Genomic DNA, 40,388 nt, shown 5'->3' with positions numbered 1-40,388 from the left:
GGAAACAATTCCTGATACGGAGTGGAAACTTATTCGGGAAGCCACCCAGCGTGGCCAGTTGACCGCAAACAGAAAGTTTATCAGAGAAATTTCTGTAAAAGTTGGTCGCCGTTTAGAGCTAAGAGGCCCTGGTCGGCCAAGAAAAGAAGAAAAATAAATCTGTCCCCATTTTCTCTCGAAACAGACAAGGTGCGGACTTAGGGCGGAGCGAGGCCGGTTGGTTTTAAGGCGACGATCAGGTTGGCGCTGAAGGAGTCGCTGGCCGAGCGGTTGAACATCAGGATCATGATCTGGTTGTCAGCCAGCAAGGGTGAGGATCAGTTGCTGTTCTGGGGTAAGGTTCATGGGAAGCAGGTGGGGCTGGCAACATCTACTTCATTTTTTTAAAACCGGGATTTCAGTGCCTGACACGAAGAACTCTGTCTTGCAGACCAGGCCGGTGGTTTTGCATACATGGTCTGCATAACCCGCTCCTGCCTCGGCAAAAATATTATAGGCCGCGGTGGCTCCGGCTTGTTCAAGTTCCAGAAGTTCATCCTCAAAGCGGGCCGTGGCGGAAACCGGTCCTTGAAAGCCCGCGGACTTGATTTCCTGCAGGGCCAAGAGGTTTGCCTGGTGTTTGGTCATGGTCAGCATGATGATTTTGATCTTTTGCAGGTCGATCTTGCGCCAGAAATCATAATCCGTCGCATCCCCCCAGATTACCCGACGCCCTTCGCTCTGATGCTTGGTTACCGTTTTTTTATTGTAATCTACGGCAAGCACTTTGTCAGCTTGGCGTTCCCTCGTGGTGTTATAGGCCATTGTTCCGAAGGGACCCATCCCGAAAATAAGAATATCGGCAGGGCCAAGATTTATTTCAAGGTCATCCTTATGGCGGGTTCTGGTTTCAAATCGGCGGAAAAAACCGGCAAACCGGTCATAGATGACCAGAGCCTTGCTGTTTAATGGCGCCGCTGCCAGGAAGGAAAAGGTCAGTGCCAAAGCGACAATGATAAGCCATTGAGGGTCGAGCCAGCCCTTTTTGGCGGCAATCGCCGCGACCAGCAGGCCGAATTCAGAGTAACTGGAGAGGGTGAGCGCGGCCAGTAAACTTGTTCGGGCCCGAAGGCGGAAGAGGGTCAGCACCAGGAAAAACAATATTGACTTGACGACAAGAGTAGCTAACAGGGCCAGGGCAATAAGTACATGCTCCATTTGGGGGATACCGGTTAGTCCTATCTGAAAAAAGAACCCGATCAGAAAAAGGTCCTTGAAGCCATAGAGGGAGTTGGACAATTCAGAGGACCGTGTATGGGAGCCCACCAGAATGCCAGCAATCAGAGCGCCAAGGTCGGGTTTGAGCCCCACCATGGAGAAGCTGGTGGCGCCAACCACCAGCGCAATAAAAAAACCGGACAGCGGCAGAAGCTCTCCATGACCAATATGATCAATGAGATAGAGTAAAAGAGGTCGGGCAGCAATGAGTACCAGGGGAAGAGCCAGTGCCCAGATGGCGGGGAACTCGCCCTTGGATATAGCGAGAAAGAAGACAGCCATCAGATCCTGCATAATGAGGATGCCGATGGAGGCCCGTCCATGCAGGGCATTCATCTGGCCTTTTTCTTCAAGGAATTTGACGGCAAAAACCGTGCTGGAAAAACTTAAAGCAAAACCGATCAATGTGGCTTGCGCTAAACTAAGACCGGTAAAATGATGCAAGCCAAAGGCTGAGCCGACCAGGACGAGCAGGGACAAAAAGGTGATGGTAAGCAGGGCATGGATGGTGGCTCCGCCCCAGACCTCGGGCTTTGTCATCCCTTTGAGGTCGAGTTTCAGGCCGATAGTGAACAAGAGAAGGAGAATTCCCAGGTCGGCAATCTTTTCCAGATCAAGCGAACCATCGGTTAAGCCAAGAAAGTTCATGAGAAAGCCGGAGAGGAGAAATCCGAGCATGGGCGGCAGATTGAACTGTTTGAAGGCAAAGCCGAAAAGAAAGGCGCTGGCAATCCAGGCGCTATTGACAAAAGTTGGGGTGTGCAGGAAATCCATCATCAAAGTATGACGTGTTTGGTGAGGTAAAATTCTAGATGAAAATTAAATTTCATGGCTACTCCTGGATGGTTTTTGATGCAATCAACCTGTGTAGGAGCAAAAAAATACACTTCCAAAAGCAAATTTACAACACCAAATGAGTTTTTCTTTTACGGTAATTGCGGAGGTGGCGGTGAAGCCTGGTTGTTTCTCCGGCCATGATTCCTCCTGATTCCTTTACCGGCCCACGCCGGCCGGCCGGATCTGTCGCGGAGGACAACACTGGAATTTTGGGTGGTGTTGATAATTTTTTGGGCGATAATATAGATGGTGCCATCATTTTCTTGAGCCTTGGAGCCGCGTACCGTGATCTTATCACCTATGCTGAGTGGAATGCCGTGTTCCTGCCAGTAGTGTTGAGGAGCAGACTAACTTTTATATGTATGGGGGTAACGGTGATTACATGTACCCGATTGCGGATGATACAGTTCTGAACGCTATTCCAGACCAGGCAGTGTACACCGTCAAGCTGTCCGCCGAAACGGCTGATGCAGTTTTGGTAGGGAATGCTCCGCTGCGTACTTTAGTCGAACAATCGCTAAGCGTCCCTATCTGAATACTGAACTTTCTGCCGCACTCTTCCCCACCGTAATCGTCCCGGCTTCGCATGATGTTTCCACCATGAATATTCCAGGGTTGCAGACCGTTAGTTGGACTAACCCAACAGGAGGGGTCACTATGAATGGGGTAATGATTGGCTGGTGGGACGGGAGCAATGATAATTATGTGGATTCAGAACATCTGCTGCCCTCAACGACTTCAGTACAATTGGACACCTCGAGTTTCAGCGTCCCTCAAGTTAATAACGGTAACGGTAGGATACAGATGTGGGGCTATGACAGCTACAGCACAGGAGAATAGACATAAATTGGAGGATGGAATAACTGTTGCCAGGGTGGTTACGATCAACTTGGTTGGAGGGCAGGTTGTTGAGCGTATCACTCAGCATCATACTTGAAAAATTGATCATGTGCGACAAATCCGGACAGTTTACTTGTTCCCTAGAAGGCTGTTTATTTTTATCGCTTTGATAAAATTCTATTGTACAATATTACGGTACAACAATCTTAAGAGGTGACACTATGCTTCAAACAACTTACTCTAATGCCCGAGCAAATTTTGCTGGTTTATGTGACGAGGTGACGGACAATCGTGAAATTGTTGTTATCCGTCGTCGTAAAGGTGGTAGCGTAGCTATGATTGCAGCTGATGAATTGGAAAGCCTGCTGGAAACAACTCATTTGCTCCGTTCTCCTGTCAACGCAGAAAGGTTACTTGCCGCTCTTGACCGCGCTCTTAAATGTGAGGGGGGACCTGCCACTATTTCGGAACTTCGCAAGGATATGGGTTTTGAAGAGTAAGAGCCGTGAGGCTATTTTTCAACCAGAATTCCGCGATGATTTACGTCATTGGGTTGAAACCGATCGTAAAGTTACACTTCGGGCTTTTAGTCTGATTGAAGCCATTATGCGAGACCCTTTTTCTGGCATCGGTAAGCCGGAACCTCTCAAATATCTCTCCCCTGGCACATGGTTCCGTCGATTGACTCAAGAACACCGTATAGTGTATCTTGTCCGCGATGATCGAATTGATTTCCTACAAGCCCGCTATCATTATTAACGACAAAAGTGATAAGCATTGAGGCGTGCCCCTATCAGCTAACAGATCATACAACCTTGGGTTTTCGGTTGTGGAACCTCAATTGGTTCGCAAACGATACCCCCTGTTTGCAAACCCTACGACATTGAATGTGGTGCTTGAGAAATCTGGAATTACTCTCTTTAGCCCAACGCTTGGCTCCGGTAGCTCAACCCGGTAGGTTGGGTTGAGGCACGAAACCCAACATTTTGGAATGACGAAATATATTGAATCACGCACCAATTACGGTCCGGGGGAATGATCTGGCAAGACTTTTCCGGACAAATAATTACGCAGCTTTTTGATGAGCCGCCTCATAGGCAGCTGGGCTCAAATAACCTATAGCTGAGTGACGCCTCTGGCGATTGTAAAAGACCTCAATGTATTCGAAAATACTGCTTTTCGCGTCGGCCCTGGTCTCATAGTGTTCGTGATGAGTCAATTCGGTTTTGAGGGTATGGAAAAAACTTTCCGATGGCGCATTATCCCAGCAGTTTCCTTTTCGACTCATGCTGCAGGCAAAGCCAGATTTCTGGATCGACCCTTGGTAGAGTTCTGATGCATACTGACTTCCACGATCACTATGCAGAAGCAATCCAGCTGCCGGTTTTCTTTTTGTCATTGCCATATGGAGTGCATCGTCTACCAACTGAGCATTGATGCGAGACGACATGCTCCATCCGACCACTGCCCTTGAGAAAAGATCTATCAAAACGGCTAAATATAACCAACCTTCACCAGTTTGGATGTAAGTGATATCTCCGGCATAAATTGTATCCGGGCAGGCAACTTGAAATTGGCGGTCCAGTACATTGGCGGCGACTGATACGTGGACGACTGACAATTTCTCCGCCTGCTGCCAGATCCTGCTTGATGCGCCGGGTGCCATATACTTTGCGGTTTATTTCGAAAACTGCTTTTATCTTTTGGCTAACTCGCTTATCGGCGACACGATGAGGACTTTCTGGCTGTTCCAGCCAATCATAATAGCCGCTACGAGGAACACCCAGAACTGAGCACATCAGGGTGACTCGAAATTCTTTGTTGTGCTGTTGAATGAAAGCGTACTTCACGACATGCTTCGCGCAAAGTACGCTGCGGCCTTTTTTAGGATATCTCGCTCCTCCTTCAAACGGCGAGTCTCAAGGCGGAGACGTTTCACTTCCTCATAGATATGCTCATCAGCCACCTTTTCACCCTTATTTTTAACAGGGCGGTGAATCTGGCCGATCCATGTATATAACGTATTCTTGTTAACCCCCAGTTCCTTTGCGGTCTGGGAAACTGGTTGAGCGCTCTCCACGGCAAGTTTAACAGCTGACGCTCGAAACTCAGCTGTATATTCGACAGGTTTCTTTCTCTCACTCATTTGGACACACCTCCTTAGATTGGGGCATCATTCATACCCGATGTTGTGTGTCCGGAAAAGTATAAATTCATCATGTCTCGTCGGCGATGGTCTGAAGGGCATCACGATCAAAATAATAGGGATCGGAGGAGAGGGAGGTGGTGGGGGGTCATGGTTTTTTAAGTATGAGGTGGAGGTTTCGTTAATGATCTGCCGAGGTAATTTTTGTCTGAAAACAAAAAAACGGCTATAGCCCAAAACGGTAAGGGTGAATCGGCGCAGAATATACCGTAGAAACGAAATTGATGCAAAAGGAGATCGTTTGATGATTATCTTTGTTAATATGAAGTATGGGTGATAAATTAACTCCTTTCCTAAGGGACACGGAAAATACCAATTTACCATAACGCATCCCGGCTTTGGGCCATCTTTGGTCGAGACTCAATCACAAAATCCTCGACGTAGCGCTGCTACGCCTGCGGTTTTGTTCAATCGGCGCGCCCAAATCTGTCCCAGATCCGGGCGCGATCCAGGTAAATTGGTATTTTCCGCGTCCCTAAGTAAGCGATCACAGGACACTCCACCTGTTTCGCAGTCTCGCTTGAGGAGTTCCCCTTTCACCACACAAATTCTGATTAAATCATGTCCCAGTCTCATATCCGCATCCGGGGCGCCCGGATGCACAACTTAAAAAATATCGATCTTGATCTCCCGCGCGATAAGTTCATTGTCTTTACCGGATTGAGCGGGTCCGGTAAATCGACTTTGGCCTTTGACACCCTCTATGCCGAGGGCCAGCGGCGGTATGTCGAATCGTTGTCCACCTACGCTCGGCAATTCTTGGGGCAGATGGATAAGCCCGAAGTGGATAGTCTTGAGGGACTCTCTCCCGCCGTCTCCATCGAGCAGCGGACTACCAACCGCAACCCCCGGTCAACGGTCGGCACCATTACCGAAATCTACGATTATCTGCGGCTGCTTTTCGCCAGGGTCGGTAGGCCCAGCTGTCCTCAATGCGGCAAGGCCATTCACGCCCAGAGTGTTGAGGCCATGGTTACCAGTCTGATCAATCGTCCGGAGGGCAGCAAGATCATCCTCCTCGCTCCTCTGGTGGAGGGCAAGAAGGGCAGTCATGCCTTGGTCTTCTCCCGGATGCGCAAGGAGGGTTTCATCCGGCTGCGGGTAAACGGTGAATTTGTCTCTCTTGACCAAGAGATTGAGCTGGATAAGAACAAGCGCCACACCATCGAAGCCGTGGTTGACCGGTTGGTGATCAAGGAGTCGATTGAGCGGCGTCTGGCCGAGTCGGTGGCCACGGCGGTCGGTCTGGCCGATGGGCTGCTGCTGGTCCTCGTCCCTGAGACCAAAGAGGAGATGCTCTTCTCCGAGCGGGCCGCCTGTATCACCTGCGGCATCAGCTTGCCCGATCTTTCGCCCCAGCTTTTTTCTTTTAATAACCCTAAAGGGGCCTGCGCCGAATGCGGTGGGTTGGGGGTTAAGCAGTTCTTCGACCCCAACCTGATTGTGCCGGACCCGGAACTCAGCATCAAGAAGGGGGCCATTGCCCCATGGCGCAACAGTTCTGCGATGTCGTACTCCCATCAGTTGTTGGCCTCATTGGCCCGTCACTATGGTTTTAGTCTGACCGCGCCGTTTAAGAGCTTGCCCGAAATCGCCAAGAACGCTATCCTCCACGGCACCGGTATCCAGGAGATTGCCTTTAGTTATGAACGGCGGCAGCGGCTACTCCATTTTGCCAAGCCCTATGAAGGGATTATTCCCCAGATGGCTCGCCGCTATGAAGAGACCAATTCAGGCCCTGTTCGCGAGGAGCTGGAGCACTATATCAGCGCCTGCTCCTGTTCTGCCTGCGGAGGCGCCCGGCTCAGCCCGGCCCCGCTGGCGGTGAAATTTGGCTCGTGGAACATCCATCAACTGTGCAGTCTGGGCATTGATCAGGTGTTGAGCGAATTGCCCACAATTCCGGTCTCCGCCCAAGAGTCGGCTATCGCGGCGCCGATCTTAAAAGAGATCTGTGAACGCCTCACCTTTTTGAAGGGTGTCGGTCTTGGCTATCTGTCGCTTGCTCGGAGCGCTTCGACCTTGTCCGGTGGGGAGTCTCAGCGCATTCGCCTGGCCTCCCAGATCGGCACCTCGCTTACCGGGGTCCTCTATATCCTGGACGAACCGAGTATCGGTCTGCACCAGCGGGACAACGAGCGGTTGATCAGGACCCTGACTCGGCTTAGGGATCTGGGCAACACTGTGATTGTGGTTGAACATGATGCCGATACCATTCTTGCAGCCGATCATGTCTTGGACATGGGCCCAGGGGCCGGGGTCCATGGGGGGCAGGTGGTCTATAACGGGCCGGTGGCGGGCTTGATTGCCGATGAAAATTCTGTTACCGGTGGCTACCTGTCTGGCCGCTTAAATATTGCATTGCCCTCCAAGCGGCGCAAAGCTGAACGGGGTAAGGCTATTACCATCATCAAGGCCCACGCCAATAACCTCCATGATTTGACCGTAGCCTTCCCCTTGGGGTTGTTCACCTGTGTTACCGGGGTTTCCGGGTCCGGGAAGAGTTCTCTGGTGATGGAGACCTTGCTTTCCGGGGCCGCGGCCATCGTTCAGGGCAGCCACGGACCTTCGCCTCAGTGCGAGCGAATCCGGGGGCTGGAGCATCTCGACAAGGTCATCGACATCGATCAGAGCCCCATTGGCCGGACCCCACGCTCGAACCCGGCCACTTACACCGGGGTGCTGACTCCTATCCGTGAGTTGTTCGCCAGGTTGCCCGAGTCCAGGGCCAGGGGGTACCTGCCTGGTCGCTTCAGTTTCAACATCAAGGGCGGTCGCTGCGAGGCCTGCGAGGGAGATGGGGTGATCAAGATCGCCATGCATTTTCTGCCCGATGTCTATGTCACCTGCGAGGCCTGTCGGGGAAAGCGCTACAATCGCGATACCCTTGATATCCTTTACCGGGCCAAATCAATAGCCGAGGTGCTCAGCATGAATGTTGAGGAGGCCTTGGATTTTTTTAAAAATATCCCGCCGATCCGTTCCCGGCTCCAGACCCTCTTTGATGTCGGTCTCTCGTATCTGGCCTTGGGCCAGTCCTCGGTCACCCTGTCCGGTGGTGAGGCCCAGCGGATCAAACTGGCGCGGGAGTTGAGTAAGCGGGGGACTGGCCGGACCTTGTATATCCTTGATGAGCCGACCACCGGCCTTCATCCCGCCGATATCCAGCATCTGTTGACCGTACTTCGGCGGCTGGTCGATGCCGGCAATACCATTGTGGTCATTGAGCACAATCTGGATGTGATCAAGACAGCTGATCATGTTATTGATTTAGGCCCTGAAGGCGGCGATGGCGGTGGTCAGATCATCGTCACCGGCACCCCGGAACAGGTGGCGGCGTGCGCTGAGTCTGCCACCGGGATTTTTCTCCGGCAGGTGCTGAGTTCAAGTGAAGGGGACGAATGAACTTGTTTCGTCTGAGGCCCAAATCCTTTTTCTCCCTGGTCCTTTCGGCTATGTTCGTCGTTTCGTTGCCGCTGCTGTTGGTGGTGATTGCCTCTGACCTGCTGATGGACCGTTTGGTGCTTGATAGCACCCGCTCAGTCTACCGCTCGGTGACCGCCAGTGAATTGAGTCAGGCCCTGCAGGAGCAGCTCACTCGGCAGGAGCGCCGTTACCGGCAATATTTGGTCCTGGGGGATGACTCGATTCAGGAGGATCTGCAAAGTGCGATCGCTCAGATCAACGGCACTATCTCAAGCCTCCTTGCTATCCCGCATAACCTTGAGCTTAAGGCGTTGTTCGATCTTCTGGCCAACCAGCAAAAGAAGATTCAGGCCTCGCTCCAGCCTACCAGGGGCGTGGGCGCGACCATCAGTGATGACGATTTTAGCGCCATTAACGACACAGGGCGTCAGATCTACCTGCTGAGCCAGCGTGGTATCTATAACGAGGTTGAAACCTTGCATCGCGAAGAGGAGCAGGCGGAGAAATTACTCTTTGCTCTGGCCAGTACCTGTTTGCCGCTGACCATTATCTTAGTCTTTTTTCTCACCCGGTTGATTACCCGGCCCATCAAACAGATTGACCAGGGCCTCCATCTCTTGGGGCAGGGAGATTTTACCACCGAAATTACGGTGAACGGTCCTGACGATCTTGCCTCTCTAGGCACCCGCCTCAACTGGCTCAGGCAGCAGTTGGCCTATTACGAACAGGAAAAAAATAAATTCGCCTCCCACATTTCGCACGAACTCAAGACCCCGCTGGCCTCAATCCACGAGGCCGCCGAACTCCTGGGCGATGGGGTTGCAGGCCCGGTGAGCGAACAGCAGCGTGAGGTTATCGGCATCCTGCGTAAAAACTGCGGGGAACTGAAGAGATTGATCGAAAACCTGGTGGGACTGACCATGGCCCAGGCCGAAAGGGCCTGCTTGCAGATGAGTGAATTTGATCTCAAAGACCTTGTCGCTGAGGTTGTCGGTGACTACAAGCCGGCAATCGTCAACAATACCTTGACCCTTACCATGGTGATCGATACCTGTACCCTGCTGGCCGATCGTCAGCGGATTAAAACCGTGGTTGACAACTTGCTGTCAAACGCTATTAAATACACCCCTTCCGGCGGCACGATCACGATTTTCGGTCAAAACGCCAATGGGCAGGTGGTGCTTGAGATTCACGATTCCGGGCCTGGAATCCCGGAATCGGAACAAGAGCAGATCTTTTCACCATTTTTTCATGGCGCTGCCACTACCTGCCGCAGCCATGTTAAGGGCACGGGGCTTGGCCTTGCTATTGCCAAGGAGTACGTCGCCGCCCATAACGGCACTTTGGAACTGGTGCAGTTGGTAGAAACCGGAGCCTGCTTTAGGATTACCCTGCCCCACATCTGTTAAGGAATATCATGCGTCGTGTAGCTTTTGTCTGTTGTATTATTGTATGTGCGGTTACCGCAGGGTGTCTTCCTGTAAAATTTCCGTCAGCGCCAGCCGGTCAGGGTGCGCCGCCAGCGCTCACTGGGGAGGTTGGGCCGTATTGGCATCAAGTATCGGCAGAAGTTGTCCCTGCCGATGCCCTGGCGTACTATGCTGCCCTAAAAGTTCTGACTAGCGAGGAGCTGGTTCTGGAGTATCAGCGCCTGCTCAAGGCCCTTGATTCAACCGATAATCGGCTCGCTAACGTCCAGCTGGTGATGCTGGCCTCTCTGCCGGGCCAGCCTTTTGTTGATGGCAATCAGGCGGTGAAGGCTCTTGCTGCGGCACGCCAGGATTCCGAGTTCCATCGCCGGTTGGGAGATCTGTTCATCCTGATCAACGACCAGTTGGTATCTTGTGAGAAGACGATCAGCCAGGACCAGGAGTGTGCCAATGCCCTGCGCGTCGCCCGTAAGAAAGCAAAGACCCAAGGCGGAGAACTGGTGGCCTGCCGTGAAGAGCGGGATGACCTGGCGTTTAAGCTTAAGAAACTTCAGGATATTGAGCGCGGTTTGATTGACCGGGGGCGAAAAAAATGAACCAGCTGCTCTCCAGAGGAACCCTATGCCCCAGAGTGTGATTCTGCTGGTCGATGATGATACCGACCTCTTAAGCCTTCTCTCGATGCGTCTTGTTGCTGAGGGATACCAAGTTCACCAGGCGACCAGCGCCGAAGAGGCGCTGGCAAGGCTCTCGGTTGTTCGTCCGGATTTGGTGGTGACCGACTTGAGGATGAGCGGCATGGACGGGCTGAATCTCTTTGACAGCATCCGCGCCGGCAATCCATTCCTGCCGGTGATCATTATGACTGCCCACGGCTCGATTCCCGAGGCCGTCGCGGCCACCCAGCGAGGTGTTTTCTCTTTTCTCACCAAGCCCTTGTCCGGCATGGCCCTGCTCATGGAGATCAAGCGGGCCTTGAATCTCAGCGGCGCCAGCCAGCTCCCGGCCGTCCGGCAAGAGGAGAGTTGGCGCCAGGATATTATTCATCAAAGCCAGGCGATGACCGATATTCTGGCCCAAGCGCAACTGGTGGCGGGAGGTCGGGTGAATATCCTGATCCTCGGCGAGAGCGGGACCGGCAAGGAGCTGCTGGCCAAGGCCATTCATCGGGCCAGCCCTCGCTGTCACAAGCCGTTTATTGCCATTAACTGCGGGGCCATCCCTGAGACCTTGCTTGAGTCGGAGCTGTTCGGTCACGTCAAGGGGTCGTTTACCGGGGCGGTGCGGGATCACCATGGTCTGATCCGGGCGGCGGATCAAGGGACCCTGTTTCTTGATGAGATCGGGGATACGCCGCTCTCTTTTCAGGTCAAGCTGCTGCGGGTCATCCAGGAGCGGATTTTGCGCCCGGTAGGTTCAGCCGAGTCGGTGGGTGTTGATGTCCGGATCATCTCAGCCACCCACCGACCCCTGGCCCAGATGGTGAGTGACGGGCTTTTTCGGGAGGACCTGTATTACCGGCTGAATGTTGTCTCTCTTAGTCTGCCGAAACTTGCCGAGCGGGCGGAAGATATTCCCCTCCTGGCCAATTATTTTCTGCGCGAGAGCGCCCGCAGCGCGGACAAGACCATCCACGGCTTTGCTCCCGAGGCCATGGAGATGTTGATCGGCGCTCCGTGGCCGGGCAATATCCGCCAGCTCTACAACGTGGTGGAACACTCGGTGGCCCTGGCCACCTCGCCGATCATCCCTGCGTCGCTCATCGGCATGACCATCCAGAAAAACTTTGCCCGTTACCCGACCTTTGCCGAGGCCCGGATGCGTTTTGAGCAGGAGTACCTGATCAGCCTCTTGAAGATGACCGAGGGCAATGTCACCCAGGCCGCCCGGATCGCCGACCGCAACCGCACCGATTTTTACACCCTCCTCCAGCGTAACCACATTATCCCGGCCTTGTTCAAGAAGGAGTGAGTTGGTTGGAGTAGGATGACAGGAAGTGACCTCTGCGAGAGGTTCCTAAAAGACACGTTTTTTGTCAAGAAACAAGTGAGAGCAAGAAGGTGTACCATCCGGTAAAGTACCAAAAAATCCTTTCAACTTTACTGTGTTTCCATTATAACTGCTTGCATTGTAACTGTCGTGTTTAAGCTTTAAAATGAGCGGATTTTCGTAATTGTAATTGTTCAGTAGGCCTCTTTAGTTGGGGTATTGCTGGATAGTTCCCCTTAACTCATTTTTTTCATACACCCATACTTTTAAGGATTCCATCATGACTGATCAGACAAACGACCAACAGGCTGAGGCCCCGATCTTTCGCCTCCAGAAGATGTATGTAAAAGATCTCTCTTTTGAAAACCCCAATGCACCAGAGGTCTTTACCGTCAAGCAGAGTGAGCCGAAAGTTGAAGTTAATCTTGGCCTCAAGCACAAGATTGTCCCAGGGGACAGCCTTTATGAGGTCTCCCTCTCCATTACCGCCAAGGTGACTCAGGGAGAGACGGCCCAAACTCTCTTTATTATCGAGGTTGAGCACTGTGCCGTTTTCACCATCAAGCATATCCCGGAGCAGCATGTCCCGGTGGTATTGGCGGTTGATTGTCCGTCCATGATGTTCCCCTACACTCGCCAGATTATCAGCCAACTTACTGTTGATGGCGGGTTCGTTCCCTTCTTGATGGAGCCGGTTAACTTTCTGGCCCTGTACCAGAATCAACAGCGTCAGGCCACAGCTCAAGAGAAGCAGCAACAGCAGTAATTTGTACCATCTCCGCACTTGGCCCGCCGGGGCAGTTTCTCCAGACAGGAAGAGCTGCCCCGTGTCATTTCCTCCTCTTCTGTACCCCCCCCAAGCCATTTTGGGCTATTAACCTGAATAAGTTACAAAATCCTTTCAGATTTGTTCTCATTTCTGCTACAGTTGGGGCATGAAGGAACAAAGTCAAGGCACTATAGCTATAAGTGGGGCGAGTGGATTTGTCGGCTCCCATCTTACCCGCGTCCTGCAGAGTGACGGGTGGAATGTTGTGCCCTTGGGTCGACAGGATCTCGGTGATGTCGACGCATTGGTCAATCGCCTGCATGGGGTCCGGGCTGTCATTAACCTTGCCGGCGCTCCGATCCTCAAGCGTTGGACCGAGGAATATAAGAAGATTTTGGTTGAAAGCCGGATCGGGGTGACTCGTCGTCTGGTCGAGGCCATGTCCAGGCTCAAGAAATCCCCTACCGTATTTATTTCCACCTCAGCCGTGGGGTATTATGCTGCTGGCCGGCGTCACACCGAAGCCGATCATCTTCCAGCCGAGGGTTTTCTTGGCAATCTGGCCAAGGCATGGGAGCACGAGGCCTGGCAGGCCAGGGATCTTGGCGTTCGTACCTGCATCTTCCGTTTGGGCGTGGTCTTGGGGCCCGGAGGCGGGGCCTTGGCTCAAATGGCGCCCATGTTTCGATTGGGTTTGGGCGGGACCATTGGTAGCGGCAGCCAGGCCTTTTCCTGGATTCATTGCGATGACCTGATCCGGGCCTATAGCGCCGCCATAAGTGATTCGCAGTGGGAGGGAGCCTATAATCTCACGGCTCCCCATCCAACCACCAACGCGGCATTGACCCGAGCCCTGGGGGTAACCCTTGGGCGGCCGACCTGGCTACCAGTTCCAGGGCTGATACTCTCATTGATTTTTGGTGAAGCGGCCACAATCCTGACGCAGGGACAAGAAGTCATCCCTAAACGATTACTGGAGGGAGGGTTTCAATTTTCTTTTTCTACTATCGAGCAGGCGGTGGCTCATTGCCTGTAACTGTAGTCATTGGCATTGATATATTAGGGACTCGGAAAATACCAATTTACCATAACGCATCCCGGCTTTGGGACAGATTTGGTCGCGATCCAGGTAAATTGGTATTTTCCGAGTCCCTTAACTGTAACTACTCGGTTCGAGGCCGGGAACACTCGATAAGCTCTGAACCGCAACTGTTCAGCTGTGCCACAGATGCACGAAAGAGGTCTGCGAAGTGTGCTGTTGCACATGAGCAGACCGATGACAAAGCGGATATGGCGCTGCTGGGCAGTTACTATAAATTACAAAAAGACTAACGAGGACCCCATCGTGATCAGAAAACGACAACCCAGGCGAGGCAAGGGCTCACGCATTGAGCGATCGGCAGGCAATGGTAAACGGCGGGGCGAATCCCGGCGTCACCAGCAGCACGAAGGCAGCAAGACTATTATCGGGCGGTTTCAGGTCTCGGCTGATGATATCGTAGGCTTTATCCTCTCCAGTGGCGGACAGGCGGAGACTGCTGAGATCATGGGGGCCTTTGACTTGGGACGCAGCGCTCGCAAGGAACTCCATAACGGGTTGCATGCCTTGGTCACCCAGAAAGTCCTGCGCCAGATCGATGACGACACCTATGGCGTTCGCGACAGCCAGGAGTATAGTGAAGGGATCTTGACTGTCAACCCCCGTGGCTTTGGTTTCGTGGTCCTTGATCCGCCTCCGGCCAGGAATCAGCCCTCCGACGTTTTTGTTGCTGAGCGCAATCTCAGCACGGCCCTTCATGGCGATCGGGTACTGATCAAGATCAGCTCCGTCGGTCGGGAAGGCAAGCAGGAGGGCCGGGTCATTAAGGTTTTGGACCGGGGTACTGAGTTGATTGTCGGCATCTATAAGGCCGGAACTCCGGTGGGGATGGTAAGCCCGGAGGATGAGCGTTTCGCTTTCAATATCCTGGTCCGTAGGGAACAGAGCTGCGGGGCCAAGGATGGCGAGGCGGTCGTGGCCAGGATCACAGAGTATCAGAACGTCGGCGGGGTTAACTGCAAGGGGGAGATTGTCGAGGTCTTGGGTAATCCGGACAGTCTTCGGGTGCAAACGGAGATTGTTATTCGTAAATTCAAGCTGCCCCATGTCTTCAGCCCTGAAGTGGAGCAGCAGTTGGCGGCGGTAAGCGATATTGTGGAAGTTGGTCCTGGTCGGCTTGATCTGCGCAATATTTTGCACATCACCATTGATGGTGAGACGGCCCGCGACTTTGACGATGCGGTGGCTGTTGAGACTACGGCAACGGGCTGCCGGCTTTATGTCTCTATTGCCGATGTCAGCCATTATGTCCAAGAAGGCAGCGCCCTGGATGCCGAGGCCTACCAGCGTGGCACCAGTGTCTATTTCCCGACCATGGTGGTGCCCATGTTGCCGGAGCGCCTGTCCAACAATCTGTGCAGCCTGGTGCCGAATCAAGATCGGTATGCCTTCAGCGCCATTATGGATTTTGACCATCAGGGTCGCCTCCAGAACAAACGTTTTGGTAAGTCCGTGATCTTGAGCCGTTATCGGATGACCTACACTTTGGTCCGCCAGATATTGATCGATCAGGACCCTGCTGTGCGCGAGCAGTATTCAGTCCTGCTTGAACCCTTGGCGGAGATGGAAAAATTGGCCCGTCTGCTCCTTAAAGAACGGATGGCCAGGGGCAGTATTGGTTTTGAACTGCCGGAAGCCTTCGTGGAGGTGGCGGAAGACGATACGGTCAAGAATGTCGCCCGTAGTGAGCGGAATTTTGCCCATCAGTTGATCGAGGAGTTTATGCTTGCGGCCAACGAGGCCGTGGCCCATGCCATGGACGATAAGCATCTGACCCGCGGCCTCTATCGAATTCACGAGACCCCGGACCCGATCAAGGTGGCTGAATTTGCTCAATTTGCCAAGACCATGGGGCTTGCTATCCCGAACGAGGGGCCTGGTACGCCAGCCTGGTTTGGCAAGGTTCTGGAGCTGGGTAAGGGGACGCCCCAGGAGTATATCGTCAATAATCTCTTGCTTCGGACCATGAAGCAGGCCCGGTATTCTCCAGATAATGCCGGACATTTTGGGCTTGCGGCAAGCCACTACTGTCATTTTACTTCGCCCATCCGCCGTTATCCCGACCTAATGGTCCATCGGGCCTTGGCCGGATTTTTGAGTTCCGGGACTCCGAAACCGGCAAGGAAGCCACCTAAGCTCAAGGAAGGCGAGGAGTATCAGGACCCTGTGGTGGCCGCTGGTGAGTTTCTTTCCAGCCGTGAGCGGGTGGCGGTTGATGCCGAACGGGAGATGGTTGATCGTCTCAAGGTCCGTTACATGGAGGACAAGATCGGCGAGTCATTTGCCGGCATTGTCTCTGGCGTCGCTTCCTTTGGGCTTTTTGTCGAGCTGCTTGACTCTTTTATTAGCGGGGCGGTGGCGATCACCGATTTGACCGATGATTATTATCATCTGGATGAACGTAATCACCGGATGATCGGCAAACGGACCAACCGTATCTATCAGATCGGCACCTTGGTGCAGGTCACCGTTTCAAGTGTGGAAAAGGCCCGCCGCCGGATCAATTTTGTGATCAATTCCTGAGGTATGGCAGAGCGGAGGGATAGAGGGTAAAGGACGACAGCGCCCCGTTGGTGAACATGGCTTCTTGGTAGAGGTACTCAAAATACTGGTAGTAGGGCCGGTCGATGAAGCGCCACCGACCGTAATCCCGATCGAAGTAGCGCTCTTCCCGGTAATAGGTTTCGGTCTGGGTGTTGGTGTAGTGCCAGGTCTCAATGCTCCCCTGAGCGTTTTCGGTAAAGGACTTGTGGGTCGGCGCGCCCCAGGCAAGATAGACTTCGGCCGGGGTGAATCCGATCTGGATTTTCCCCTGGCGGATGAGACTCTGGTGGGTTTCCGGCAGGGCGCCAAGCGTCGCTTTGTTTCTGGTCAGCCGGCTGTCCAGGGTCTCGCAGCCAGTCGCGGCGAGACAAAAAAACGCACAGACGGCAAGCAATCCGCCGACTCTTTTCAGGCGCCAACAGCTAATGTTCAGCAGGCCACGGTTCATTGTCTTTTTCCTCCAGCAGATAGCAGAATCGATCCCATTCAAACTCGCGTCCTGAGATCGGGCAGCGCAGGATTACTTTTCGTTCCGTCAATCCAATTACCTCCCAGTCTCCTCCACGCTTGTCGCCTGTAATCCTGATCTTTTGTCCGAGGGTAAATGGATATGGTGTGAAAAGAGCTACTTTGTTGGTCGACATGGTAATTTCCTGAGTTTAGGCGGCTGGATAGGTATGTTGAAGAGGTGGAAAAAGGCATATCAGTAAAATAATAAGCAACCCGTTAAAAGGCCAGTTTTTTGTCATTATTTTCACTGAGTTATTTTGTGTGCCGAGTGGAGGAAACTGTCCCGGTTCGCGAACGTAATAAAAAAAAGTTGTCCACCCTGCAGGGCTCAAAGTGCTGGTATCTCGGGTGAAAGGCCACGGCTGTTGTTCTCGTTGCTTAACCGTCGGATTCGAATGGCTCTCCGCCGATCAGCGATCAGAAATATGGTTACTGTCGTGCCTTTGCCGGGGCGTGACTCTATGGAAATCGCCCCTCCTTGTTCACTGACGATTTTTTGGGCCAGGGTGAGTCCCATGCCGTGGCGTCTGGTTTTACGGGTATAGAAGGGAGCGAAGACCCGGGGTTGGTCTTCGGGGCTGATTCCGCATCCGTGGTCGGTGACGGTAATCTGGTAGGGTAAAGATTTGCCGCTGGGACCGATGGTGATTTCGATTTCGCTGTCCGGGCTCGAGGCGTCACAGGCATTCTCTACAATGGCGACAAGGGCCTTGATGATCAGTCCGAGATCAATGGATACCGATTCCTTTGGCATCTTTTCAGTGTTGTGGATGGTGAGGGAAAGGGCAAATTTTTCTACCTGAGGAGTTATGGTGGCGGTGATTTCGTTAACCACAGTCGTCAGGGTAACGGGGCAGACCATTGGCAGCGGGAGTTTCGAGAAGGCGCCCAGGCTGTCGAGGAGGCCTTCCAGGCGTTTTGATTCATCGAGAATAGCCTGGCAGTATCGGTTGTCGGAACCTGGTTGTCTTGCCAGGCGGTTGGCCAGGCCGCCGATGACTGATATCGGGTTGCGGATCTGGTGGTTGATGTCGTCGAGCATCCGTCCGACCGAGGCGACTCGTTCGGTGCGTTTCAGAGTCTTTTCGATGCCCTTGATGCCACTGATGTTGTGGATCGACAGGATGGCGTTGGTCTGGCCCTCACTGTGGAATTTGGAGGTGGAGATCTGGGCGATGAAGCGGGTGTCATCGAAGCGCCGCAACATGACCTCATCCTCGTATTCAGGAGCGGTGCGGGCCAGATGGAGCAGGTTGGGGGCCAGGATGTCCTGGTCATCGGTCATGAAGAGTGAAAAGATTGACTTGCCGGTAAGCTCGGCGGTTCCGGCTGTTTGGAACATGGCAGCGGCTTTATGGTTGGCAAAGGTGATCCGGTCGTTGGCGTCGACGATCAAGATGGCGTTATTGATAACGCTGAGGATGGTGCCGGTCAGGGTGCGCAAAGAGGTCATTTGCGCCCTCAGGCTGGCAGTTCGTCAAGAAATTCGTTTTCCTCCATTAATGGCCCCTTGCCCTGTTCGTGAATAAACGCTTCCAAATCGGTATAGGCCCTGACGTTGATATTGAGGAAAAGTAGGGCGATTCCGCCCTCGTCTGTTCGGATCACCTCACCCTTGATCCGTAGTGGACGATTGGTGGTTGATGTGGCATCGTGGAACTCGATATCGCACTGGTTGCCCTCTTCCTGGTCGGGGCAGCCAAGGACCCACATGCCGATCAAGCTGAGGTTTTGGGCCGAGCATTTAAGGTAATTGTGGTTGTCGAAAAACAGATCGACTTTGCCGTGGTAGGGAATTCGCGGTTTTTTTCGATTGGATTGTTGGCGGTTCACGAGGTTCTCCGGAGATGCAGATAATAGTGAAAAAAGGCGGTTTCCCGCTAGTCAAGACTGAAAATACTACAATGAATCATTGACTTGGTCAAAGTAAAACGATATTGGAAAGGCGGAGGGTGAAAAATGCAGCGAGCGCTGATCTACACAGGGATTATCGTGATAGTACTGGGGCTGGCATGGCCGTGGCTCCACCGTATTCCCTTAGGGCGGTTGCCGGGGGATATCATGATTGACCGACCGGGATTTAAGGTTTATATCCCGGTGACTTCGATGATCGTGATTAGCGCGTTCCTGACCCTGTTGGCCAGAATCTTCAGAAAGTAGTAGCTCGTTGTGGGAGTATAGTTTAGCCCTTGTTCCCAGGTGCGAGGCTTTCCACTACAAAGGGGGAGCAGCGCAGGGCGACGCTCTGCTTCTTGACCCAGACCAGGACCATGGTCATTGTCTCACCGTCAAGGTTGACGATGCTCGGTAGTTCTTCGACAAAATCGATGTCCTCGGTGTCAAACTCATAGAAGACACTGGAGCAGTAAGGGTCAACCATCAGGATGAATTTGCTGGTGGCATAGGGGTGGCGATGGGGTGTGCCGGAAAAAGGGACATGGGTATCCCGAAGGTCGCTGAAGCGCTGACTCTTGGTAATGGTCAGAATTTCAAATCTCTTGGCCTCTTGCAAAAATTTAGTGATCGGCATATGGTCTCTATTAGTCATTCTCAGCAAGGGAAAATGGTTGGCATGGTTGATTGGTCAGGTGCTGATCTTACTGTATAAGTTTGAAAGGAACCTTGTCAACCTCTTTGCTGCGTATTGCCCCTGGAAAAGGAGAGGATTGTGCGCAAATATGCTATTTCTCGATCGTTCTAAATCGAGTATAGTGTTTCCTCAAATCAAAATTTATCATTATTACATGCAACATAAAGGAGAGATAACCATGAGCGATGACAAAGTACTCCATCTTAATGACACCAACTTCGAAGCGGAAGCGCTGAACGGGGCACTGCCCTGCCTGGTTGACTTCTGGGCTCCTTGGTGTGGCCCTTGCAAGGCGATTGGCCCTGTGATTTCTGAACTTGCCGCTCAGTTTGACGGTAAGGTCAAGATTGCGAAGATGAATGTCGATGAAAGCCCGGCCACCCCTGGGAAATATGGTATCAGAGCTATTCCGACTCTGATCCTGTTCAAGGATGGCAAGGTGATTGACCAGGTAACAGGCGCCGTGGGCAAGGCTCAGCTGCTGGCCATGATTGAAAAAGCCAGTTGAGGATAGCCTGAACCCTTTTTTATGGATAATAATTTGATACATCAACTTATTATAGTTGGCGGCGGTCCGGGTGGACTGAATGCGGGGATCTATGCCTCTAGGGCAAGGATTGATACGGTGCTGTTGGAAAAGGGTGCAGCCGGCGGCCAGATACTGGTAACCGATTGGATAGACAATTATCCTGGTTTTCCTGAAGGGGTGGGCGGGTTTGACCTAGCTGAGCGGATGCGGGCTCAGGCCGAGCGTTTTGGCCTGAATATCGCCCTTAAGAGTGCGGTCAGCATGAATTTGACGGATAAAGTCAAGATCATCCAGTGTGAGGATGGGACTACTCTTAAGGCGCATGCTGTGATTATTTCCACAGGGGCTCGGCCTAACCGGCTGAACGCTCCTGGCGAGTTGGAATTGACTGGTAAGGGTGTCTCATATTGCGCTACCTGTGACGGCCCTTTTTATCGGGACATGGATATTGCTGTGGTTGGTGGTGGAGATACGGCCTTGCAAGAGGCTGTATATCTGACCAAGTTTGCCAAGAGCGTGACTGTGATCCATCGTCGGAAGGAGTTCAGGGCAGCCCCAATTATTCAGGAAGCTGCCATGGCCCATGAACGGATCAATTTTCTCTATGATGCCCAAGTTGAGGCTATCCTGGGAGAAAAGGAAGTTGAATCGTTGAAGATCCGGTATCGGGACGGGAACGAGGAGACGCGTCGATTTCAGGGGGTTTTTATCCTTATCGGCATTACTCCAAACACTGAGAGTCTGCCGCTTGATCAGTTGCGCCACGAGCAGGGTTTTGTTATCACTGATGGGATGATGCGGACCAATATTCCTGGGGTTATGGCTGTTGGTGATCTCCGTCACGATTCCATCCGGCAGGTGGTTTCGGCGGCAGGTGAGGGCGCTGTGGCCGCAAAGTCGGTGGAGCACTATCTTGAGAATATCAACCATGTGGAGTAGGCAATAGATGAGCGCACGCAGTAAGTTCGGAATTCAAGAGGCAGGGAAAGGCCTGCTCCTGGTGTTTGCCTTGGCCTCTGTGCTGACCCTTGCGGGGTGTTCGGCAATGGATGGGGTTTTTAGTTTTTTTGGTGCCGGTGGGGGCAGTTCCAAGGCGGACACCCCGGATGGTATGGCCATGACTGCTATTGATGACTTTAATCGAGGCGAATACAGCGATGCTCTCAAGCTTTTTGAAGAAATCAAGGAGCGCTTTCCCTTCAGTCCCCACAGCTTGCTTGCAGAACTTAAGTCAGCAGATTGTCAATATTATTTAAAACATTATCCCGAGGCTATCGGACTCTATCAGGGATTTGAGAGTAACCATCCCACTAACGAGGCCCTGTCTTATGTCTTGTTTCAAATCGGTATGAGCCATTACCAACAGATCGACACCATTGATCGGGACCCCGGCGCTGCTACCGATGCCATAGCCGCCTTTGAAAAACAGCTAAAGGCATTTCCTGTTTCTGCCTATCGCACCGAGGCCGAGGGTCGGCGGTTGGCAGCCTTGAACTTTCTGGCCAATCATGAGTTTTATGTCGCAATGTATTATATCCGCACTAATGAACTTGGACAGGCCGAAGGTCGCCTGCGCTATCTTAATGATACCTACCCTGACTCGCTGAGGGCCAAGGATGCCCAGAAAATTTTAGCGGATATTAAGGCCGGGAACCCGCCAAAACGAACATGGAAGGATTGGGTTCCAGATCTTGCTCTGCCTGATTGGCGTACCTTCACCACCCTGGCCCCTGGCGCTCCTTCAGGGGAATAATTTCAATCGCTCCCACGGTTCCGTAGGGCCTTCTCTGAGGGTAAACAGAGGGTGCGCCTCTGGTGAGTCCTTCTCTCGCCAGTTGGAATACCACTCAGGGCTTCGCGATTTAAGCTTCTTGAGCAGGTGATTCCACTCGTAGGCAAGTTGCCCGGTGTTCACCGGGAGTGGCGAGCAGGCTTCAGCCGCTGTTATCTTACTGCAATCAAACGAGTAGCCACGAACCCTTGACTCGGATAAAATTTCAGCGAGATAGAGATTGATGGCCTTGAGAGGAGAGGGGTGGGCTTGAAAGCGGATAAGTTGGGGGTGGCGGCGGTAGCCTTTTGTCTCGCCCCGAATAACCGCTCGTGCTAATAGCGCCTCCCTCCACAGGGCGACCAGGCCCTGGGTGTCGAGGTATTTTGGATGGAGAGACCATAGGCGCATGGTGTTATTTATCTTTGTTCGTACGTTTCTCTGCAGCTTTCTTCCATAGCTTGTCGTAACGTTCCTGTTCGCTATAAATACAGCCGCAGTAAGGTTGTCGGTAAAGGCCCATGGCAACCGACTGATCAATTCCTTTTTGCCATCCAGTCCTGAAATCCTCATAATAGAAGGCAATTCCCAACTCAGCGGCCAAGGAGTCCCCCTGCTGCCTGAGCAGGGCATGGTTTTGGAATCGGCTATAGAGTAGGGTGCTGGAAAAGGCATCGGCCCCGATGGCAACGGCCCTCTCCGCCGTTGGCCTCAGGCGCATGGCATAGCAGAGTCCGCAGCGGCTCTCTTCATGAAAGACGGTTTGGCGCAGGAACTCACGGAGGCCATATTGTCGCTCAAACTCGACCTCAAATTTGAGCTGTTGGCTCATGGTTTCTAAGGTTTCGATGCGGCGCTGAAACTCCTTGAAGGGGTGAATGTTGGGGTTGACGAAATAGCCCTGTGCCTCATGGCCCTGCTTGCGGATAATCGAGAGGGGGTAGATGGCGCAGGGTCCGCAACAGACATGGAGGAGGACGTTCACGGTTTGCCAACCTTGAATTGATTGGGGTCAATGCTATATTTGTGGATCTTATAATTGATGATCCTGAGGCTGGTGTCGAGGTGTTCGGCCGCCTTGCTTTGATTGCCAGTGAAGCGTTTGAGGGCATCGATAATCAGCTCCCGCTCGAAATTTTCTACTGCAGCGGTAAACGACAAGGGTTTTGCTTCTCCGAGGGATGCGGAGCTCTGTAGTGTTGGCGGCAGGTGATAGCTTTTGATGGTATCCTCGTCGCAGATCAGCAGCGCCCGCTCCATGCAGTTTTGCAGTTCTCTGACATTGCCTGGCCAATGGTACTGAACCAGCAGGTCAATGGCCGAGGTGGAGATTCGTTGGACATTCTTGTTATTTTCTTCATTATATTTTTGCAGGAAAAATTCAGCCAGCAGCAGGATGTCGGTTCGCCGTTCGCGGAGCGGCGGGATATAGACAGGGAAGACATTGAGCCGGTAATAGAAATCCTCGCGGAAGGTGCCTTGCGCAACAGCTTTTTCGAGATCCTTGTTGGTGGCGGTGATCAGTCGGACATTACATTTACGAACGGTCGCGCTGCCCAGACGCTGAAATTCAAGCTCTTGCACCACGTTTAGGAGCTTGACTTGAACAGCCAGGGACAATTCTCCGATTTCATCCAGGAAGAGGGTGCCACCCTCTGCCTCTTCAAAACGCCCCTTTTTCAGGGCGCTTGCCCCGGTAAAGGCCCCTTTTTCATGTCCGAACAATTCACTTTCCAGGAGGGTTTCAGGTAGGGCGGAGCAATTTACCGCAACAAAGGGTTTCTTTGTCCGTTTACTGTTGAAGTGGATGGCCTTGGCCACCATGGTTTTGCCGGTGCCGGATTCGCCTCGGAGGAGGACAGTAGCGGTGGAGTCCGCGACCCGCCTGGTCATCTCTAAGACCTCCTGCATTCGGCTACTGTTGGAGATGATGGTGTCAATCCGGTATTTTTCGGAAAGCTGCTGCCTGAGCTGGCTGTTTTCGTTTACGAGCTGCTCTTTTTCTTGATTGAAGGCTTGAATTCTGGTTGCGGTCTGGGCGAACAGGCCGCTGACGATGGTGAGTAAGCGGATCTCTTCCTCGTAGTTCGCCCCTTCCTGGAAATCACAATCAGCGCTTAAGGAACCGATAGTGTTTTTGCCATGCTTGATTGGCACACAGAGGAAAGAGATGGGTTTGCCGCTTAAGTTGCCGCGGGTCCTGGTGCGGTTCAGGAAAAGGGGTTCCTTGCTGACCTGGGGTACGATAATCGGGGTGCCGCTGGCGACCACTCGACCGGTGATCCCTTCACCAATATCATAGACTCCGCGTTTTCTGGCTTCAGCGCTCATGCCGTAAGCTACTTCGATTTCCAGCTGGCCAGATTTCTGGTTGATCAGGGTTACTGTGCCGTTCTGCAGTCCAGCAAAGGCGGACAAGATGGTCAAAGAGCGTTTGAGACAATCGTGAAGGTCGGTTGATGAGGCCAGGACCTTGGTGATCTCATAGAGACAGGTTAAGTTGGCCAGGTCTTTGTCGTGTCGCTTGGTGGTCATGATCTTAGATTTCCTAAACTGGATACGAGAGAGAAGTTCTTGGGGACAGAAAGTGTTTGGGTAATGCCATGTTGTAGTCAGTAACTTCTGACAAAGGTTAAAGAGGTGGCCTGTCAGAGATGTAAGTGGCGGGTAATAGCCTTACTCCAGACGGTATAGCCATGGGGAGTCAAATGGACCCCATCCTCAAGAAAAAAGAGGTGGCTGGTCATAGCATCAGGGATCAGGCGGTCTCCGTCGAGATACCCTATTTTGTAACGCAGGCAGAGGGCCTTCAGTTCGGCGTTTATCTGGGGTATCGAGCCTTGCGCCATCCACGAAATGGTCATCGGAAAGAGCCCGCAGGCCACAAGCGATGTCTTGGGCAAGAGTTGCCGGATGGAGATGACAATCTGTTCGTAGGTGGGCAGGAAGTTGGTGTTCATCAGGATATCGTTCGTTCCGGTCATGATAATGACACAATCAGGAGCTTCTGTGGTAAGGTCGAGATAGGGAATCCGAAAAAGGAGTTCGGCTGTTGTCTCACCGGAAATACCTAGATTGTCGACCGTATGTCCAGGAAACCGTGCCTGCCAGTCATAGTATTCGATGAGAGAATCTCCTAAAAAGCAGAGCTTCATATCGTTGGTCCTCCGGCGATCAGCACTATGGCCGCTAGGGGGGGGACGGAGATCGAGGCTCCAGTCACGGGTTTTGCTTCGGCTTCGGGGACAATATCGTCAGGTGAGGCCAGAGCAGTGTTGATTATCTGTCGCCAGTTTTCTCCGTTGGACGAGGGAGGGAGGTCGACTTTAGTTTCATGGGAGTCAGCGCTGATGATAACCCAGAAGTCTGGTTCGCTGAGGCTCTTGTCGCCTATTAGCATGAAACATAAGATTTTATTCTCATGGGACCAGTCCTCCCGGCCAAGTTTTGCCCCCTGCCAAACTATTTCAGCAGGGTTACGGGGGGTGGGAGGCTGGAAAAAATTGGTCCGGCGGAAATGACGATAGCGTTTGCGGAGACGGATCAGCATGCGGAAGAATCTTAAGGTGTCGCCGTTACTGTCCGCCAACCGCCAATCCAGCCAGCTGATGGCATTGTCCTGGCAGTAGGCGTTGTTGTTGCCGCGCTGGGTGCGGCAGAATTCATCACCCGCCAGGATCATCGGCACTCCCTGCGACAGGAGCAAGACAACAGCCATGCTCTTGATCCGGCGGCTTCTTAGCGTTTGGACTTTGATGGATTTACTGAACCCTTCTTTGCCGCTGTTCCAACTTACGTTGTTGTTGTCGCCATCTCTGTTTCCTTCACCGTTGCGCTCATTGTGCTTGGAGTTAAAGCTGACCAGATCCCAGAGGGTGAATCCGTCATGGCTGGTCAAGAAGTTAATGCTGTTGCTTGGGTGGCGCAGGTTGTGCTGGTAGAGGTCGGAGCTTCCGGCAATTCTGGTCGCCAGTTTGGCTGTCATGTGAGGATATCCGGCCATGAAGGCGCGAACATCATCTCTGAAGCGACCGTTCCACTCTGCCCAGCGGGGGTTGGAAGAGAAATGACCCACCTGATAGAGTCCGGTTGCGTCCCAAGCCTCGGCGATGATTGTGGTGTGAGCGAGGATCGGATCTTCAGCGATCTGTTCTACTAAAGGTGGGTGGGTAAGAACTTCACCACGCAGGCCTCGGGTCATGATGGAGGCCAGATCGAAGCGGAAACCATCAACATGCATCTCCGTCACCCAATACCGCAGGCAATCGATGATGAACTCCTGGACTACCGGGTGATTACAGTTGACGGTGTTGCCGCAGCCCGAAAAATTGAGATACTCAAGGGTCTTTGGGTCCAGCATATAGTAGATTTTGTTGCCCAGGACCTTGAAGCTGAGGGCAGGGCCATGGTCATTGCCCTCACCGGTATGGTTGAACACCACATCCAGGATGACCTCGATGCCGGCTTTGTGCAGAGCCCGGACCATGGTCTTGAATTCCCGGATTTGCTGACCGCTTCTGGCGGCATATGAGGCTTTGGGAGCGCAATAGGCCAAGGGGCTGTATCCCCAGAAATTCTTGAGCGCAGAGCCGGTGAGGGGGTCGGTCGCCTTGTTTTCGTTTTCGTCAAATTCGGTCATGGGCAATAGTTCTATGGCAGTAATGCCCAACGACTGCAAGTACGGAATTTTCTCGATGATCCCCAGAAAGGTGCCGGGATGTCTTACTTGGGCGCTGGGGTGCCGAGTAAAGCCTCTGACGTGGAGTTCATAGATAATAGCGTCCTGAGGGGGGCGGCGCAGGGGGAGGTCGCCTGCCCAATCGAAATTCTCATCCTCGTTCAGGCCGCATCGCCACCCTTCTGCTACTGTTTGCCCCCAGCGTTCCCCGCCGGTAATTCGCCTGGCATAGGGATCAAGGGCCAGCTGTTTGGTAAGGCACCGGTCTTTGTCTTCGGTGCAGATACGATAGATATACTCAAAATTACCTGGGATATTGTGGATCTTAATGTGCCAGATGTCGCCTGTCCGGTGCTGTGGAATTACTAGCGAAAACTCTTGACAGATAATTTTTGATCCTGGTTTATAAAGGAGAAGGTCTATTTCAATTGCTTGGCGACAGAATAAGGAAAAATTTACATTGGCACCGTTTCTGGTCGGCCCGAGCGGTAAGGGATGCCCAGGGGAAGAGTGAAATTTCTTCTGTGGAAGGGGGTCCTGTGAGGACGATATGTCAGTCATTTTTCATTGTTAATAATAATTCCTAAAAGTATTCCAAATTGTGATGAGATATACTATAATCTATCTCATGGTTGGGTAAAATAACAAAATTGCAAAATGACAATATTGAAAACATGTCAGGCAGAAATATGCCGGGCATACCACCAATAATCGCGGAAGGAGATTTATTATGGGAATTTTTGAAAAGTTGGGACTGGCAACGAGCGCTCAGGCTACAATTGACTGGGACATTACCCCGGCATTGACCTTCACGATTTTTGAAAGTTGGGGCAGCAAGGAGCGGAATATCCGCACCAAGGGGGAACGCTATTACTATTTTTATATAGATAGCTGGCAGGAGCCGGCAAAACTCTGCCTCATGGAGCGGGGAATTAAGCACGCCCGAGTTTTGGCCGAGATCGATGCACCCCAGGAAATGATTCAGAACTGTATTGCAGCCCAAGGGGAAAAGGCCGGTCTTGATAAGTGTTATGCCGTGGATGCTGCTTTAAAGCAGTGGTTGACCGATAATGTCTTGAAAGGAGATGGCGGAGGGTTAATCAAGCCGATTATCGTCAGTGTCCAGATTGATGATCTAGAAACCGGCCTGCCCACTAAAGATCAACCGCTGCCTCCTGGCCTAAAAAAGGTCCATCTTCCTGCTGAGGCATCGGTGGTGAAAGAAGAGGAAATCCCTGGAATTATAAAGCAATATGGATTTTTCGATAGCAAATGTAATCCGGAAGGGCGCTTTGAAACTCATTTGGTGGATAATGGTGATGGCCTGACTGTCACCGAGGCCGTGACAGGAATAATGTGGCAGCGTCAAGGCTGTGATATTACCTCGCTTCGGCAAGTTCAAAATTATATTGCAGAGATCAATAAAAAAGGGTTTGCCGGTTTCTCCGACTGGCGCATGCCTACTTTAGAAGAGGCCATGTCGTTGGTGCAACCGGAGTTAAACGACAATGAACAATTCATTCATCCCTGTTTTTCTCGTCTTCAGCCATTTATTTTCGTTGCCGGTCAGCGGTTGCCTGGAGGGTATTGGTTTGTCGACTACAAGCAGGCCACCTTCTTCTGGGCTTCTGGGACAATTCCCGGTGCTTTCGGGAGGTTATGCCGTACGGCCTAATGGTAGGGAAATACAAGTAGGCCGGGAAAGATAGGTGGTTAGAAAAAAGGCAGGGTCAGAGGTGGCTCTGCCTTTGACTGATTGCCGTGGCTCTTTTTACCATGGACTTATAATTCCCTTCCCCGTACCGCGATGGCATGATGCTTGGCGGCACGGACGCTTTTCTTGCCGAAGCTTTTCGTATCACTCATAACCGCTCCGCTGCCGCAAATATAAAAGTTCCAGTAAGTCACAGGCAGGATATTAGGAAAGTATGCTCGATCGACATAGGGCTCTTCCTGGTCACGCCTCATAAGTGTATTGATTTCAGTATCGTTCGGCATGCGCCAATCATCAAATCCGCCGAATTTCGCTCCATTCAATTCCGCCAGAAACACCTCTTTTGCCTCCTTCCAGGTATACTCATTAGTGGCGTTATGGATTGAGCCGTCCACGGTTTTTGCCTCCCATGTCAGACCTTTCTGCGTATCCTTGACCATGGCCCACGCGACCGCATCTTTAGAAAGTTCGTTACCTAAGGCATCAAGCTTAACAAAGAGGCTGCCACTTACCACTCCGGACTCTTCGGCTCCAGCCGGAAGAGTACTCGCTATAAGGCCCAAAAAGAGAAAAAACGTTACACGCATCAAGCGGCAGAATACGGGCCATGACATAGATAACTCTCCTTTCTGTGATAGGATTTTGCTTTTTGAGAGCTCGGCACGATACGAAAAAATCACGCCAGCCATTCCGGAAAACCGCTCTTCTGCAAAGTGGAAGGTTGGTTGGATCGAAAACTAAGCCGTTGTTTTTCCAGGGCGCTCATTTTAGAACTTCAAAAATATTCAGTCCAGCGTTCAATGATAGGAAACTAGTAGCCTAGCATATTATGTAAGTCAATGGCTTTTCGATGGCGGATTCAAGAAAGAAAAAGAAAAGAGTTTGTGTGAGAAAAATTTGAGTAAAATTGACCAGCCCTATCAATTCAGCAAAGCACTGCGAAGTAAAACGATCAGTGCTTCGTTAGGACAATTAGAGAGTGTGGTGTGGGAAATCATTTTAACCACCGATTTTAAAAATCTTGGATTCAAAATTTCAGCATGTGATGTCGAAGCAATGAACGGTTCCCTCATGAGGCACACCCTTCAGGGCGTTGCCCAATCATGAAATGAAAAAGTAAGGAGACGCAGAGGAGAACGAGCGCCGCCCCCAAAAAAGAGTGTGCGTAACCGAACGAGGCCGCCACAATCCCTGAAAGCAGTGGGCCGGTAGTGTGTCCAATATCCATGATCGAGCCGAGTAGCCCCATGGCGGAGCCATGGGCCTCGGAAGAGCTCAGGTCTGCGATGTAGGCCGACGTTGCCGAGGTCACTACCGAAAGACAAAGGCCGAAGGTTATGCTGAGGCAGAACAGGGGGAGGAAGGATGAAACGAAATAAAAGCCGCCGATGCTGGCCGCCCCGAGCACGCCGCCTGCGAATATTTGCGGTCTGCGGCCATGACGGTCTGAAAATTTTCCCATGATCGGTTTGGTCAGCGCCAACACAATGATTTGGCCAGAGAGAAAGATGCCGATTTGGGTGGTAGTTAAACCGTTGTTTACAGCATACAGGGGGAGAAATGTCTCAAATGTGCCATAGGCAAAAAGAATAGCTGCTTCCACAAAACAGGTCAGCAGGATGTTGCGGTGGAGGGCGACTGTCTTGAAGACATAAAACATCTCCAACCATGATTGGCTGATCTGCTTAGGCTCTTGAGGCACAGACAGACTGCTTGCCATGGCAAGTGTGGCTATGCCAACTCCGCTGCAGACAAGGTAGACAAGGGTGTAGCCAGTAGATGATTCTAGAGAATAAAGGCCTAGGATGCCACCGCCAACGATCGGGGCCATGAATCGTCCCAAGAGCGTCGCGGTGGAAAACCAGCCCAGCTTTTCACCCCGTTCTTTCTGTGACAGTCCTGAAACTAAGGCCATGGCTACAGGTATGAAAATGGCTGTGGCAAACCCATGGAAAAAACGCACCAGAGCCAGTTGCCAAAGTGTGTTTACCACCAGATAGCCGAAAGGTGCCGTTGCAAAGATGGTTGTCGCCACCAGGATCATCTGCTTTTTACCGAAGCGATCTGCCATCATGCCGGCAGGGACACTGAAGGCGACACCGGCAAAGGCCGAAATACCGGCGATAAAGCCAATGCCGGACGGGTCAGCGCCTAAGTGTCTGGCAAAGAGTGGCAGCGCCGGGCTTTTGGAGATGGTGGAGCTGAAAATCGCCAAAAGCCCGGTGGCGCAGAGAAATAAAAAGGGGTTGAGCTTCATGCCCGTTTATTTGTTCTTATCCCGGCAAAAGGCAAATCATTATCAAGGGATTGCATGAGAGATTCTCCATCATCCTTCTGGGTAGGTACGCCAGTGTCGTTAGCGCCTATCTCTTCTTTAGTGTCAAGCGGACAAGGCTCACTTTCTTCGGCAAACGCGGCGCGCGCCAGATGGGTTTCGACTTCTTCTGCGATTGATTTTTTTTGGTCAGTTATCTTGTCTCTCATGAGGTGTTGGGTGAAAAACAGCGCTGCAGGCTTCAATGTTTCGCTGCTTCACTCAACGGCTTCATTTTGATCGGTCCATGCCTTCAGTCCGCCATGGAGATAGGCGACCTTAACGCCTTTTTCGCGAAGCTGCTTACTCACCGCCTGACTCACAGAGCCACCCCGCGCACAGTAGATGACCATTTGGCTGTTTTTCGGTAGATTGGCGCTCCATTCGTCTATTAATTCAGGGTCGCGCCAGACCGCACCAGGGATTTTTTTTTTGGCTGCCTCATAGTCCGCCTTACGTCGAACATCCAGGAGAATAATAGCCTCGCGGCTGCCCAGGTTTTTAAGTTGTTTCACACCGACAATCCGTCCTGCGATCAATCCTTGAATCTCTGCGTGGTAAGCAAGGTAGCGGTTCAGGGTGATGTCATTTTTGCCGTATTTGGGAATCTCTCTAAGGATCTCAACGAACTGTGTCTCGCCTTCGGATTCTTCGCTGATCTTCACGATACCATCGTGGATGATGTCGACTAGGCGGTCGGCATAGATGACAATCCTTTCCTCTAAACGCCGGAGAGTATAATCTTTAACCGGTAAGCCCAGCTCCATGGCTTCCTCTGCCGTCAAACCTCCCCGAATGTGCTTTTCCATAATTGCAGTAATCGCAACAGACAGTCCAAGCGCCTCGCCCATTTCAGCGCCTATACGGCCATGAATGATGTCATGGGTTTTGGCTTTGCCCAGATCGTGGAACAACGCGCCCCTGCCCACCAGTTCCATGTCCAGGTCTGCATGAGTGCGTCTGGCAATGTCTAAAGCCTTTGCAGCCACCGCACGGGAGTGGTCGATATCGGGCTGACTGACCCCGGCCTGTTGGAGTGTGTCAATATCTTTTTGCTGAATCGTATAGTCTTGGCTCATAATTAAACCTCCCTGCGCTTAATGCCGAAATACTCATAAGCCTCACCCATGGCGGCTTTGTATTCGTGACGGATTTTCTTGAATTTCTTCTCCATGTCCTCACGGAGATGTTCGATGTATTCCCGCACACCTTCCTCGCCATATTGTTCGGTTATTTGCGGCCCGAAATCCCATATCCTGGTGAAATCGTGCCGTTCATTTTTATGCTCCGGATCATCTATCCAACGGTGCAAGTCGGCGTAGTCTTTGCCTGTTCTGTCCATACTCGTTGCAAAATGTTTTTCGGTAGGCGGCATAACGATTCTCCTTATTATTGAATGATGATTTTCCAGATAAACCCCGCCAGAGCGGAGCCGATAATGACAGGAATCATGCCCCATTTAAGGCGGAGCATACCTATAAAAGCTATAGATGTTGAAATGGAACTATAGAAATATGCAGATCCGAGGTTGTTACTGAATATCAACCTAAACCCCATCTTCGATGATAAACGGGAAATACTCCAGGTCGGCCGTGAGCATATGTTGCAAGACCATCTCGGATGCCAGAAATTGGAAGATATAACCCATAGTAAGCGCCGAGTCCTTGAATTCCTGTAACAGTTCCAAACCCATTGAAAGAAGTTTGGCGTGTTCGATGACGTGTTGACTCCTGCCGGGAAAGCTAATAGCCTCAAGGATTTTGGCCTCTTCCGCAGAATCTGTGGGTAATTCCTTGAAAATTAGCCCCTGAGCCTGAGTTCGGCCGGAGGGCTTAGCCTTTTTCAGACTTGCCACGCTCGTGCACGGCTGCTTCGCAAGCAGTTCTGAAAAAATCATCTTACTATTCACCTTGGGTTTGTTCATTGTGATTTCAATATAATTAAAATTTGACACGTTTCCATTTGTTGATGATATAATGATCAGGCATTATATTAGAAATATTTGTTCATAACGTTCATAGAGATCCTTACTTTTCTGCCTGGATATCCCATGCCTGAAGCCATTCCTAAGCTTGCCATTGATCAGTTGATTTGCCACGTCCAAGAAGGTGGCGCGATCAGAACCGGGATTGATATTTTTAATCGTCAAGGACAGCTGCTGCTGGAAAAGGATGTTTTGGTTTCTGATGTTCGGGTGTTGCAGAAAGTTAAACGCCTGGGAGTGGAATGGATTCCGATTGTTAGCACCAATGCAGGCGGCCTATGGGACAAGAATGGGCAGCAGGTCGTTGCTAAGCCACCCGTTGGTGTTGTCACTCCCCCTCTGTCTCCTTCTGTGCCAAGGACTGCAGTTCAGAGGTCAGATGTTGATCGCAGGATCGGTGAGATTCAAGACTTAAAAAAAGTTGCTGCCCAAAAATATGAACAGGCCAAGGATTGTGTTAAGCAGACATTGCTCGCGATTCAGGAAACTGGTGGCAGATTTGATTTTGAGCCCATCACTGATACCGTCACGGGCCTAGTTGATTTTATCGTAAAAAATGAAAACGCTTTTTCCTATCTTACCCGCGAAATCTTTTCCTACGACGATTATCTCTATAACCATTCCATCAATGTTTGTACTATTGGCACGGTGATCATGAAGAAGTTCAATGAGAACTTCAGCGCTGCTGTTAATACTTTTCTCAATAGTGCGGCAGGTAACGCCTTGGGTGAGTCGAAGCCCGACAAACGATCATTTACCTATTTCTTACCAGCTGAACTGCACGATATATCCATAGGGTTTTTCATGCATGATTTGGGCAAGATTTTGATTGATCGGGCAATCATGAATAAGCCAGGCAGATTGACCGAGCTTGAATTTGAGATGATTAAGCTGCATAGTACCGAAAAAGGGTTGGAGTTGCTTAAGAAGAATAGCTTGACCAATCCCTATCTTGCCAATATCAGCCTGTATCACCATGCCAGGCTGTTTCACGATGAGCCTCGCTGTTATCCTGTTGAGGTTATCCCAGAGTCGATTCCTGCTTATGTCAAGGTCTGTAAATTGGCGGATATTTATGACGCAATGACTTCAAAACGGTGCTATAAGGATGCCTTAAACCCGGTAGCGGTGGTGACTGATATCTTTCATAAATATGCAGAAAAAGATCCTCTGCTTCAGTATATCCTTCACTCATTTGTTAAGTCGGTAGGGATTTATCCACCGGGCAGCATTGTTTCCTTGACCAATGGCCAGTTGGCCTATGTCCTTGACAGCCAGGGTCCAGTGTTGTTGCCGGTAACCAATGAGCAGGGAGAAACACTCAAGTCCAAGCCGGAAGTAGTGGTGTTGGATAGGGGAGAAGGTTCAGGGATTAAGATTGATCGACGAAAACCGCCTATTGCCCCTGTCGATGCCTATAAAATCCTTCCGGAATATCTGCGTAAAACGCTTGAGCCCCCACGATAATAGTCCCCTTTGGGATGTTCTTCTCAGCACCCATTTTGATTTTGCTAAGGGACCGTATTAGAGTCGTTCATCGCCTGAGGCAATTGCCTCAAGGGCGTCTCGGTCGAGAATGGAGATGAGTGGGCCATTGGTGGCAATTACACCTAGTTTGGCCATTTTGGTGAGAATTCGGGAAAGGGTTTCAGGGATAGTGCCGAGGAGACTTGCGAGGTGGGTTTTTGTCAGGTCAAGGCGAATCTCATCCCGTTCTTGTTCGTTGGCCAAGAGGAGAAGATGAACGGCTAATCGCCCTGGAACCTCTTTGAGCGATAATGACTCGATCAGGTGGGCGAATTCTTTGAGGCGCATAGACAGGGCGGCCATCATGTTCATGGCCAGGGCTGGGTTTTCCTCAATCAGATGGATGAAGGCTTGGCGGGGGAAAAAAATATGCGACTTGTTTCAAGGGCTTGAGCATGGGCCGGGAAGCGGGCGCCAACGAATACTGCCGCTTCGGCAAAAGGTTCACCGCCTCCGAAGATGTGAAGAATTTGCTCTTTACCCTCTGACGAGAGTTTGTAAATCTTAACTTTACCGCTGATTACAACGTAAAATCCAATCCCCTCATCACCTTCGGCAAAAATTGATTGCCCGCGGCCATAATTTTTGTCAGTAACTATGGCCGTGAGTTTCTGTAACTGTCCTTGGTTCATCCCCTTAAAAAGGGGAATTGTTGTCAGCGCCTCTTCAATCTTCATGGGCGGTTAGGCCATGAGATCAATTCGTTGCGCCGCCAAATTTTTGGTTGTTGCTGAAGGAGCTGCTGTTTGGGTTTGTTGTTGGCGAGAACGTTCAATGTCTTTAGTTGTTGAGGTTTCAAGTTTTTTGGTTTCGGCTTGTTTGCGAAGGGCCTCATTCGAGATGGAAACGGAGTCAGTTTTTGTTCCTGGCGCCGGGGTTTGAACCCGTTCGGTCTTCTCGGGCTGAGGCTTAGATCCGATTTGATTGGGGCCGTATAGGGTGTTTAAATTTTTCGGGGAATTGATTTGCATGGTTGTCACCTCCTGCCCTTATTATACGTCGTTATTAAAAATGTGCAAATTTTTCTGATCATTTTGTTTGGCAAGAAAATGAGCCAATACTAAAAAACAATTAAGAAAAGTCCGGGGAAGACCGATATAATTAAAGAATCGACTTTGATACCTGTATTTTCTCTATACTATGGGATCCTTCCGCCATGACTCGTTGTCCTACCCGCAGAAAACTGCAATCGCCTCTTTGTTTGATATATCGGCCGTTATTTTTAGTACTGGCGGCTATTGTAGGGAGCGTCTTGCTCGGTTGTTCTCTCAATCGAGTTTCGGTCGAAGAAGCACCAACCGAAACCATCTCCTCTGCATCTGAAATTGCCGTAGCAGGTGCCAATCCCGCAGAACTCTTTACCTCTGAAATTCAACAGATGGCCATGGTGTTGTTTGCGTATCTTGAGGATCCCGATCCTGGCGCCGGGGATCTTGCTGACGGGATTGCGGTGGCAAGTTTTGTCGATCTCAATAATTTGACCAGGACATCGTCATTTGGCAGATACCTCTCGGAACAATTGATGACCGAGTTTCAGCAGGAAGGATATCGTGTGGTTGATGTGCGCAAAAGCTTATCAATTACGATCCAGGAGAAACGAGGAGAGTATGGATTGTCACGTGATATGAACGAAGTTAGTTCAACAGTCCGGGCTCGCACTATGATTACCGGGACCTATACCTTGGCCGGGAATCATATTTTGGTTAATGCCAAGGTCTTGGACAGCAAGACAGCGGTCCTCCTGTCGAGCGCCACCATGGTATTTCCTCGGACCAAAGAGGTAGACCTGCTGCTTGCTGATAGCGCGGTGCTCACGACGGCAAGTCATCAGGGGATGACATTGATGAAACAGCTCGAACTATAATGCATTATCTGCCACGGAGTGTAATGAATTCCATGAAGAAAGGTAAAACCTTATCTGTCGCTGTGTTGGTGGTGAGCTTGGGTTTTCTGGCGGAGATCCCCACTGCATGGTCGTGGTCAAATGATCATGGGGGCCGGCATGTCAATCGTGAACAGGCATCTGTGACGGATGTCGAGACTCTCCTGCCAGCTTCCGGGCCAGAGCCTCGAAGAGACCGTCGAGTCCTTCAGTCCCGAACAGCTCTATCTAGGTCGTATGGTATAGAGAATATCTTTTCTGAGTTATCAAAAGAAGTGGCGGGCAAGGTGTTTTATGAGATGAAAGACGAGGGACAGCATGTCCTGACCTCCAGGGTTGCGGTGGTCTCTGCCGTGCCACTTTCTGATTTGAAGCGAGAAACTGAGTTTGGGCGGATGGTGGCGGAGTTTTTTCTGACAGATTTGGCTGACCGCGGCATTCTCGTGGAAGAGTTACGATTGGGCAAAGATGTCACTATCGTGCCTCAGGCGGGCGAATTTATCCTATCTCAAAATATCGGCGAATTGGCCAATGAGGCTCCAGCTATTGATTATGTCGTGGTTTCAACTTTTACTAACACCAGTAAGACCCTTATCCTTCAGGGGCGGATGATCGCAGTGCAAACCGGACTGGTCGTGACCTCGTGGCGTTATAATATGCCGTTGAACCAGGAGCTTATCACCCTGCTAGGGGGTGGTGGCGACCGGGAACCATTTGCCATTGCGGTTAAGGGGCCGGGAGAGAGACTGAAATGAACATTATAAGTCCTCTTTATTCTCGAATTCTTCCCAGGGGTATTTTTTTTGGGATTTTTCTTGTTCTGGTGGCCACGACACCGCACTTGGTCTGGGCAGACGAGGGTGATTTCAAAGAGGGCTTCCAGTCTGACACCGCCATTCCGGCAGGTGACCCTAGCTTTCAGAATTATTCCGGGTTGGCTGATGTTATTACGATGATTTGCGAAAATGCCATGGAACGATTCCGAGGGTTTTATGGACCCTCTGTCGTCATGGTAGTTCCTTTTTCCTCCATCGGATTTTCAGAAAAAGACAAGCAGTCTGAATTGGGGGTGATTCTTGCCGATCAAATGGTCGTTATGATCAACAACGATACCAAGGACAACCTTGGATCAGCCCGGGGTGACATCAAACAACAATTGCATGGCGTGCTGCTGGAGGTTGATGGCTATTTGAGAGTTCATTTGAGCGGGATCAATGCTGCAGGGCAGCGAACCTCTTATGTCGTTATTGTTGAAATGTCCGAGCCTATTTATCGTGCTCTGCATACGCATCTATAATTGACCAGATCTCTGGGACAAGGCGATATGGCTGAAGAAAAAGATGACTGGCTGGATGATTTAGAGGATTCAGAAGAAAAGGAGTCTGAGCTTGGACAGTCCGATATTGACGCGCTCCTTTCCGGTTCTGATGATTTGAGCCCCCCCTCTTCTAACGAGGGAGAGGATCTTGGTCAGGCGGATATTGACGCATTGCTGTCTGGGGATGAACCGTCTTCCTCGGTGTCAAAAAGTGATGATGTCGTCAGTGGAGGGCTGGACCAATCAGATATCGAAGCCTTGCTCGCGGGCGCTGACACCCCAGCTTCGGATCAGCCGTTTTTCGATCCGGATCAGGATGAAATTGACAAGTTGTTTTCGGAGCCAGACTCAGGGGGGGAGGAATCACGGTCCTTTGTGACAGATGATATTGATTTCGTTGATACCTTTGAGACGGCTGATCCGTCCCTCGCCCAGACCGATTTGTCGTCCGATTTTGATGATCATGAGTTTAAGCTTGAGGAGGATATCCCTGGTATTCCCGATATTCCTGATTCAAGCGGCGGGTGGAATGACAATATGTCGTTCTTGGATGAAGAGACAGTTGTTTCCATTCCGGAAGAAGTAGCTATTGCTGCGGTGTCTGCCGCTATCACCGAGGAGGCTAAGGATCCTGTCCTGCCTCAGCAAGGCAGATGGAATAAACTCTTAGCCAATCGTAAGCGCCTTCTTGCTGTTGGTGGAGGGGTTGTTCTTTTTATACTCCTTTTGGTAGGATTTTTTCTTTTTACAGGAGGGGAGGATACGGCGGACAAAAAGGCGCTTGAGCAAGTTCCAGCAAAGGTGGTCCAGGAGAGGGAATTGCCAGAGCCGGAAGTCTCTCCACAGGAAGCGCCGGCAACTGTTGTTGAAGTGGCGCCTCAGGAATCTAGCGCAGCAGGAATGCTGACGCTCTCTGATCTAACCTTGGTTATGCCTCCGGGGAGCACTGAACTGGCAATAACTCTAGATGGTAAAGACCCGGAAAATTTGCCCCTGGAGTATGAATTTCAGTCTATGCCCGAGCATGGTCAGATATCTGGTCAAGCCCCGGTACTTGTTTATAGTGCGATGGCTGATTTTGCGGGGCAGGACAGCTTTACTATCCGGGCTACTAACGGAAAACATTTCAGTCCTACTGCCAAGGTCACGATCACTAGAGAGAAGTCCTTCGCGATCCCAGAACCACCGGCAACCTCGGTGGTTCCAATGAATGCTGCTCAACAGGAACCCCTTCCGCCTGCTGAGCCGGAGCCTGCCTTAAAGCAGGAGGGGATTTCGGCAAGCAATGTATCATATACTATCAGTAAGAGTTTAGTTGTCCCGTGGGAAAAGATTTGGCAAAAGGCTAATTCGCAGCCTTACAATCAGGGCGTGGGCGTAGATATCGTTCAGTCCCCCGGGCATGGGACATTGGAAATGTTGAACGGTCGTCGTTCTGTCTATGAGCCAGAGAGTTCGTTCAGTGGCAAAGACACCATTGCGTATCGATTTACGGTGGGTGAGCTTCATTCAGCAACCAAGACTGTAACTATTACGGTTAAAAGCAAGAACAGGTCGCCAGAGCTTCATGTCGCGACATATTCCGCAGTCTATCATCCAGGAGATACCGTCATCCTAAACGCCAGCCAGACTAAGGACGACATGCGTTCTTCCGTGCAATTTCGTTGGGAGCAGATTTCAGGAGTACCAGTAGTGATTAAATTCTTGAATAGCGAGGGGTCACAGATTTCCTTTGTGGCTCCAGCTACTTTTAACACAGTTTCTAACCCGGGCGTGTTGTTGAGGGTTACGGCAACTGATGAAAAAGGGTGGAGCGTGTCCCGCGACCTTCAGGTCAGTATCCAGTCTCGGCGTAATTCAGCCATTTGGCGATGAGGTGAATGGGTTGTTTCGTCACTTGTTACGCTAATTGTATAGTGTTCGTGATATTCTAGTGATGCCCAAGTTCTCTGCTTGCTATCCCATAGTCTATTCTTCTGCCGCACCCTGATGAAAACCGCTGTTGAGCGCAAGAGTGTATGATCGTGCCGCCTTTCAAATCGATTGGTTATTTAACTGCCAGCTGGGGTGAAGGCTTCGAAGTTACGGACATTTGTTGGGAAGAACGATGTCTTGTCACCACAGCAGGGGATTATGTTATAGTCGAATAATGGGAAATTTATGGCAATGTGATCGCCTCGTTGGCGTTTACCCAGAACCCTTCTCCAGGATCAATGGATTCGAGTAGGGTGAAGCCTTTGCTGTCGGCATAGGCTTGGCCGCCATCGCCATCTGGGGCATTTGGTAACGAGACAGCCCATTTTTTCTCCTTCCCCTTCCACTTCCAGAGAGACTCGATAGCGGTTTTCTCTGCATCACTGCGGTCCTCTATCCAGAGGGATTGACCGCTCTTCAGCCCGAGTAAGTTCCAGCCTTTTGCAAGTGCTAATGATGGATCTTTCGCTAACTCTCCGCGTATGTCCGTTGTTGGTGGCTTATCGCTTTGTACGTTTACCCAAAAACCCTCGCCCGGCAGAACAGTGGAGAGCAACTCGAAGCCTTTGCTCTTTGCATATGCTTCACCGTTATCAGGGTCGGTTGGCAGGTATACTTCCCATCTTTTCTCGGAGGCAAGCCATTTCCATACGCTGGCGTAGGTGGTGGAGTCTCCAAAGACTTCACTGGCGTTGAATTCCACCATGCAGCTTGCCAGATTCCAACCAGGGGTTAACATAAGAGTAATATTTTCGGTATTTTTGATAGATACGGTGGAGCTGGCTGGTGTTGCCAAGGCACTGTTGCCAGCGAGGTCTTTGGCCGTTCCTGCGGCGAGGGTAATGCCGAGGGTCCCGTCGCCAGTGATGCTGGAGATGGTGACGGTGCGGGTGGTTGATCCGCTGCCGCTGATGGTTACCGTGCCATTGGCGGTTCCGGTCTTGTTGACGGTGATTTTAGCAGTTGTAAGAGAGACGCTGGCAGCATTGCTGTAAAAGATTGTGTAGGTTACTGGACCGCTCTTAGTGACTGTGACTGATGGTACGCTAATCTTGATTGTTGGGGTGGTAGTATTTGGGATTGTGGTTGTAGTAGTTGTCGTGGAGGTAGTGGTTGTAGTAGTCGGCGCAGCGGTAGTGGTTGTAGTAGTCGGCGCAGCGGTAGTGGTTGTAGTAGTCGGCGCAGCGGTAGTGGTGGTGG

General features: G+C 51.4%; 38 protein-coding genes and 3 pseudogenes. 20 read left to right on the top strand and 21 right to left on the bottom strand.

The genetic code is table 11. The features are described 5' to 3' along the window. Window positions 1-375: 375 nt before the first annotated feature. Window positions 376-2,034: a potassium transporter Kef gene (locus tag FP815_08075; protein ID MBA3014896.1), complete on the bottom strand. Its 1,659-nt coding sequence runs from the start codon at window positions 2,032-2,034 to the stop codon at window positions 376-378. A 717-nt stretch (window positions 2,035-2,751) separates the two neighbouring features. Here FP815_08075 and FP815_08070 point away from each other — a divergent pair. The 3 genes and pseudogenes from FP815_08070 to FP815_08060 all read left to right on the top strand — a co-directional run bounded on the left by FP815_08070 (window position 2,752) and on the right by FP815_08060 (window position 3,693). Further along, a complete protein-coding gene (locus FP815_08070; GenBank protein MBA3014895.1) occupies window positions 2,752-2,934 on the top strand; it encodes a hypothetical protein in 183 nt (60 codons plus the stop codon). 221 nt (window positions 2,935-3,155) lie between these two features. Then, window positions 3,156-3,368, top strand: a pseudogene (locus tag FP815_08065) (prevent-host-death protein). Further along, window positions 3,283-3,693, top strand: a complete 411-nt coding sequence (locus FP815_08060; GenBank protein ID MBA3014894.1) for a Txe/YoeB family addiction module toxin — start codon at window positions 3,283-3,285, stop codon at window positions 3,691-3,693. Before FP815_08065 ends, FP815_08060 begins: the two are co-directional and overlap by 86 nt. Window positions 3,694-4,000: 307 nt before the next feature. Here the strand turns inward: FP815_08060 and FP815_08055 are convergent. Beyond that, window positions 4,001-5,080, bottom strand: a pseudogene (locus tag FP815_08055) (IS3 family transposase). A gap of 621 nt (window positions 5,081-5,701) precedes the next feature. Between FP815_08055 and uvrA the strand changes: the two are divergent. From uvrA to rnr, 7 genes are all read left to right on the top strand, one after another. Further along, the gene (uvrA, locus tag FP815_08050; protein ID MBA3014893.1) at window positions 5,702-8,545 is read left to right on the top strand and encodes an excinuclease ABC subunit UvrA; all 2,844 of its coding nucleotides are present in this window, start codon (window positions 5,702-5,704) and stop codon (window positions 8,543-8,545) included. Next, window positions 8,542-9,975, top strand: a complete 1,434-nt coding sequence (locus FP815_08045) for a HAMP domain-containing histidine kinase (protein ID MBA3014892.1) — start codon at window positions 8,542-8,544, stop codon at window positions 9,973-9,975. The genes uvrA and FP815_08045 overlap by 4 nt, the downstream gene beginning before the upstream one ends. Window positions 9,976-9,983: 8 nt before the next feature. Beyond that, window positions 9,984-10,592 carry a hypothetical protein gene (locus FP815_08040; GenBank protein MBA3014891.1) on the top strand — a complete coding sequence of 203 codons (609 nt, stop codon included), beginning with the start codon at window positions 9,984-9,986 and terminating at the stop codon, window positions 10,590-10,592. A 25-nt stretch (window positions 10,593-10,617) separates the two neighbouring features. Then, window positions 10,618-11,967: a response regulator gene (locus FP815_08035; GenBank protein MBA3014890.1), complete on the top strand. Its 1,350-nt coding sequence runs from the start codon at window positions 10,618-10,620 to the stop codon at window positions 11,965-11,967. Between the two features lie 298 nt (window positions 11,968-12,265). Next, window positions 12,266-12,751: a protein-export chaperone SecB gene (secB, locus tag FP815_08030; protein MBA3014889.1), complete on the top strand. Its 486-nt coding sequence runs from the start codon at window positions 12,266-12,268 to the stop codon at window positions 12,749-12,751. Window positions 12,752-12,920: 169 nt separating this feature from the next. Further along, on the top strand, window positions 12,921-13,790 hold the full coding sequence (locus FP815_08025) for a TIGR01777 family protein (GenBank protein ID MBA3014888.1): 870 nt from the start codon (window positions 12,921-12,923) through the stop codon (window positions 13,788-13,790). Window positions 13,791-13,982: 192 nt separating this feature from the next. Next, window positions 13,983-16,376 carry a ribonuclease R gene (gene rnr / locus FP815_08020; GenBank protein MBA3014887.1) on the top strand — a complete coding sequence of 798 codons (2,394 nt, stop codon included), beginning with the start codon at window positions 13,983-13,985 and terminating at the stop codon, window positions 16,374-16,376. Here rnr and FP815_08015 read toward each other — a convergent pair. The 4 genes from FP815_08015 to FP815_08000 all read right to left on the bottom strand — a co-directional run bounded on the left by FP815_08015 (window position 16,366) and on the right by FP815_08000 (window position 18,740). Beyond that, entirely contained in the window at window positions 16,366-16,845 is a 480-nt protein-coding gene (locus tag FP815_08015) for a hypothetical protein (protein ID MBA3014886.1), read from the bottom strand. The two genes, rnr and FP815_08015, sit on opposite strands and share 11 nt — an antisense overlap. Continuing rightward, window positions 16,820-17,041, bottom strand: coding sequence for a hypothetical protein (locus FP815_08010; protein ID MBA3014885.1), 222 nt, complete (start codon window positions 17,039-17,041; stop codon window positions 16,820-16,822). The genes FP815_08015 and FP815_08010 overlap by 26 nt, the downstream gene beginning before the upstream one ends. 194 nt (window positions 17,042-17,235) lie before the next feature. Then, window positions 17,236-18,360 (bottom strand): PAS domain-containing protein, encoded by a 1,125-nt coding sequence (locus FP815_08005; GenBank protein ID MBA3014884.1) that lies wholly within the window; start codon window positions 18,358-18,360, stop codon window positions 17,236-17,238. A gap of 8 nt (window positions 18,361-18,368) precedes the next feature. Further along, window positions 18,369-18,740 (bottom strand): PilZ domain-containing protein, encoded by a 372-nt coding sequence (locus FP815_08000; protein MBA3014883.1) that lies wholly within the window; start codon window positions 18,738-18,740, stop codon window positions 18,369-18,371. Between the two features lie 126 nt (window positions 18,741-18,866). On the opposite strand from FP815_08000, the gene FP815_07995 reads away from it, so the two are divergent. After that, window positions 18,867-19,067 (top strand): DUF2905 domain-containing protein, encoded by a 201-nt coding sequence (locus FP815_07995; GenBank protein MBA3014882.1) that lies wholly within the window; start codon window positions 18,867-18,869, stop codon window positions 19,065-19,067. A gap of 22 nt (window positions 19,068-19,089) precedes the next feature. Here FP815_07995 and FP815_07990 read toward each other — a convergent pair whose 3' ends face one another. Next, a complete protein-coding gene (locus FP815_07990) occupies window positions 19,090-19,437 on the bottom strand; it encodes an inorganic pyrophosphatase Ppa (GenBank protein MBA3014881.1) in 348 nt (115 codons plus the stop codon). 238 nt (window positions 19,438-19,675) lie between these two features. Between FP815_07990 and trxA the strand changes: the two genes are divergently transcribed. The 3 genes from trxA to FP815_07975 are packed head-to-tail and all read left to right on the top strand — an operon-like array spanning window position 19,676 to window position 21,779. Further along, window positions 19,676-20,005: a thioredoxin gene (gene trxA, locus FP815_07985; protein ID MBA3014880.1), complete on the top strand. Its 330-nt coding sequence runs from the start codon at window positions 19,676-19,678 to the stop codon at window positions 20,003-20,005. Window positions 20,006-20,026: 21 nt separating this feature from the next. After that, window positions 20,027-20,965, top strand: a complete 939-nt coding sequence (locus FP815_07980; GenBank protein MBA3014879.1) for a thioredoxin-disulfide reductase — start codon at window positions 20,027-20,029, stop codon at window positions 20,963-20,965. A gap of 7 nt (window positions 20,966-20,972) precedes the next feature. After that, window positions 20,973-21,779: an outer membrane protein assembly factor BamD gene (locus FP815_07975; protein MBA3014878.1), complete on the top strand. Its 807-nt coding sequence runs from the start codon at window positions 20,973-20,975 to the stop codon at window positions 21,777-21,779. On the opposite strand, the gene FP815_07970 is transcribed toward FP815_07975, so the two are convergent. The 5 genes from FP815_07970 to FP815_07950 form a co-directional block, all read right to left on the bottom strand. Continuing rightward, window positions 21,768-22,208, bottom strand: coding sequence for a DNA lyase (locus FP815_07970; GenBank protein ID MBA3014877.1), 441 nt, complete (start codon window positions 22,206-22,208; stop codon window positions 21,768-21,770). The two genes, FP815_07975 and FP815_07970, sit on opposite strands and share 12 nt — an antisense overlap. A 4-nt stretch (window positions 22,209-22,212) precedes the next feature. Then, the gene (locus tag FP815_07965; protein ID MBA3014876.1) at window positions 22,213-22,782 is read right to left on the bottom strand and encodes an epoxyqueuosine reductase QueH; all 570 of its coding nucleotides are present in this window, start codon (window positions 22,780-22,782) and stop codon (window positions 22,213-22,215) included. Continuing rightward, the gene (locus FP815_07960; protein ID MBA3014875.1) at window positions 22,779-24,332 is read right to left on the bottom strand and encodes a GAF domain-containing protein; all 1,554 of its coding nucleotides are present in this window, start codon (window positions 24,330-24,332) and stop codon (window positions 22,779-22,781) included. The genes FP815_07965 and FP815_07960 overlap by 4 nt, the downstream gene beginning before the upstream one ends. 113 nt (window positions 24,333-24,445) lie before the next feature. Then, window positions 24,446-24,952, bottom strand: coding sequence for a hypothetical protein (locus FP815_07955; GenBank protein MBA3014874.1), 507 nt, complete (start codon window positions 24,950-24,952; stop codon window positions 24,446-24,448). After that, complete coding sequence (locus tag FP815_07950) at window positions 24,949-27,036, bottom strand: glycogen-debranching protein (protein ID MBA3014873.1); 2,088 nt, start codon at window positions 27,034-27,036, stop codon at window positions 24,949-24,951. The genes FP815_07955 and FP815_07950 overlap by 4 nt, the downstream gene beginning before the upstream one ends. Before the next feature lie 169 nt (window positions 27,037-27,205). Here FP815_07950 and FP815_07945 point away from each other — a divergent pair, with 169 nt between their 5' ends. Beyond that, a complete protein-coding gene (locus FP815_07945) occupies window positions 27,206-28,150 on the top strand; it encodes a DUF1566 domain-containing protein (GenBank protein ID MBA3014872.1) in 945 nt (314 codons plus the stop codon). 107 nt (window positions 28,151-28,257) lie between these two features. On the opposite strand, the gene FP815_07940 is transcribed toward FP815_07945, so the two are convergent. The 6 genes from FP815_07940 to FP815_07915 form a co-directional block, all read right to left on the bottom strand. Then, window positions 28,258-28,878, bottom strand: a complete 621-nt coding sequence (locus FP815_07940) for a DUF1566 domain-containing protein (protein ID MBA3014871.1) — start codon at window positions 28,876-28,878, stop codon at window positions 28,258-28,260. 380 nt (window positions 28,879-29,258) lie between these two features. Next, window positions 29,259-30,446, bottom strand: a complete 1,188-nt coding sequence (locus FP815_07935) for an MFS transporter (GenBank protein ID MBA3014870.1) — start codon at window positions 30,444-30,446, stop codon at window positions 29,259-29,261. Next, window positions 30,443-30,709, bottom strand: a complete 267-nt coding sequence (locus FP815_07930) for a hypothetical protein (GenBank protein ID MBA3014869.1) — start codon at window positions 30,707-30,709, stop codon at window positions 30,443-30,445. Before FP815_07930 ends, FP815_07935 begins: the two co-directional genes overlap by 4 nt. A 12-nt stretch (window positions 30,710-30,721) precedes the next feature. Continuing rightward, window positions 30,722-31,582 carry an HDIG domain-containing protein gene (locus FP815_07925; GenBank protein ID MBA3014868.1) on the bottom strand — a complete coding sequence of 287 codons (861 nt, stop codon included), beginning with the start codon at window positions 31,580-31,582 and terminating at the stop codon, window positions 30,722-30,724. Between the two features lie 2 nt (window positions 31,583-31,584). After that, window positions 31,585-31,878: a hypothetical protein gene (locus tag FP815_07920; protein MBA3014867.1), complete on the bottom strand. Its 294-nt coding sequence runs from the start codon at window positions 31,876-31,878 to the stop codon at window positions 31,585-31,587. Window positions 31,879-32,049: 171 nt separating this feature from the next. Further along, entirely contained in the window at window positions 32,050-32,400 is a 351-nt protein-coding gene (locus FP815_07915) for a hypothetical protein (protein ID MBA3014866.1), read from the bottom strand. Window positions 32,401-32,553: 153 nt separating this feature from the next. Here FP815_07915 and FP815_07910 point away from each other — a divergent pair, with 153 nt between their 5' ends. Further along, the gene (locus tag FP815_07910; GenBank protein MBA3014865.1) at window positions 32,554-33,954 is read left to right on the top strand and encodes an HD domain-containing protein; all 1,401 of its coding nucleotides are present in this window, start codon (window positions 32,554-32,556) and stop codon (window positions 33,952-33,954) included. 57 nt (window positions 33,955-34,011) lie between these two features. Here FP815_07910 and FP815_07905 read toward each other — a convergent pair. Next, window positions 34,012-34,691: pseudogene (locus FP815_07905) on the bottom strand (Crp/Fnr family transcriptional regulator). Between the two features lie 6 nt (window positions 34,692-34,697). Then, window positions 34,698-34,985: a hypothetical protein gene (locus tag FP815_07900; GenBank protein ID MBA3014864.1), complete on the bottom strand. Its 288-nt coding sequence runs from the start codon at window positions 34,983-34,985 to the stop codon at window positions 34,698-34,700. 281 nt (window positions 34,986-35,266) lie between these two features. Between FP815_07900 and FP815_07895 the strand changes: the two genes are divergently transcribed. The 4 genes from FP815_07895 to FP815_07880 are packed head-to-tail and all read left to right on the top strand — an operon-like array spanning window position 35,267 to window position 39,089. Beyond that, window positions 35,267-35,878 carry a hypothetical protein gene (locus tag FP815_07895; GenBank protein ID MBA3014863.1) on the top strand — a complete coding sequence of 204 codons (612 nt, stop codon included), beginning with the start codon at window positions 35,267-35,269 and terminating at the stop codon, window positions 35,876-35,878. A 32-nt stretch (window positions 35,879-35,910) separates the two neighbouring features. Beyond that, a complete protein-coding gene (locus tag FP815_07890; protein ID MBA3014862.1) occupies window positions 35,911-36,651 on the top strand; it encodes a hypothetical protein in 741 nt (246 codons plus the stop codon). Further along, window positions 36,648-37,193: a hypothetical protein gene (locus tag FP815_07885; GenBank protein ID MBA3014861.1), complete on the top strand. Its 546-nt coding sequence runs from the start codon at window positions 36,648-36,650 to the stop codon at window positions 37,191-37,193. Before FP815_07890 ends, FP815_07885 begins: the two co-directional genes overlap by 4 nt. A gap of 27 nt (window positions 37,194-37,220) precedes the next feature. Next, window positions 37,221-39,089 carry a hypothetical protein gene (locus FP815_07880; protein MBA3014860.1) on the top strand — a complete coding sequence of 623 codons (1,869 nt, stop codon included), beginning with the start codon at window positions 37,221-37,223 and terminating at the stop codon, window positions 39,087-39,089. A gap of 283 nt (window positions 39,090-39,372) precedes the next feature. On the opposite strand, the gene FP815_07875 is transcribed toward FP815_07880, so the two are convergent. Then, entirely contained in the window at window positions 39,373-39,984 is a 612-nt protein-coding gene (locus FP815_07875) for a hypothetical protein (protein MBA3014859.1), read from the bottom strand. Window positions 39,985-40,388: the final 404 nt, after the last annotated feature.

This window comes from Desulfobulbaceae bacterium (assembly GCA_013792005.1).
Classification (GTDB): Bacteria; Desulfobacterota; Desulfobulbia; order Desulfobulbales; family VMSU01; genus VMSU01.
This window is presented reverse-complemented; position numbering and strand designations above follow the sequence as displayed.

Bases quoted from the DNA above. Each gene is read 5' to 3' on its own strand.
- FP815_07890 (MBA3014862.1), top strand. From the start codon at position 35,911: ATGAAGAAAGGTAAAACCTTATCTGTCGCTGTGTTGGTGGTGAGCTTG.
- FP815_07995 (MBA3014882.1), top strand. From the start codon at position 18,867: ATGCAGCGAGCGCTGATCTACACAGGGATTATCGTGATAGTACTGGGG.
- FP815_07975 (MBA3014878.1), top strand. From the start codon at position 20,973: ATGAGCGCACGCAGTAAGTTCGGAATTCAAGAGGCAGGGAAAGGCCTG.
- FP815_07885 (MBA3014861.1), top strand. From the start codon at position 36,648: ATGAACATTATAAGTCCTCTTTATTCTCGAATTCTTCCCAGGGGTATT.
- FP815_07880 (MBA3014860.1), top strand. From the start codon at position 37,221: ATGGCTGAAGAAAAAGATGACTGGCTGGATGATTTAGAGGATTCAGAA.
- FP815_07910 (MBA3014865.1), top strand. From the start codon at position 32,554: ATGCCTGAAGCCATTCCTAAGCTTGCCATTGATCAGTTGATTTGCCAC.
- FP815_08070 (MBA3014895.1), top strand. From the start codon at position 2,752: ATGAATGGGGTAATGATTGGCTGGTGGGACGGGAGCAATGATAATTAT.
- secB (MBA3014889.1), top strand. From the start codon at position 12,266: ATGACTGATCAGACAAACGACCAACAGGCTGAGGCCCCGATCTTTCGC.
- rnr (MBA3014887.1), top strand. From the start codon at position 13,983: ATGCACGAAAGAGGTCTGCGAAGTGTGCTGTTGCACATGAGCAGACCG.
- FP815_08025 (MBA3014888.1), top strand. From the start codon at position 12,921: ATGAAGGAACAAAGTCAAGGCACTATAGCTATAAGTGGGGCGAGTGGA.
- trxA (MBA3014880.1), top strand. From the start codon at position 19,676: ATGAGCGATGACAAAGTACTCCATCTTAATGACACCAACTTCGAAGCG.
- FP815_07935 (MBA3014870.1), bottom strand. From the start codon at position 30,446: ATGAAGCTCAACCCCTTTTTATTTCTCTGCGCCACCGGGCTTTTGGCG.
- FP815_08035 (MBA3014890.1), top strand. From the start codon at position 10,618: ATGCCCCAGAGTGTGATTCTGCTGGTCGATGATGATACCGACCTCTTA.
- FP815_08015 (MBA3014886.1), bottom strand. From the start codon at position 16,845: ATGAACCGTGGCCTGCTGAACATTAGCTGTTGGCGCCTGAAAAGAGTC.
- FP815_08060 (MBA3014894.1), top strand. From the start codon at position 3,283: ATGAATTGGAAAGCCTGCTGGAAACAACTCATTTGCTCCGTTCTCCTG.
- FP815_07980 (MBA3014879.1), top strand. From the start codon at position 20,027: ATGGATAATAATTTGATACATCAACTTATTATAGTTGGCGGCGGTCCG.
- uvrA (MBA3014893.1), top strand. From the start codon at position 5,702: ATGTCCCAGTCTCATATCCGCATCCGGGGCGCCCGGATGCACAACTTA.
- FP815_07945 (MBA3014872.1), top strand. From the start codon at position 27,206: ATGGGAATTTTTGAAAAGTTGGGACTGGCAACGAGCGCTCAGGCTACA.
- FP815_08045 (MBA3014892.1), top strand. From the start codon at position 8,542: ATGAACTTGTTTCGTCTGAGGCCCAAATCCTTTTTCTCCCTGGTCCTT.
- FP815_08040 (MBA3014891.1), top strand. From the start codon at position 9,984: ATGCGTCGTGTAGCTTTTGTCTGTTGTATTATTGTATGTGCGGTTACC.
- FP815_07960 (MBA3014875.1), bottom strand. From the start codon at position 24,332: ATGACCACCAAGCGACACGACAAAGACCTGGCCAACTTAACCTGTCTC.
- FP815_07990 (MBA3014881.1), bottom strand. From the start codon at position 19,437: ATGCCGATCACTAAATTTTTGCAAGAGGCCAAGAGATTTGAAATTCTG.
- FP815_07925 (MBA3014868.1), bottom strand. From the start codon at position 31,582: ATGAGCCAAGACTATACGATTCAGCAAAAAGATATTGACACACTCCAA.
- FP815_07920 (MBA3014867.1), bottom strand. From the start codon at position 31,878: ATGCCGCCTACCGAAAAACATTTTGCAACGAGTATGGACAGAACAGGC.
- FP815_08075 (MBA3014896.1), bottom strand. From the start codon at position 2,034: ATGATGGATTTCCTGCACACCCCAACTTTTGTCAATAGCGCCTGGATT.
- FP815_07915 (MBA3014866.1), bottom strand. From the start codon at position 32,400: ATGATTTTTTCAGAACTGCTTGCGAAGCAGCCGTGCACGAGCGTGGCA.
- FP815_08010 (MBA3014885.1), bottom strand. From the start codon at position 17,041: ATGTCGACCAACAAAGTAGCTCTTTTCACACCATATCCATTTACCCTC.
- FP815_07970 (MBA3014877.1), bottom strand. From the start codon at position 22,208: ATGCGCCTATGGTCTCTCCATCCAAAATACCTCGACACCCAGGGCCTG.
- FP815_08005 (MBA3014884.1), bottom strand. From the start codon at position 18,360: ATGACCTCTTTGCGCACCCTGACCGGCACCATCCTCAGCGTTATCAAT.
- FP815_07900 (MBA3014864.1), bottom strand. From the start codon at position 34,985: ATGCAAATCAATTCCCCGAAAAATTTAAACACCCTATACGGCCCCAAT.
- FP815_07950 (MBA3014873.1), bottom strand. From the start codon at position 27,036: ATGACTGACATATCGTCCTCACAGGACCCCCTTCCACAGAAGAAATTT.
- FP815_07955 (MBA3014874.1), bottom strand. From the start codon at position 24,952: ATGAAGCTCTGCTTTTTAGGAGATTCTCTCATCGAATACTATGACTGG.
- FP815_07940 (MBA3014871.1), bottom strand. From the start codon at position 28,878: ATGGCTGGCGTGATTTTTTCGTATCGTGCCGAGCTCTCAAAAAGCAAA.